General features: G+C 60.9%; 50 protein-coding genes and 1 pseudogene (1 of these 51 cut by a window edge). 19 read left to right on the top strand and 32 right to left on the bottom strand.

Annotated features, from left to right (window positions below):
* The 3 genes in view from FH08_RS0123170 to FH08_RS0123160 are tightly spaced (at most 31 nt apart) and all read left to right on the top strand, a layout consistent with a single transcriptional unit that may run on beyond the window.
* Window positions 1-306 carry the 3' end of a TetR/AcrR family transcriptional regulator gene (locus tag FH08_RS0123170; RefSeq protein ID WP_031360645.1) on the top strand. It extends 411 nt beyond the left edge of the window, so the window shows 306 of its 717 coding nt (coding positions 412-717); its start codon lies beyond the left edge, outside the window; the stop codon is at window positions 304-306.
* Window positions 306-890, top strand: a complete 585-nt coding sequence (locus tag FH08_RS0123165; RefSeq protein WP_031360644.1) for a TIGR00730 family Rossman fold protein — start codon at window positions 306-308, stop codon at window positions 888-890. Before FH08_RS0123170 ends, FH08_RS0123165 begins: the two co-directional genes overlap by 1 nt.
* Before the next feature lie 31 nt (window positions 891-921).
* Window positions 922-1,668 carry an SDR family oxidoreductase gene (locus FH08_RS0123160; protein WP_035566975.1) on the top strand — a complete coding sequence of 249 codons (747 nt, stop codon included), beginning with the start codon at window positions 922-924 and terminating at the stop codon, window positions 1,666-1,668.
* A 12-nt stretch (window positions 1,669-1,680) separates the two neighbouring features.
* Here the strand turns inward: FH08_RS0123160 and FH08_RS0123155 are convergent, their stop codons facing one another.
* The 8 genes from FH08_RS0123155 to sugE form a co-directional block, all read right to left on the bottom strand.
* A complete protein-coding gene (locus tag FH08_RS0123155) occupies window positions 1,681-2,271 on the bottom strand; it encodes a DUF924 family protein (RefSeq protein ID WP_035566972.1) in 591 nt (196 codons plus the stop codon).
* Window positions 2,271-3,002: an alanyl-tRNA editing protein gene (locus FH08_RS0123150; RefSeq protein ID WP_031360641.1), complete on the bottom strand. Its 732-nt coding sequence runs from the start codon at window positions 3,000-3,002 to the stop codon at window positions 2,271-2,273. Before FH08_RS0123150 ends, FH08_RS0123155 begins: the two co-directional genes overlap by 1 nt.
* A 142-nt stretch (window positions 3,003-3,144) precedes the next feature.
* Window positions 3,145-4,368, bottom strand: coding sequence for a type II toxin-antitoxin system HipA family toxin (locus tag FH08_RS0123145; protein ID WP_031360640.1), 1,224 nt, complete (start codon window positions 4,366-4,368; stop codon window positions 3,145-3,147).
* Window positions 4,365-4,694: a helix-turn-helix domain-containing protein gene (locus FH08_RS0123140; protein WP_235210472.1), complete on the bottom strand. Its 330-nt coding sequence runs from the start codon at window positions 4,692-4,694 to the stop codon at window positions 4,365-4,367. The genes FH08_RS0123145 and FH08_RS0123140 overlap by 4 nt, the downstream gene beginning before the upstream one ends.
* A 236-nt stretch (window positions 4,695-4,930) precedes the next feature.
* The gene (locus tag FH08_RS0123135; protein ID WP_031360638.1) at window positions 4,931-5,338 is read right to left on the bottom strand and encodes a group II truncated hemoglobin; all 408 of its coding nucleotides are present in this window, start codon (window positions 5,336-5,338) and stop codon (window positions 4,931-4,933) included.
* 97 nt (window positions 5,339-5,435) lie between these two features.
* A complete protein-coding gene (locus tag FH08_RS0123130) occupies window positions 5,436-7,940 on the bottom strand; it encodes an ABC transporter permease (RefSeq protein WP_152602898.1) in 2,505 nt (834 codons plus the stop codon).
* A gap of 110 nt (window positions 7,941-8,050) precedes the next feature.
* Window positions 8,051-8,692 (bottom strand): DUF4126 domain-containing protein, encoded by a 642-nt coding sequence (locus tag FH08_RS0123125; RefSeq protein WP_031360636.1) that lies wholly within the window; start codon window positions 8,690-8,692, stop codon window positions 8,051-8,053.
* 450 nt (window positions 8,693-9,142) lie between these two features.
* A complete protein-coding gene (gene sugE, locus FH08_RS0123120) occupies window positions 9,143-9,463 on the bottom strand; it encodes a quaternary ammonium compound efflux SMR transporter SugE (RefSeq protein WP_031360635.1) in 321 nt (106 codons plus the stop codon).
* Window positions 9,464-9,925: 462 nt separating this feature from the next.
* On the opposite strand from sugE, the gene FH08_RS0123110 reads away from it, so the two are divergent.
* Entirely contained in the window at window positions 9,926-11,395 is a 1,470-nt protein-coding gene (locus FH08_RS0123110) for a cytochrome ubiquinol oxidase subunit I (RefSeq protein WP_031360633.1), read from the top strand.
* On the top strand, window positions 11,392-12,399 hold the full coding sequence (gene cydB, locus FH08_RS0123105) for a cytochrome d ubiquinol oxidase subunit II (protein WP_031360632.1): 1,008 nt from the start codon (window positions 11,392-11,394) through the stop codon (window positions 12,397-12,399). Before FH08_RS0123110 ends, cydB begins: the two co-directional genes overlap by 4 nt.
* 83 nt (window positions 12,400-12,482) lie before the next feature.
* Here cydB and FH08_RS0123100 read toward each other — a convergent pair whose 3' ends face one another.
* The 3 genes from FH08_RS0123100 to FH08_RS0123090 form a co-directional block, all read right to left on the bottom strand.
* Window positions 12,483-12,959 (bottom strand): hypothetical protein, encoded by a 477-nt coding sequence (locus tag FH08_RS0123100; protein WP_031360631.1) that lies wholly within the window; start codon window positions 12,957-12,959, stop codon window positions 12,483-12,485.
* A gap of 28 nt (window positions 12,960-12,987) precedes the next feature.
* Window positions 12,988-13,551 (bottom strand): peroxiredoxin, encoded by a 564-nt coding sequence (locus FH08_RS0123095; protein ID WP_031360630.1) that lies wholly within the window; start codon window positions 13,549-13,551, stop codon window positions 12,988-12,990.
* Window positions 13,552-13,648: 97 nt separating this feature from the next.
* Entirely contained in the window at window positions 13,649-14,992 is a 1,344-nt protein-coding gene (locus FH08_RS0123090; protein WP_081889552.1) for an EAL and HDOD domain-containing protein, read from the bottom strand.
* 681 nt (window positions 14,993-15,673) lie between these two features.
* Between FH08_RS0123090 and FH08_RS0123080 the strand changes: the two genes are divergently transcribed.
* A complete protein-coding gene (locus FH08_RS0123080) occupies window positions 15,674-17,689 on the top strand; it encodes a putative bifunctional diguanylate cyclase/phosphodiesterase (protein WP_081889554.1) in 2,016 nt (671 codons plus the stop codon).
* Window positions 17,690-17,909: 220 nt separating this feature from the next.
* On the top strand, window positions 17,910-19,385 hold the full coding sequence (locus FH08_RS0123075; protein ID WP_031360626.1) for an HDOD domain-containing protein: 1,476 nt from the start codon (window positions 17,910-17,912) through the stop codon (window positions 19,383-19,385).
* A gap of 87 nt (window positions 19,386-19,472) precedes the next feature.
* Here FH08_RS0123075 and FH08_RS0123070 read toward each other — a convergent pair whose 3' ends face one another.
* Window positions 19,473-19,922, bottom strand: a complete 450-nt coding sequence (locus tag FH08_RS0123070; RefSeq protein WP_031360625.1) for a hypothetical protein — start codon at window positions 19,920-19,922, stop codon at window positions 19,473-19,475.
* A gap of 199 nt (window positions 19,923-20,121) precedes the next feature.
* Window positions 20,122-21,777 (bottom strand): methyl-accepting chemotaxis protein, encoded by a 1,656-nt coding sequence (locus tag FH08_RS0123065; RefSeq protein ID WP_031360624.1) that lies wholly within the window; start codon window positions 21,775-21,777, stop codon window positions 20,122-20,124.
* A gap of 319 nt (window positions 21,778-22,096) precedes the next feature.
* Here FH08_RS0123065 and FH08_RS0123060 point away from each other — a divergent pair, with 319 nt between their 5' ends.
* The 3 genes from FH08_RS0123060 to FH08_RS0123050 all read left to right on the top strand — a co-directional run bounded on the left by FH08_RS0123060 (window position 22,097) and on the right by FH08_RS0123050 (window position 24,291).
* Window positions 22,097-23,341, top strand: coding sequence for an MFS transporter (locus tag FH08_RS0123060; RefSeq protein ID WP_031360623.1), 1,245 nt, complete (start codon window positions 22,097-22,099; stop codon window positions 23,339-23,341).
* A gap of 141 nt (window positions 23,342-23,482) precedes the next feature.
* Window positions 23,483-23,788: a hypothetical protein gene (locus FH08_RS53490; protein ID WP_051888459.1), complete on the top strand. Its 306-nt coding sequence runs from the start codon at window positions 23,483-23,485 to the stop codon at window positions 23,786-23,788.
* Window positions 23,767-24,291, top strand: a complete 525-nt coding sequence (locus tag FH08_RS0123050; protein WP_031360621.1) for a helix-turn-helix transcriptional regulator — start codon at window positions 23,767-23,769, stop codon at window positions 24,289-24,291. The genes FH08_RS53490 and FH08_RS0123050 overlap by 22 nt, the downstream gene beginning before the upstream one ends.
* An 11-nt stretch (window positions 24,292-24,302) precedes the next feature.
* Here FH08_RS0123050 and FH08_RS0123045 read toward each other — a convergent pair.
* From FH08_RS0123045 to FH08_RS0123025, 5 genes and pseudogenes are all read right to left on the bottom strand, one after another.
* Window positions 24,303-26,210, bottom strand: a pseudogene (locus FH08_RS0123045) (propionate--CoA ligase); the annotation flags it as partial.
* Window positions 26,211-26,368: 158 nt separating this feature from the next.
* Window positions 26,369-26,863, bottom strand: a complete 495-nt coding sequence (locus FH08_RS0123040; protein WP_235210471.1) for a hypothetical protein — start codon at window positions 26,861-26,863, stop codon at window positions 26,369-26,371.
* On the bottom strand, window positions 26,860-27,075 hold the full coding sequence (locus tag FH08_RS0123035) for a hypothetical protein (RefSeq protein WP_031360618.1): 216 nt from the start codon (window positions 27,073-27,075) through the stop codon (window positions 26,860-26,862). Before FH08_RS0123035 ends, FH08_RS0123040 begins: the two co-directional genes overlap by 4 nt.
* Before the next feature lie 282 nt (window positions 27,076-27,357).
* Window positions 27,358-28,149: a 5'-methylthioadenosine/adenosylhomocysteine nucleosidase gene (locus FH08_RS0123030; RefSeq protein WP_031360617.1), complete on the bottom strand. Its 792-nt coding sequence runs from the start codon at window positions 28,147-28,149 to the stop codon at window positions 27,358-27,360.
* Entirely contained in the window at window positions 28,146-30,506 is a 2,361-nt protein-coding gene (locus FH08_RS0123025; RefSeq protein WP_031360616.1) for a UvrD-helicase domain-containing protein, read from the bottom strand. The genes FH08_RS0123030 and FH08_RS0123025 overlap by 4 nt, the downstream gene beginning before the upstream one ends.
* A gap of 199 nt (window positions 30,507-30,705) precedes the next feature.
* Between FH08_RS0123025 and FH08_RS0123020 the strand changes: the two genes are divergently transcribed.
* Window positions 30,706-33,588, top strand: coding sequence for a valine--tRNA ligase (locus FH08_RS0123020; RefSeq protein WP_031360615.1), 2,883 nt, complete (start codon window positions 30,706-30,708; stop codon window positions 33,586-33,588).
* Between the two features lie 218 nt (window positions 33,589-33,806).
* Complete coding sequence (galU, locus tag FH08_RS0123015; protein WP_031360614.1) at window positions 33,807-34,688, top strand: UTP--glucose-1-phosphate uridylyltransferase GalU; 882 nt, start codon at window positions 33,807-33,809, stop codon at window positions 34,686-34,688.
* A gap of 86 nt (window positions 34,689-34,774) precedes the next feature.
* Here the strand turns inward: galU and FH08_RS0123010 are convergent, their stop codons facing one another.
* The 4 genes from FH08_RS0123010 to FH08_RS0122995 all read right to left on the bottom strand — a co-directional run bounded on the left by FH08_RS0123010 (window position 34,775) and on the right by FH08_RS0122995 (window position 37,968).
* A complete protein-coding gene (locus tag FH08_RS0123010; protein WP_031360613.1) occupies window positions 34,775-35,002 on the bottom strand; it encodes a sulfurtransferase TusA family protein in 228 nt (75 codons plus the stop codon).
* 65 nt (window positions 35,003-35,067) lie between these two features.
* A complete protein-coding gene (locus FH08_RS0123005; protein WP_031360612.1) occupies window positions 35,068-36,087 on the bottom strand; it encodes a Gfo/Idh/MocA family oxidoreductase in 1,020 nt (339 codons plus the stop codon).
* Window positions 36,084-37,082 carry an inositol 2-dehydrogenase gene (gene iolG, locus FH08_RS0123000; RefSeq protein ID WP_031360611.1) on the bottom strand — a complete coding sequence of 333 codons (999 nt, stop codon included), beginning with the start codon at window positions 37,080-37,082 and terminating at the stop codon, window positions 36,084-36,086. The genes FH08_RS0123005 and iolG overlap by 4 nt, the downstream gene beginning before the upstream one ends.
* On the bottom strand, window positions 37,072-37,968 hold the full coding sequence (locus tag FH08_RS0122995) for a MurR/RpiR family transcriptional regulator (RefSeq protein ID WP_031360610.1): 897 nt from the start codon (window positions 37,966-37,968) through the stop codon (window positions 37,072-37,074). Before FH08_RS0122995 ends, iolG begins: the two co-directional genes overlap by 11 nt.
* A 221-nt stretch (window positions 37,969-38,189) precedes the next feature.
* Between FH08_RS0122995 and FH08_RS0122990 the strand changes: the two genes are divergently transcribed.
* The 7 genes from FH08_RS0122990 (at window position 38,190) to iolB (ending at window position 47,094) form a co-directional block, all read left to right on the top strand.
* Window positions 38,190-39,242 (top strand): sugar ABC transporter substrate-binding protein, encoded by a 1,053-nt coding sequence (locus tag FH08_RS0122990; protein WP_031360609.1) that lies wholly within the window; start codon window positions 38,190-38,192, stop codon window positions 39,240-39,242.
* A 189-nt stretch (window positions 39,243-39,431) separates the two neighbouring features.
* Entirely contained in the window at window positions 39,432-40,613 is a 1,182-nt protein-coding gene (locus tag FH08_RS0122985; RefSeq protein WP_031360608.1) for an ABC transporter permease, read from the top strand.
* Window positions 40,614-40,644: 31 nt separating this feature from the next.
* Window positions 40,645-41,463, top strand: a complete 819-nt coding sequence (locus tag FH08_RS0122980) for an ATP-binding cassette domain-containing protein (protein WP_031360607.1) — start codon at window positions 40,645-40,647, stop codon at window positions 41,461-41,463.
* 62 nt (window positions 41,464-41,525) lie between these two features.
* On the top strand, window positions 41,526-43,520 hold the full coding sequence (locus FH08_RS0122975; protein WP_031360606.1) for a bifunctional 5-dehydro-2-deoxygluconokinase/5-dehydro-2-deoxyphosphogluconate aldolase: 1,995 nt from the start codon (window positions 41,526-41,528) through the stop codon (window positions 43,518-43,520).
* A complete protein-coding gene (gene iolD, locus FH08_RS0122970; RefSeq protein WP_235210470.1) occupies window positions 43,517-45,379 on the top strand; it encodes a 3D-(3,5/4)-trihydroxycyclohexane-1,2-dione acylhydrolase (decyclizing) in 1,863 nt (620 codons plus the stop codon). The genes FH08_RS0122975 and iolD overlap by 4 nt, the downstream gene beginning before the upstream one ends.
* Window positions 45,380-45,382: 3 nt before the next feature.
* On the top strand, window positions 45,383-46,288 hold the full coding sequence (gene iolE, locus FH08_RS0122965) for a myo-inosose-2 dehydratase (protein WP_031360604.1): 906 nt from the start codon (window positions 45,383-45,385) through the stop codon (window positions 46,286-46,288).
* Window positions 46,285-47,094, top strand: a complete 810-nt coding sequence (gene iolB, locus FH08_RS0122960) for a 5-deoxy-glucuronate isomerase (RefSeq protein ID WP_031360603.1) — start codon at window positions 46,285-46,287, stop codon at window positions 47,092-47,094. The genes iolE and iolB overlap by 4 nt, the downstream gene beginning before the upstream one ends.
* Before the next feature lies 1 nt (window position 47,095).
* On the opposite strand, the gene FH08_RS0122955 is transcribed toward iolB, so the two are convergent.
* The 10 genes from FH08_RS0122955 to alaS all read right to left on the bottom strand — a co-directional run bounded on the left by FH08_RS0122955 (window position 47,096) and on the right by alaS (window position 57,216).
* Window positions 47,096-47,800 (bottom strand): ABC transporter ATP-binding protein, encoded by a 705-nt coding sequence (locus FH08_RS0122955; RefSeq protein WP_031360602.1) that lies wholly within the window; start codon window positions 47,798-47,800, stop codon window positions 47,096-47,098.
* Window positions 47,797-48,537 carry an ABC transporter ATP-binding protein gene (locus FH08_RS0122950; RefSeq protein ID WP_031360601.1) on the bottom strand — a complete coding sequence of 247 codons (741 nt, stop codon included), beginning with the start codon at window positions 48,535-48,537 and terminating at the stop codon, window positions 47,797-47,799. The genes FH08_RS0122955 and FH08_RS0122950 overlap by 4 nt, the downstream gene beginning before the upstream one ends.
* Entirely contained in the window at window positions 48,534-49,694 is a 1,161-nt protein-coding gene (locus tag FH08_RS0122945) for a branched-chain amino acid ABC transporter permease (protein WP_081889551.1), read from the bottom strand. Before FH08_RS0122945 ends, FH08_RS0122950 begins: the two co-directional genes overlap by 4 nt.
* Complete coding sequence (locus FH08_RS0122940; RefSeq protein ID WP_051888463.1) at window positions 49,687-50,571, bottom strand: branched-chain amino acid ABC transporter permease; 885 nt, start codon at window positions 50,569-50,571, stop codon at window positions 49,687-49,689. The genes FH08_RS0122945 and FH08_RS0122940 overlap by 8 nt, the downstream gene beginning before the upstream one ends.
* 79 nt (window positions 50,572-50,650) lie before the next feature.
* Window positions 50,651-51,088, bottom strand: coding sequence for an acyl-CoA thioesterase (locus FH08_RS0122935; RefSeq protein WP_031360598.1), 438 nt, complete (start codon window positions 51,086-51,088; stop codon window positions 50,651-50,653).
* Between the two features lie 3 nt (window positions 51,089-51,091).
* A complete protein-coding gene (locus FH08_RS0122930; RefSeq protein ID WP_031360597.1) occupies window positions 51,092-52,246 on the bottom strand; it encodes an iron-containing alcohol dehydrogenase in 1,155 nt (384 codons plus the stop codon).
* Between the two features lie 108 nt (window positions 52,247-52,354).
* Window positions 52,355-52,885 carry an NUDIX domain-containing protein gene (locus tag FH08_RS0122925; protein WP_031360596.1) on the bottom strand — a complete coding sequence of 177 codons (531 nt, stop codon included), beginning with the start codon at window positions 52,883-52,885 and terminating at the stop codon, window positions 52,355-52,357.
* A gap of 36 nt (window positions 52,886-52,921) precedes the next feature.
* Complete coding sequence (locus FH08_RS0122920; protein ID WP_031360595.1) at window positions 52,922-53,956, bottom strand: threonine aldolase family protein; 1,035 nt, start codon at window positions 53,954-53,956, stop codon at window positions 52,922-52,924.
* A 130-nt stretch (window positions 53,957-54,086) separates the two neighbouring features.
* On the bottom strand, window positions 54,087-54,323 hold the full coding sequence (locus tag FH08_RS0122915) for a hypothetical protein (protein WP_031360594.1): 237 nt from the start codon (window positions 54,321-54,323) through the stop codon (window positions 54,087-54,089).
* A gap of 268 nt (window positions 54,324-54,591) precedes the next feature.
* Window positions 54,592-57,216, bottom strand: a complete 2,625-nt coding sequence (gene alaS, locus FH08_RS0122910) for an alanine--tRNA ligase (RefSeq protein WP_031360593.1) — start codon at window positions 57,214-57,216, stop codon at window positions 54,592-54,594.
* Between the last annotated feature and the right edge of the window lie 166 nt (window positions 57,217-57,382).

Below are 57,382 nucleotides of genomic sequence, written 5' to 3'. Positions count from 1 at the left end.
GTAGCCGATCACGAAATGGTCGCGACACCCGCGGAAATCAAGGTGATCGCGACTAACATGGGCGTGATCGCCACGTACTGGTTGTCGTACCAGTTCGTCATGAACCCGCGCAAATACAACGAGCAGGAAACGATCCGCTCGGAATTGCATCAAGCGAGCCTGCAAATCATCTCGATGATGGCGCCGTATCTGCGCGGGCGATCACGGCAGATTTTCGACGACCTCGTATCGGGGAAAATGCCGGAACGCGTCTTTGCCGATTACCGCGCGCCGAAGGAAGACGGCGCCCCTAAGGAACCTATTTAATGAAAGCAGTCTGCGTATATTGCGGCTCCGCCAATGGAGCAAGACCGGTCTATGCCGAAGCAGCAAAAGCGTTCGGCCGCGCGTTGGTGGAAGCGGATCTCGCGCTGGTCTACGGCGGCGGGAGCGTGGGGTTGATGGGCATCATCGCCGATGAAGTCTTGGCGCTCGGTGGCCGCGCGATCGGCGTGATCCCCGAATTGCTGATGAACAAGGAAGTCGGCCATAAGAGTCTGACGGAACTCTATGTCGTGCCCGACATGCATCAGCGCAAGAAGAAAATGGCCGATCTCTCGGATGCGTTTGTATCGATGCCTGGCGGCGTCGGCACGTTCGAAGAGCTGTTCGAGACCTACACGTGGGCCCAGCTCAAGTATCACGAGAAGCCGGTCGCGTTGCTGAACGTGGATGGGTATTACGATCCGCTGCTCGCCATGCTGCGCCATACGGTGGAAGAAGGATTCATGCGCGCGCCGTACCTCGATATGCTGCAAGTCAACGCCGATCCCGTGAAGCTGATCGAATCGCTTAAGGCGTATCAACCGCCGCTGGTTGACCGCTGGCCTGAGAAACGCGACGCTGTTTGATGCATCAACTGACTAAGCGGAGAACCTGACGATGTCGAAGGTAGTGTTGATCACTGGCGGCAGCCGCGGCATCGGCCGTGCCGCCGCGTTACTGTGCGCGGCACGTGGCTGGTCGATCGGCGTGAATTACGCGACCAACCGCAGCGCCGCCGATGAAACCGTTGCACGTGTGGAAGCCGCCGGTGGCCGAGCGGTCGCGATCCAGGGTGATGTCTGCGAAGAAGCCGACGTGATTGCCCTATTCGATGCAACGGTGCGTGCGTTCGGTCCGATTGATGGTTTCGTGAACAACGCGGGCATTGTCGCGCCCGCTTCGGCGCTAGCCGACATGGACGTCGCGCGCATGAAACGCGTCTTCGATACCAACGTGCTCGGCGCGTATCTCTGCGCGCGTGAAGCGGCGCGGCGTATGTCGACGAAACGTGGAGGACGGGGCGGGTCGATTGTCAATATATCGTCGGCGGCAGCGCGGCTCGGGTCACCGAACGAGTACCTGGATTACGCGGGTTCGAAAGGCGCCGTCGATACCTTGACGATCGGCCTCGCGAAAGAACTCGGTCCGGAAGGCGTGCGCGTGAATGCCGTGCGGCCAGGTTTGATCGATACCGAGATTCACGCAAGCGGCGGCGCGCCCGATCGGGCAGCGCAATTGGGCGCGCTCACGCCGCTGGGACGGCCCGGTACGGCGGAAGAAGTCGCGGAATCGATTGTTTGGCTGTTGTCGGATGCTTCGTCGTATGTGACTGGCGCATTGCTCGACGTGGCGGGCGGACGTTAAAACGTTGGAACCTTAAAAGCCGCCCTTCTTCTTGAGCCACGCGCGTTCTTCTTCCGTCGACTCGCGGCCAAGGATCACGTTGCGATGCGGAAAGCGGCCAAGACGCTCGATCACTTCAGCATGGCTATGCGCGTATTTCAGCCGATCTTCAATGTCCTTGTCGCCGGTTTCATCGAAGAGCGTTTGATGTAGACGCACGGATTCATGCTGGCTTGCCAGCGTCTCGTCGTGCTCGAACGGCATGTACACAAACACGCGATGATGAATGGTCGGCAACGTGAGTTCGTCGCGTGTATCGACCAGCGTACGCGCCAGCTTTAACGCTTCCTTGTCACCGGCGAATGCTCGCGGTGTATCGCGAAAGCAATTGCGCGTGAACTGGTCGAGCAGCACGATCAACGCCAGCGCACCAAGCGGTGTTTCGGACCACGATGCAAGCCGGCCTGCCAATGCCTCCCCGAGCAAGGTACCGAAGCGCTCGTGAAGCATGGCGTCGAACCTGGCGTCCTTCTTGAACCAGACCTTGCGTGCGTGGCCGAATTCCGCTGAATCCGGCGCACCGAACCATGCGTCGAGCACCGCTTGAGCGCGTGCGTCGAGCATCACGCGAACTCGATTACAAGACGCCGCGTGCGCGCACTCTTCTTCTCCACCTTCGCTATGCGAAGCTCACCGATCTCGCTCGTATTACGCACATGCGTACCGCCGCACGGCTGCAAGTCGATACCCTCGATGCGCAGCAAACGCACGCGCCGCATGCCGGCCGGCGGCTTCACGCTCATCGTGCGGACCAGCTCGGGACGCTCTTCCATTTCCTGATCGGTGATCCACTCGGTCGCCACCGGATGCGCGCCGCCAATCAGCTCACGCAAACGCGTTTCCAGTTCCTCGCGCTCGATCGGTTCGACCGTCGCGAAATCCATGCGTGCATAACCGCTGGTGATGCTGCAGCCATCGACGGGATAGGGTAATGCCGCGCACACCAGATGCGTCGCCGTGTGCAGCCGCATGTGCCGGTAGCGCCGTTCCCAATCGATCTCGGCCGTCACCCGATCGCCCACCTTCAGCTTTGCGAGCAGCGCTTCCTGATCCGGCGCGGGCACATGGACGGCGTCATCGGGGGTCGCGCCTTCAAACTTGGCCTTGCGGGTATCGGCCATTTCAATGCGCGTGCCGTCCGCCAGCGTCAGCGATCCGGCGTCTCCTGCCTGACCGCCGCCCAGCGGATAAAACACGGTTTGATCGAGATGGATACCGAGCTCGTCGATAGCGGTGATCGACGCCTCGCAGCGCGTCAAATAGGCGTCTTCGCGAAACAACGCGCGTGTGCTCATGGGGAAGTCTCCTGGTCTGTCGCCGGCTGAAAATGAACCCGTATTATGCGGGTCCGCCGCAGGCCTCCTTAGCCCGGGCGGTTGCGCACTTGCTCGTCTGGCCGGCAGGCGCGGGCTGATATGCCATTCGTCAAGCGGAGAGTCAAGCCATCCGCGACTGATTCGCCCTGACGGTGCGCTCCATCATGTCGAGCGTCTCCTCAGTGATTGGAAAGCCCGTGGCATATTGCCGGAACCCTGACGCAACCGAGGCAATGCGTTCGATGCTCTGCGATGCCATACGCGATACAACGCCGGTCTTGTTGGCGAGGTTCATCAAGTCCTCGCGCGCCGGCGCCCTTGCCTCGCCGCAAATGTCCATCTGATGCTCCCCGCCCGGCCCCCCGTTAAACGTCAGGTCATAGGCGGGTGAAAACTGCCAGCGGCCGTCTGCGCCCATCACGAATGAGAAGTTTTTTGCGTGGTCATCGCGGTTGTTGAACACGACGTTGAACACACATCGGTCAAATGCCTGCTGAACTTCACGCGCGTCCCGCGTCATGAACTGCGTTAGCCGCAGCAACGCGATGTAGTCCATCTGCGGCACGCGGAAGTCGGAGTGGGTCGCACCCGCTGCCGTATGCATCGGCACACGCATCCCGTTGGAGCGGTCAAACCGTTCGACGCCAAACGCCGACAGCGAAGGACTGAGATCGAAGTAATTGGTGGTGGGCATCCGAAGTCCACAGGCCACAGCAATCGCCGCATACATCGCCTCGACCGCGCAGACTTCCTTGTGGTCGTTCTGCGCCGGGAATTTTACGAGCCACGGTGTCCCTGGTCCTTGCTCCGAGTTCGACATCCGGCCGGAATGCGGGTCATAGTTGACCAATACCTTGGGGCGCGCGCCGTGTGGTGAACCGCCCATCAGCGCGAGCTCGCGCAAGAGGGCCTCACTGTCATCCGTTATCACCTGGCGGACTTCGTGAGCGAGAGTAAGCAGCTGAACATCCTCCGGGACCAGCACTTCGCCGTCATTGGGTTCAAAGACGAGCGCGCCCATCGCTTTTTCGCCGATGAAAGCCAACCGGTCCAACGGAGACACGAGCCGGGGATCCCGCCCATGCTTCCGAAACAACCGGTCCACCAGGAGCATGCCCCAGCCGTCCGGCAAGGAGTCGCTCACAAGTCCGGGCAGTCGCAGTTGATGCGCAGGGAAGTCTCCATACGTCGTTGCTGCGAGCGGCATCTTGAGTGGAGACAAATTCAAGCCGTGCTGCTGCGCGAGCCCGGAGTATTCAAACAGGAGGTCGGTGCCATTGTCGGCCAGTTGACCGAGCTCGAAGCGCTCACCCCAGCCCGCGTAAATCACACTCAGCTTCTTCATTCTGAAGCTCGAGAAGCGCGCTGGCGCTTGATGCTGGCCGCCTCCATCGCCTTGATGGATTTGGGCTTCAACGCAAAAATACCGCCCATTTCTTCCACCAGCCCCAAAGCCATGACGACCCTCACGAAGTTGTCGAGCGTGGCACGCCCACTGCGCTCGATATTGCGAAGAGCCCGCTCAGAGATTCCGGCACGGCTGGCGAGTTCGTCCTGCTGAAGGTTCTGCAGGAGCCGCTGCGCGCGCAGACGTTGCCCCAACTCCGCTACGACTTCTTGAGAGCTAGACAGATTAAAGTGCATTTTTATGCCGGTTATCAGCTTAAACACCGAATTACCGGCATAATTTTACCGCTTATGGCTATCCTGGTCAAATACAATCATCCTGGCTAACCGGCACGAAAAGTTCGGTAAACCTTCAATTTCGATCATAATCGGCTCAAAATTACCGATTAATGAAGGCGATGAGCAATTCGGGTGGTGAGGAAATGGGTTGCTTGCGGGCTCGCCTACGCCCTCTACACGAAGGGGTTTGAAGCCATGTTTGTAACCAATGAACCAATACCCTACGGGCGGTTGACCATCCAGTCGGCGGTATCGAAGAAGGACGTGAGGAGGCGCTCGCGCAAGGGCGCATCAAGACTGATGTCTTCCATGGCCCACGCCATGCAGCGCAACCATTGATCCCGTTGCGGCGATGCAATCGCGAAGTTCAGATGGCGAGCACGCAAGCGCGGATGTCCGAAGCGGCTGATGTAATGGTCCGGGCCGCCCATCCAGCCGCACAGGAACCAGAAGAATTTATCGCGGGAATTCTCGAGTGTTGCGGGATGCAATGCGCGTAAATCCGCGAACTCCGGCTCGAGATCCATCAGGTCATAGAACCGGTCGACGAGTGCACGCACGCGCTCCTCGCCGCCAACAAGTTCGAATGCCGTGGGTTGCGGCGCTTGTTCAATATTTGCTTCGGTCATACGCTTTCTTCAGGGTTATCGGGAGATGGCGCAATGAGCGCTGCGGGGTTCGTCTTGTGGATAGCGGGGGGCGCCCGGCCACGCGTTGCATCTGAGATCAGGCATCCCGCAACGACTGCAGCGCGGGCCGCGACAACACGCGGCGCAAACTCATCCAGCCGCCCACGCCCGAACACACGACACCTGCCACAATGCCCGCGGGCACGAGCCACGGGTTGAAATCGATGTGAAACTCGAACACGTGCGTCGCCAGCACCCAGCCTATTGCCTGCGCGCCAAGCGCGGCCATCAGCCCGCTCAATGCGCCCACTGCCACGAACTCAGCGGTCTGCACCGAGCGCACCTGCTTATGCGACGCCCCGAGCGCGCGCAGCAGCGCGGACTCGTGCACACGCTCGTCGCGCGTGCCGGCCAGCGCCGCGTACAACACGAGCACGCCCGCCGCGAGCGTGAAGACAAACAGGAACTGCACAGCGCCAATCACTTGCTCCAGCACGCGCTGGATCTGCGCGAGAATCGGCGCGATATCAATGGCGGTCACGCTCGGATATTGGTTGATCAAGCCATCGATCAAACCCTGCTGCCCCGGCGGCAAATGGAAACTGGTGATGAACGTGGCGGGCAAATCACTGATGGACGGCGGCGGCATCAGCACAAAGAAGTTAACCTTGAACGAATTCCAGTCGACCTTTCGCAGGCTCGTGACCGGCCCTTCCACCTGCATGCCGGCTACGTCGAAACGCATCGTATCGCCGAGCTTCACGTGGATGATCTTCGCAAGGCCCTCTTCTATTGATATCTGCGGTTTCCCGTCCGTGCCGTACCAGTCGCCGCCGACCACGCGGTTATCGCCGGGTAGTTCGGTCGTGTACGAGAGATTGAACTCACGGTCAACCAGCCGCTTTGCGTCGGCCTTTTCGTAGTTGTCGGGGCTGACCGGCTTGCCGTTCACGGCGATCAGGCGGCCGCGCACCATCGGGGACAACGCCGCGTCGGCCTGGCCATGTTGCTTGAGGTAATCGGTGACGCCGGCGCGCTGGTCAGGCTGGATATCGATGAGAAACTGATTCGGCGCGTCCGGCGGCGTCGATTGCCGCCAACCTGCGATCAGGTCGCTGCGCGTCATCGCGATGAGCAGCAGGCACATCAGGCCGATGCCAAGCGCCGTGATCTGCAGCGCGCTCGCGCCGCTGCGCCGCTCAAGCGACGCCAGCGCGTACCGCCAGCCCACTCCGGCACCCACGCGTTCGCTGCGAACGAACCGCGCGGCCGCCCAGAGCGCCACGCGCGCAATGCCGCCAAACACAACCAGACCGCCAGCGAAGCCGCCCGCGACGATCCCGCCAAGCTTCCATTCGCCCGCCGCGAGCACGAGCAGGCCGGCGAACAGCAGCACGCCCACGCCGTAGGCGATCCACGCTACCCGGCCGGCATCGCCGAGCTCCCGGCGAATCACGTGGACCGGCGGCACGCGGGTCAGCGGCAGCAACGGCGGCACAGCGAAACCAAGCAACAGCACCAGTCCGGTCGCAATGCCCTGCAGCGCAGGCCAGACGCTAGGCGGAGGCAATTCGACATCGACGAGCGTGCCCAGCCAGTCCAGCAGCACCAGATGCCCGCCAAAGCCGAGCACAACCCCCACCGCGCTGCCAAGCAGCCCAACAGCCAAGAATTCACCGATAAACAAAGACCGCAACGTCCGCTGGCTCACGCCGAGGCAACGCATCGCGGCGCAGCCGTCCAGATGCCGGCGCGCAAAGCGGTGCGAGGCCATCGCAATGGCAACCGCCGCGAGCAGCGCGGTGAGCAGCGAAACGAGCGTGAGGAAATGACTGGCGCGGTCGATGGTCTGACGCACTTGCGGCTGGCCGTCCTGCAACGATTCAAGCGCGACGCCGCGCAGCTTGCCATCGTCCACTTTTGCGCGTGCGTAGGTCGCGAACTGCTTGACCTGCGCATCGGGTCCTGCTACCAGCAGCCTATAGGTCACGCGGCTGCCGAACGTGACGAGGCCGGTGGACGCGAGTTCATCGGCACGCATCATCAGGCGCGGCGAAAAGCTGACGAATGAGAATCCGCGATCGAGTTCGCGGGTGATGACCGCCGCCACCGTGAACGTGCGCGTACCGACGCGCACCGTGCCGCCGACGGGCACTTTCAGCGCATCGAGTAACGCGGGGTCGACCCAGACGGTGCCGGGCGCAGGAATGGATGTGGCGGGCGTACCGGGCTGATCGACAGCAGTCGCGATGCGCACCGCGCCGCGCAGCGGATACCCGGGCGAAACAGCCTTCAACGCCGCCAGGCGGGCAACGGGCACGGTGGACGTATTGCCAGAAACACCCGCGCTGATCATGCTGGGGAAGATCGCGGTGGTCGCGGTCTCGAGCTTGAGTTGCGCCGCTTCTGCGGCGAACGCGGGATCGACCGGATGATCGGCGCGGACAACGAAATCCGCAGCGATCATCTGCCGCGCATCCCGCTCCAGCCCCTGGCGCATCCGGTCGCCGAGAAACCCGACACTCGCGAGCGCGGCAACCGCCAGCACGAGCGCGAGGATGAGCATGGTCAACTCGCCCGCACGCCAGTCGCGCGCGGTCATTCGCAGCGACTGGCGCGCGATCTGCGCGAAGCTCAGTCCTTGCTGCTTTGAATCCTGCTTGGAATCTTGCTTCGAATCCTGCTTCAACTCGCCGCCCAGGCTACTCGTACTCAATCGTGCTTGCTCCTGAACCGGCCGACGCCCGGATTCACACGCGCGCTGACGCTGGGCACCATGTGCTTGGCCATCCGCCCGAAACCGCCGCGCACGCCTCTCACGAGCCGCGGTAATGCCCAGCCGGCACACAACAGGAACGCAATAATCAGGACGAGGCACAACAGCGGCACGAACAAGGCGAGCGTGATGCCGAGCAACGCGCCGAAATCCTCAGTCGCCGATGCCACCCAGTTCGACACCGGTTCCGGCGATAAATTGATCAACGCACGCGTGCCGGCTTTCGCCAGATGCGCGGCGCCCGCGAGCGTGCCGCCGGCGAGCGCAGCAATGGTCAGCAACGCCGGATCGGCGTGGCCGAACGCCCCGACGGCCAGCACTGCGCCGGCAGGAATGCGAATAAAGGTGTGAATGGCGTCCCAGAGGGAATCGAAGGCGGGGATTTTATCGGCGAAAAACTCAACCACGGCGAGCGCTGCCGCTACGCCGATCACCCATGGAGAGCCCAGCACAGCGAGGGTGTCGGGCAAGTGGACCAGTCCCATGCGCTCGAACAGCCCCGCGACGAATACCGTCAGATACAGTCGCAGCCCGCTGGCCCACGAAAGTCCCGCTGCCAGCGAAAGTGCTTCAAGCATGACCGTCTCCTTGCGCGCTGCTCGCCCCGTGCCCGAGCGCCGGTCAGACTCCGGCGCATCCGGCTACGAATGCCTGACCCGCCGCTCAAGCTGTCCGGCGACGGGCTGGGGATAAATGGTTGCGGCCCGGTATTGACCCGGCCCACCTTATTCTGGCGCTGTTCCAGGCTTATGTGGCCAAATTCATGCGGCCAACTCAGGCTGCCGAACCCGGTGAATTTTTCAAGACACCTGAAAGTCATTATAGCCACGCGCAGCGCGTTGACGCATCGCGCCATATAACGGCGTGTTCAGCATCCAACGTTCCTGATTCAGCCCTTAATCACGAAACCACGGCACACGCGGCCCCTGATCTCTTTAACGGTCATTTTTGCGATCCCTTTAATAGTCCGCCAATGATCCACGACAGACCGCGACAAAAAGCCGCTGCAGTGCGCTAAATCGTCGGATTTAATGTCCCGACGACAGTTTCAATCCGATCAGCCCAACCACGATCAATGCGGCACTCGCGATCCGCGCAACCGTCAGGGCTTCGCCCAGCATGACAATCCCGAACACGAACGCCCCGACCGCGCCGATACCCGTCCACACCGCGTAAGCCGTGCCCAGCGGCAACTGGCGCATTGCCAGCGCCAAGAGTACGAAGCTGCCGACGGCTGTAACCAGCGTGAATACCGACGGCCACAGCCGCGTGAAACCTTCGGAGGTTTTGAGGCCCGCGGCCCACGCCACTTCAAGCAGGCCGGCGATCAGCAATAGAAACCACGACATGGAAACTCCCGTCTAAAGCGGGGTCGTCCCCGATGCAATCAGAAGCACGCAGGGTCGTCCATGCGGCATGTAATAAAGCTGAAATTATAACGATAGGACGAATAAGTCGCTCGCCGGCCACACGACAATTCCCCGGCATTCGAGCCGGTTTCAGCCGCTGCTACGGCGCCTTTCGCTTCAGGATCCAAGAAATACGAAAAGCTGAAATGACCCGCAGCGGCCTCGCTGCGAACACCTTTATGCGCTGCGTTAATCCGTTCGCGCAGTGAATGCATCCTTGAATGACAACACGAAATAAAAACGTCCTTTCACAAAAACCTGCTTTAATCTAAACCAGAACGCAGCGGTCGATGCGTGAAGCACCGCCGCGACGTGGCACGACACAGCGCCGTATTTGCGCGTCTGGGCGTGGATGGCGCGCCGCAGAATCAACCCATTTGAAACTTCTCGCCGGGAGTGTTCATGGAGTTCGATGCCGTTTTGCTATCCCGTTTCCAGTTTGCCTGGGTGATAGCGTTTCACATCCTGTTGCCGGCGTTCACGGTCGGGTTATCGTGTTTTATCGCGACGCTTGAATTGCTCTGGTGGCTAAGCAAACGGGACGTGTACCGGCGGCTTTCTGCGTTCTGGCTGAAGATATTCGCGGTTTCATTCGGCATGGGCGTGGTGTCGGGGATCGTGATGCCGTTCCAGTTCGGCACCAACTGGAGCCGGTTCACCGATGCCACCTCCAGCGTGATCGGCCCGCTAATGGGTTACGAGGTCCTGACGGCGTTCTTTCTCGAAGCGGCGTTTCTGGGCGTCCTGCTGTTTGGGCGCAAGCTCGTGCCGCAATGGGCGCACGTGCTTGCAGCGGTTTTCGTCGCGTCGGGGACGGTGATTTCGTCGTTCTGGATTCTCGCGGTGAATAGCTGGATGCAAACGCCGGCCGGCTACAGGATCCTTCCCGATGGCCGCTTCGAAGTGACGAGTTTCTTCGACGCCATCTTTACGCCCTCCTTTCCTTACCGCATCGGTCATACGGTCAGCGCGTTCCTGGTGACGGCCGCATTCGTGATTCTCGGCGTCGGCGCGCTTTATTTGCGGCAGCGTCGCGCGCTCGAGGAAAGCCGCGTGATGACCAAGATGGCGCTGATCTTTCTCGTGATCATGGTGCCCGTGCAGATGGTTATCGGCGATGCGCACGGTCTGAACACGCTCCAGCATCAGCCTGCCAAGCTCGCCGCGATGGAAGGTTTGTGGAACACCGGCAGGGGCGTGCCCGCGGCCGTCTTCGCGATCCCCGACCAGGCCAACGAGCGCAACGACTTCGAAATATCGATACCGGTGCTCGGCAGCATCTACCTCACACATAGTCTGGACGGCCGGGTGCAGGGCCTGAAGGACTTCCCGCGTGAGGACCGGCCGAACGTGGCGGTGGTGTTCTTCGCGTTCCGCATCATGGTCGGCATCGCGTTGCTGATGTTCGCGCTGGTCCTCTCGGGCATTGTCCTGTTCGCACGCGGCAAGCTCGAAACCAGTACGCGCTGGCTGCGTTGCGCCACGTACGGCATGCCGCTTGGGTTTATCGCCGTGCTGGCGGGATGGACGACGACCGAAGCCGGCCGCCAGCCGTGGACCGTGTATGGACTGATGCGCACCAAGGACTCGGTCACGCCGTCGCTGACAGCCGGCGATGTCGGGCTTTCGTGGCTGCTCTACGTGCTGGCGTATATCGTCATCTTCGGCTCGGGATTCATCCTGCTGCGGCGGCTCGTGCGGATCGGCCCCGCCGATGAACACGTCGATACCGATCACGATCTCCTGCAACCGGAAACGCGCGCGGCGCGGCCGTTATCGGCGGCGGCGGCATCGGCTGATGCATCGGGCGGCGCCAGTGCAGTAAAACCCGTCGGCCCGGACGACGTCGTTCCCCCTTCCAGGAGATCATGATGCTCGACCTCGTACCGATGTGGGCCGCCATCCTCGCGCTCGCGGTATTCATGTACGTGCTGCTCGACGGCTTCGATCTCGGCGTAGGCATGGTGTTCCTGATGCGCCGCGATCCGGTTGAACGCCAACTGATGATCAACTCGGTCGCACCCGTCTGGGATTTCAATGAAACCTGGCTGATCCTGGGCGGCGGCGGCTTGCTCGCGGTCTTTCCGCTTGCGTTCGCGATCATCGTGCCGGCGGTTTATTTTCCGATCCTGTTCATGCTTCTGGGTTTGATCTTTCGCGGCGTGGCGTTTGAATTCCGCGAAGTGGTCGGCGCGCGCAAGTGGATCTGGGACAGCGCATTCGGGTACGGCTCGCTGGTCGCAACGTTCTCGCAGGGCGTTGTGCTGGGCATGTTCATGCAGGGATTTCCCATTCACGGACGCGTATTCGCCGGCACGAGCTGGGACTGGTTTGCGCCGTTTCCGCTCCTGACGGGCGTGGGGCTGATCTTCGGCTACGCGCTGCAGGGCACGACGTGGCTCGTGCTCAAGACAGAAGGCGAGTTGCAGGAATGGGCACGTGGAATGGCCAAGAAAGTGCTGTTCGGCGTGGTCGCGTTTATCTTGTTGATCAGTATCTGGACACCGCTGAAGGACGCGCGTATCTCGGCGCGCTGGTTCAGTTTTCCGGATAGCTTCGCGTTCGCGCCGGTACCGGTACTGACGGTGCTGCTGGTCTGGACATTGTGGTCGGCACTCGAAAAACGCAAGGAAGTGGTCCCGTTCATGTGCTCGATCGGGTTGTTCTTCCTGGCCTTCACAGGTCTTGTGATCAGCCTTTGGCCCTTCATCGCGCCACCGTCGGTGACGTTGTGGGATGCGTCCACGACGCCGCTTTCGCAGCAGTTCCTGCTGATCGGGACGATGTTCCTGCTACCCGTTATCGTGCTTTATGTCGTGTGGTCTTACTGGGTATTTCGCGGCAAGGTGCGCGGTGATATGGGCTATCACACGTAGCGCGCTCTTGGCAGTGAATAAGTCTGGATTCGCTCAAGCGCCGTTTCCGGACTTAGCCAACCCTGACTGGAATGAACAGCTCGTCACAAAGTCTGGGCGGCGGCTTTCTCTAAAATCCGGCACCACTTGTGCGCCTCGCGCCGGTCCTGCATTGGCAGGTTCCAGCGCGGCTGCGTCGAGTCCTTCACGTTCAGCGCGACCTGCCAGGCGCCGGTGGTTCCCGACGCGCCCGGTTCCATCCGCGCTCCATGTAGATCCGCAAAAATATACATGCCGACCTGGCCGCCCACCCGCACCTCGCACAACCGCTTGGCGGCCGCGAGCCGAACGCCGCCCCAATCCCGCTTGAGTTCGTGCGTCCAGTCGCCATCGTGGACATTCGGTGCGACTTCCTTCCACCGCAGCCAGAAATACACAGCAATGCTCACCACCACCAGCGCCGCGATCACCGCGGCGCCAATCGCAACACTCACACCGAACGCCGCCGATAACGCGTGAAACGACCAGAACGCACCGTAGATCACGGCAACCAGGACAACGAGCGCAACGATAATCGGCATCGATCAAAACCTTACAAGGCTGGTTACGTTATTGGGTCTTGTGCTTCTCGTTCCAGTCTTTCAGCGCCTGCAGCGTGTTCGCCACATGCTTGTCCGGCGACAGGCTCGTGTATTCATAGATCACCGTCCCGTCCGGCGCGATCACGTATGACACGCGATTGGCCATGGAACTGACCAGCGGCATGGTCGCATCGTATTGCTTGATGATCTTCGCATCGCCGTCGGCGGCGACCGGGAATTTACTCCGGCATTCGCTCACCGAAAACTTCTTCAATGTGTCGATGTTGTCGTGCGACACACCAATCACCGTGGCACCCAGGGCCTTGTATTCATCGACTGCGTCAGCAAACTCGTGCGCCTCGATCGTGCAACCCTTCGTGAACGCGGCCGGATAGAAGTACAGGACCACGGGCCCCTTCTTCAACTCGTCTGCGAGCGAGTACTCATACACATTGCCGCCAAGCGACGCCTGCGCGGTGAACACCGGCGCGTGATCGCCGGGCTTAAGCGTTGCATAAGCCACCAGCGCGTACGCCGCAAGTGCTGCGCCCAACGACACTGCCAGCATTTTCCCAGCAAACTTTCGCTTCATGACACTCCTCGATTTTCGTGACCCGCGCACGACAGGACAAACAACTGCACAACCTCGCAACCATCCATCAACGCAGCAAACGCAATACCTACAATACCTATTCCACCCGATGCGCACCGAACCACGTCGCCGCCTCGAACTGCAGGTCGGCGAGCACAGCCGGCGTCAACACTGCGAAATCCACGCTTGGGCCAATGCTTGCATCGAGCTCCGGCGCGTCGCCTCTTTCCGTCGCCTGCGAGAGTCGCAACAGCGCACCGAGCGGACCGTCGCCATCGACGATTGCAGCACCCATTTCTTTCGATAACTTCAGCAAGTCCATGATCTCGACCGGCGGTAAATCCACCACCACATGCACGAGCGAAAAGATGCCGGTCATGAAGGCGGCATCGGCGAATTCCTCACTCGATGGCCGCATGACACGCGCCGCCAGTTCCATGAAACGCGCGCGGGTCCCGACCAGTTGCACCAGCGGGTCCGAACGCCACGGCAAGTGGCGGCCGTCCGCGTAAAGCAGCAACTGGGTCCAGCGCGAAATCTGCCGGGTACCGGTCGCCTGGATGGCCTCGCGCAGCGACGCCACCGGCCGGCTCAATTTGAACGCGCTTGAATTGGCCAGCCGCAGCAACTGCACGACCACGTTCGGATTGAGCTTCAACTCGGCCTCGAGTTCGCCCATATCAGGCTCCCCCGACAGCACGCCCAGAAGACGCAGCAAAGCAGTGCGCGAGGGGTTCGAGCGGCGCGTGACCAGCACTTGCGGACGAGCGAAGAAGTAACCCTGGAAGAGGTCGAAGCCGAGTGTGCGGGCTTCTTCGAAATCCTGATACGTTTCGATCTTTTCCGCGATCAGCGTCTTACCATGTTGTTTGAGCGTTGCCGTGAGTTCAGGCAGATCGGCCCGTTGGGTAGCGAGGAAGTCGACCTTCACGTAATCCACGTAAGGCAACGCTTCGTGCAGCGGGTCGGTGAGTGACACGACGTCGTCGAGAGCGAACTGGAAACCTGCCGCGCGCAACTGGGCGCAGCGCTTGAAAAGCTTGGCGTCGAAGGTGACAGTTTCCAGAATCTCGAGCACGAAACGCTCGGGCGGCATGATGTGGACGATGTCGTCGAACAGCAGGTCGCGGTTCATGTTCACAAAGCCGGGGTGATCCCCAAGCACCGCTGACAAACCGATCTCGCCCACCGTTCGTGCGACGACGTGTGCAGTGGCCTGCACGTCGTCGAAAATGCGCGCGCGATTGTCCGGACCGTCGCGAAAAAGCAGTTCGTAGGCATGCAGCGCGCCATTGCGATCGATGATCGGCTGGCGGCCGAGGTAAACGCTTTCCGGCTCGCGAAGAACGGGCGCAGCAATTTTAGCCGAGGTCTTCGCCACAGGACCGTCCACGGCGCTGTGCGCGGCGCGCCGGGTCGGGTTCCGATCAACCGGCGGCATGAATGGACCTGCTGAGGTCATGCGAAAACGCAGGCTCAATGCAATGGGCGGGCGTCGCGGAGACCTCGCACGACACAATGCGTGCGTTCAGCGCGTTCAATACGCCTGGCTTCGGGGCCGGCTCCGGCAATCGGCTTTGGGACTCAATCATGGCGTGCTGCAATGGAACGGTGCTGAGTGAATGGCGACCAGACAACGGTTGGCTCAAACGATTAGCTTGAGGGGTTGGCGTAAGGGCTAACTCAAGGGCTAACTCAAGGGCTAACTCAAGGATTTAGCTTAACGATTCAGCGTACAAACACAAAGAGCGACAAAGAGCGAAATAATCGGTCGAACCGTGGCCAGCCGATAGCTCGACACCACGCTCGGCGAACCCACTGACCGGTTCAGAATTCGTAACGATCAAGCCGCACTCTACCCCAAATCGTGATGTCGACAAATTGCGTGAAACCCGCCGGGGCCGTGGCTCACGGGCGCTCAGCTATTCCTCTAAAGAATTTCGGGACATAACCGTTAACTTGCAAAGAACGCGTCCGAGTCGCGGCTACCGGATATTCCGGCGGCTCATGCCCGCATTGCCGGAACATCAACAACAGATGCCCGATGCAGTGCGCTTGGCCGGACAGCGTGCGCCTCGCCTCTACCGGCCCGGCGCGCAATCAGACAGGCTATAACCGAAACATGCCAGTAAAACGGATCACCGCCCAGCGCTTGAATGCATGGATCGCCCTAGCCGGCCAAACCAGCGCCGCCGTTCGCGCGAATGTCAGAACGTTGATCGCGACCGCGTTGCCAAGCTGTATCGTCAGGTTCGCTACCGCAGAAGGTTCACCAGCACCCGTGCTGGCCACGGGTAGCCGTGACCCTCTGCCGCGGCCGCCCACCCTCCCGGAATCGACGTCGCACGGTGCACGGGGGGCGAAAACAGGACGGATCGTCCCAGCTTCGGCGTCGCCTGCGCCGCTTCATCTATTGCATCCGGCGGCGGTGAATGAAGCTGAGGCTCACCTAAGCGTCGCCACGGAAGCCACCCTTGCCGCCGTCGATTTCGTGGCGCAAGTGGATGCATCGCTGCGGTTTTGCTATGTATCGGCGGGGAGCATCGAGTTCCTGGGTTATCACCGCGACTACCTGAGCTCGCTCACGTTGCATGAGCTGGTGCCCTCGCATGAAATCGATGAACTCGATGCGCTCGTCGCCCGTGCACAACAAAGCGGCAAGTTGGAGACCGCGACGCTGCATCTGCTGAAATCCCTGACCACGCCGATCCTCGTCGAACTGCGGATCCTCGCCACGCACGCGCCGGATCTGTCCGGCTTCGCGCTCGCCGCGTTTGAGGTTTCGCACTGGCGCGAGCGCGAAACCGCGCTGCAGCACGCGCTGCATCACGATTCGCTGACCGGCCTCGAGAACCTGACGGCGCTGAAAAGCGCGATCGACACCGCCCAGGCCGAGGCCGTTCACACGCATACGCATGCGGCGTTGCTGCTGGTGGATATCGACGACTTCCAGCGCATCAACCGCGCACTCGGCTACGACGCCGGCGACGACATGCTGCGCGAGACCGCACGCCGCATCCAGCACGCAGCACGCGCCGGCGAGCGGGTGGCGCGCGTGGCCAGCGACGAATTCGCCGTGCTGTTCTCGGCCGGCACCACGACCGAGGCGGCCACAGCGGCCGAGGATGTCGCGCGGCGGGTGTTGAGCGCAATTGCGCAGCCCTACCGGTATCGTGGACAACATACGCATTTATCGGCGAGCATTGGCGCGGCCATCTTCCCCGACGAAGTCGAGCAAGAGAGCAGCAGCCTGCTGCGCATGGCCGACCACGCACTGGCACAGGCGAAGACTTCGGGCGGCAATATTGTCGTGTTCCACGTTCCCGACGACGACCCCCGCGACGCCGAGCGCCTGAACCTGGAAGGCGATCTTTACGAAGGCGTGCGCAACGGCGAGTTTTCGCTGCACTTCCAGCCGATCACCGAAAGCCGCAGCGGCGGCGTGGTCGGCGCGGAAGCGCTGATCCGCTGGCAGCATCCGGTGCACGGTCTCGTCCCGCCGACAGCGTTCATTCCGCTCGCGGAATCAATCGGCCTGATCAACTATCTTGGCAACTGGGTGCTCAAGGCCGCGTGCATGCAGCTGGTGCAGTGGGACAGCGAAGGTTTCGTGCTGGACTACGTTTCCGTGAACGTCTCGCCGCAGCAATTCCGCGACAAGCGTTTTACGCAGAACGTGAAAGAGGCGCTGCAACTGACAGGCCTCGATCCGCGCCGGCTCGTGTTCGAGATCACCGAAAGCCTGCTGATGCATGATCCCGAAGAAGCTACCCGTCTGCTCGAAACGCTGGCGGCACTTGGCATTGCGTTCGCCGTCGATGACTTCGGCACCGGCTATTCCAGCCTTTCCTATCTGCAGCGCTTCCCGCTTTCGAAGCTGAAGATCGATCGCAGTTTCATCGAAAACCTGCTGACCTCGCGCAACAACCAGGCAATCGTGGCCGCGGTGGTAGGCCTGGCAAAATCACTGGGGCTCGAACTCGTGGCGGAAGGCGTGGAGACAGAGGCGCAGCGCGAACTGTTGATCGAGATGGGCTGTGACCAGATCCAGGGATGGCTGATCAGCAAAGCCCTGCCCGCCGGCGACCTGATGCGTTGCTTTCAGGATAAAACGCTCTTTCTCCAGGCGCCTTGTTAAGATACCGTCACGTTTTTGCGTCGGCAGGAGCCCCGCGACCGGAGCTATTGCAGTGTTTCATTCGTGGTTTGCTGTAAAGCTTCCGTGCAAGCCCGCCGTTATAAGGTTTATGCAGGATTTATGCGGGCTTTTTTGCGCGCATTACACTTCGACCCAGGTCGACGATTCAAGCGGTTCCGGGCACCCGGCCGGAACCGTGTAAGGCATTGACACCAATCGCATGGCAAGCAATTCCAAAGCCGAACTACTGGACAAGCTGTGGGGCCGAATGAGCGAGCGCGGAGACTTTCCGATGCTCTCCCAGGCTCTGCGCACCACTGTGTCCGCAATGAGCGACGACGACCTGGACTTTACGGCCCTGGTCCAGGTCGTTCTGTCCGACTTCGGCCTCACGCAGAAGGTATTGCGGCTCGCCAACTCCGCGATGTACATCTCGTTCGGCGGCAACATCACCACCGTGACGCGCGCGTTGATGGTGCTGGGCATGGACGCGGTCGGCCACCTGGTGGTCGGGCTGAAGCTGGTCGATCATTTTCATCAAAGCGCACCACGGCGCATTGACGCCAAGCTCGAACTGAACCGCACGCTGCTGTCCGGCACCGTTGCGCGGCAAGTCACCGAGCACAGCGAGTTCCGGGCGTCGGAAGAAGCGGTGGTCTGCACGCTGATGCGTCAGATCGGCAAGCTGCTGGTGGCGTTTTACCTTGAGACCGAGTGGGATCAGTTGCGCCGCAAGGCCACGGCCGAGCAGATCAGCGACAGCCTCGCGTGCAGCACGTTGCTCGGCGTCACCTTCGAGGAAATCGGCATGGAAGCTGCGGACCGCTGGCGCCTGCCGGAGACCATCCGCACCGGCATGCTGACCCGCGACCCGCTCGCCCCCGTCGATGAAAAAACGCCGCGCCATGTGCGCTGGCTGCAGGCCGTCACCAACTATTCCACCGAAGTCGCCGACGCGCTCACCGCGCAGCATGTCGACGAGGCACATCGCGAGTCGTCGCTGGTGGATATTGCGAACCGCTATAGCCGCGCATTGCTGACCGATGCCGCCACGCTCGCCGCGATGAGCCTTGCCCTCGCGAACGAGGACTCGAACGACGGCGTGATGCGGGAGATCGTGGAACTGCGCGCGGACGCCGATGCCATTGCGCGCGCGGGGTTATCGGCGGAAGCGCGGATTGCAGCGGGACTCGAGGACTTGCGCTCGCTGCCGTCGAAGAATGCGCTGAGCGCGGTGCTGGCGATGGCGTCGGAAGCGGTGCTGGCCGGGCTCACGTTTTCGCGCACGGTGGTATTCGTGCGCCAGTCCAACAATGAGTTCCAGGCGCGCCTCGGGCTTGGGGCGGGCGTGGAGCAGTTGCTGCCGTCGCTGACATTTCCCGCGGCGTTCGAGCCTGACGTGTTCCATCTGGCGATCTCTAACCCGGTCGGGATTTTTATCGAGAATGCTCGCGACCCGCGGATTGAAGCCCGCTTGCCGCGCTGGTTCAAACCGTCATTCGGCGACGCCCACGCGTTCGTGCTGCTGCCCGTGAAGGCGAACGGCTCGACGGTGGCCATGCTTTACGGCGACTGGACACAGGCGCAGCACGTACGCAAGATTACGCCGCCGGAAATGTCGGCGCTGAATGAACTCATGCGGGAATTAAGTCGTTTTTTTTCTAACGCGGGCTGGAAGGAAGTGGAGTTGCTTTAACGTTTGCTGTGCTTTGGCCGTCACGCAGCCGATTCTTTTTCACGAACCTGCAGCGCGACAGCGAGTTGAACAACCTCAAGCTACTCTTCACTCGCGCCAGAGTATTGCCACCGCCTGATCGCCGTACTCCACGATGTACCCTCCATGTTCGCGCTGCCACTCACGTGCAGCGCCGGCACCCGCAAACCACACTTTCTCGTAGTCGCCAAAAGCGCCCGCATCGAAGCGGTATCGATCGATGACGGCCGCCTCTCGCGTGTCGAGCAGCGGCTTGCAGGCGTCCCAGCCGATATGACCCAGCTCGACAGCCAGCATATTCAATACGTGCTTGAGCTGAACCTCCGTGCGCGTCTTGTGAAGCTCCGCGAGCGTCCCGGCGCGGGTGACGCCCGCAGCGAGCAGGCGGCGCACGACGGGCATCGCCGTGCTTGTATTGTCCGCGTGAGCGCGACGAAGCAGCCGGCGCGCGTGGCGTCGAAGAAATTCGGTGTTGGTGAGTTCGGAACTGATAGTGCGAGGACAGGATGTTGACCACATGACGTTTCTCCTTGTTGTGCCGTTCTCGCTGCGGCTAAAGGTTCAACGTTGCGGTTTATCCAGATGAAGCGATAACGCGTGACAGGTGTTTTCACTTTCGCGAGACTGGGCGCCCTGCCGCGCCCGTCGCGAATTCTAGAACAAAGGCTGGCGGTTCGGCAAGCCTCGGTTCTTTCATCAGTGTGCACACCGTGTTACATCACGCCAACTGAAATTTTCCGACCAGTTGTTTCAGCGCATGTGCCTGATCGTCCAGCGACTGCGCGGCAGCCGCCGCTTGCTCGACCAGCGCCGCGTTCTGCTGCGTGCCCGCGTCCATTTGCGTCACGGCGAGATTGATTTCCTCGATACCGCTGCTCTGCTCCGCCGACGCCGCCGAAATCTCGCCCATGATGTCCGTCACGCGCTTGACCGCCTTCACGACCTCTTCCATGGTCGTGCCGGCTTCGTGGGCGAAGGTCGAGCCATCGGAAACACGCGCCACCGACGCGTGGATCAAGCCCTTGATTTCCTTCGCCGCCGCCGACGACCGTTGCGCGAGGTTCCGCACTTCTCCGGCGACGACCGCAAATCCGCGCCCCTCTTCACCCGCCCGCGCCGCTTCCACGGCTGCATTGAGCGCGAGAATATTCGTCTGGAACGCGATGCCTTCGATCACCCCGATAATGTCGCCAATGCTCTTCGCGCTCGCATTGATCTGCTCCATGGTCGCCACCACGCGTCCGACCACCACGCCGCCCTTCTCCGCAATCTCGGATGCGTTGTACGCCAGCGAGCTCGCCTGCTTCGCGTTCTCGGCGTTCTGGCGTACGGTGGACGTCAATTCCTCCATGCTCGACGCCGTCTTTTCCAGCGCGACGGCCTGCTGCTCCGTGCGTTGCGACAAGTCCACGTTGCCCTGCGAGATTTCGCTGGACGCCGACGCGATGGCTTCCGCGCTGGCCGCGATTTCGCCGACCGTCGTCGATAAATCCTTCTGCATGCCCGAAAGCGCATGGAGCATGCTGGTGTTATCGCGCTTGGCGATCGAGATGCGGTTCGACAGGTCGCCCGCCGCGATCCGGCTCGCAATTTCCATCGCATAGACGGGTTCGCCGCCGAGCTGCTTTGCCAGCCGACGCACCACCCATTCGCCCACTGCGAACGCAAGCACGATCAGCACGAGCGTCAGCACGGCCACCATCACAAACGATGCGTGATAAATGGCAGCCGCCGATTCGATAATCGCCTTGGCCGCCGCGCCGCGCTGTTCGATAAGCCCATTCACGAGCTTTTCCAGCTTGGCTGTTGCCACCAGCAGCGAGACGTCCATCATTCCGACCTGCCAGTTCATCTGCGACAGGTCGAGCGGTTGTTCCTTCACCAGTTTGACGAAGGTGCGCAGGTCGGTGCTCCACGCGCCAACGGCTGTGGCCAGGCGTTTCTGGTCGCCGGTCGGGTCCGCGTAATTTTGCAGGTTATGTTGCCCGCGGCCGATGTCGGCGAGCGCGTGTTCAACGTCCGCGCCGAGTTCGTCGCGCTCCTTCGCGGTGGTCGCGGTGAGCAGCATCTTTTGCGAGCGGCTCGCGCGCAGCACGGCGCTGCGCAGTTCTTCAACGTCCCGGCTGGCGACATACCCCTCGCGATAAATGGATTCCGTCGAACCGTTGAGACGGCTGATCTGCGTCAGCGCAATCACGCCAATAGCCAGCGTGCCGACCAGCAACAAAGCGAACGCGAGACGCAACGACGCCTTGACGGACAACGACCGGCCGCTCGTGACGGCGATCTTCGCCATCGCCCGGGCGGCTGCCTTGGCGCCGCCATCGGGAATAAATTCAGCGCCGGGATTGCCCCGCAGCGAAAACGGTTTCATCTGTTGAATTCCCTAAATTTTGATTGGCATCGCGCGGCCTGCTTCTTGGGCTGGTCACACGGCTACATCAATGGTCTACGGCGGGAAACGGCGCTTCTTTAGGCGTGTTTTCCCCACAGGTCGCAACCGATGTCCATCTCACCAAAACCGGGCGCGCACGCGCCAGGTATGGGCAAACTGATGTCCGTTTCGCGACAAAATTTGGCCGGACAATGCGTAGAGGACACATTAAAATTATTACGACACGGCGCATTGCGCCTTCGTCCGTGCGCTTCGGCCAGACAACGAAATACGACGAGAGACAAATCGAGCCTCAATCATGCAGACAAGTATCGATAAAAGCGCCCTCGGCGGCGCACCCGCCCTGAGCCCTGCCATTCCACGCACAGCCTTCTCCGTGCTCGGTGCGATCAGTTTTGCGCATTTGCTCAACGACATGATCCAGTCGCTGATCCTCGCCATCTACCCGATGTTCAAAAGCGAGTTTTCGTTGTCGTTTGGGCAAATCGGCTTGATTACGCTGACCTACCAGATCACGGCGTCGCTGCTGCAGCCGCTGGTCGGCCTATATACCGACAAACATCCGAAACCGTATTCGCTGCCGGTCGGTATGGGTTTTACGCTATGCGGCTTGTTGCTGATGTCGATGGCCGGAAGCTTTCCCGTATTGCTGGTCGCCGCGGCGCTGGTTGGATGCGGATCGTCGATATTCCACCCCGAGTCTTCGCGGGTGGCGCGCATGGCGTCGGGAGGGCGCCACGGGCTTGCGCAGTCAGTGTTCCAGGTTGGCGGCAATGCGGGCAGTTCCCTCGGGCCCTTGCTGGCCGCCTTGGTAGTGATGCCGCACGGCCAGCGTAGCATTGCGTGGTTCTCGGCTGCGGCACTCCTCGCCATCTTCGTGCTGGCCAACATTGGCCGCTGGTATCAACGCCATCCTGCAGTGAAGAAGGCGCGTGCGTCGGCGGCAGTGTCTGCATTGCCGCGCAATAAAGTCATGCTCGCGATGACGGTCCTCATGCTGCTCGTATTCTCGAAGTACTTCTATCTGGCGAGCATCAGCAGCTACTTCACGTTCTACCTGATCAGCAAGTTTCATTTGCCAGTGGAAACCGCGCAGGTGCATTTGTTCTGGTTCCTCGCGGCAGTGGCGGTGGGCACGATCGTGGGCGGTCCGGTAGGCGACAAGATCGGCCGCAAGGTTGTGATCTGGGTATCCATCCTGGGCGTCGCGCCGTTCACCCTGATGTTGCCGTTCGCCAACCTGTTCTGGACCGGCGTGCTGTCGGTGGTGATCGGGCTGATCCTGGCATCGGCGTTCTCGGCCATCCTGGTTTATGCAACCGAGCTGATTCCCGGTAAGGTCGGCATGGTGGCGGGGTTGTTTTTTGGCTTTGCGTTCGGCATGGGCGGCATCGGCGCTGCAGTCCTCGGCCATCTGGCTGACGCGACGAGCATCGATTATGTCTATAAGGTTTGTTCGTTCCTGCCGCTGATCGGAGTCCTGACGATCCTGCTGCCAAATACCCGGGATGCGAAGGAAAAAACGGTAACGGCAAAAGCGTGATGATCAAGGTCATGTGAGCAGAACACACAGTCGACCGACGAACGCACAACTCTAAAACGAGTTTTCGTATCGACGTTCCAGGCGCCTCTCAAGGTTGTCACTTGACAACCTTGAGAGGCGCCTCTACTATTGGGGCTAACGATGACTCGATCACAGCATCAGAAGAAGGAAATTGAAGAAGCACTGCGGCACGCGGAAACGCACGGTTGGCGCGTCGAACAAGGAGGAAGCCATGCGTGGGGCCGGATTTATTGTCCCTACAACACCGTCGAATGCCGTTGCGGCGAGTTCTGTATCACCAGTGTGTGGAGCACGCCGAAGAATGCGGTGAATCATGCGCGAGCCATCAAGCGCGTGGTCGACAACTGCACGTTTCAGTCGCGCAAGGTTTCCGGACAATCAACGGTCTTAACTAAGGCAACGCCATGGAATACACGTTCACATTGAAGTATCGGTTATCGGACAGCGACTGCGACCACGAAGCGTTGATCGGACGTCTCGGTGCCGCAGGATGCGACGACGCATTGATCGGCGTAGGTCAACCAGGCCGGATTGCGCTGGCATTTACGCGGGAGGCAGACAGCGCGCAAGCGGCATTAATGAGCGCCTTGAAGGACGTCAAGTCGGCCATTCCGTCTGCGGCGCTGGTGGAAGCTTCACCGGATTTTGTCGGCCTGACCGACGTCGCCGAGGCAATTGGCGTCACGCGGCAGAACATGCGCAAGTTAATGCTCACTAACGCGGACACCTTTCCGTCGCCGGTGCACGAGGGCAGCACCGCCATCTGGCATCTGGCGGAAGTCATGGACTGGCTCAAGGCTAAAGGCACGTACCGGCTTGAGCAAGCGGTTCACGACGTTGCGGAGACCACCATGCGAGTCAATCTCACGAAAGAGGCGCAGCGACTCACGCCCCCGGCGGAGCATGAGTTAGCTGCTTTGGTGACGTAAGAGAAACGTTTCTATCGCATCAAGGCTTCCTTCACCTGGACCAGCGCCCCGGCATCTTCGATCATCGGCAGATCGCCGGGGTCGCGCCCTTCGGCCAACGCGGCAATCGCCCGGCGCAGCACCTTGCCTGACCGGGTCTTGGGTAGCATCGCCAGGAAATGGACTCTGGCGGGACGGCCGATCGCACCCAAATGCGCGTCCACGCTCCGGCAAAGTTCACCTTCAAGCGCTTCACGCGCGCCCTCTGCGTCCAAGGCCTGGGCATCGCGTAAAACGACGAAGGCCAGTGCGACTTGCCCTTTCACTGAATCAGCCACGCCCACCACCGCCACTTCAGCCACGGCCCGATGACTGCTTAACGCCTCTTCTATCTCGCGCGTGCCCAGCCGATGCCCCGCCACGTTGATCACGTCGTCCGTACGTCCGAGGATGGAGACGTAACCGTCTTCGTCGGTCACGCCCCAGTCGAAGGTTGAATAGAGATGCTGCCCCGGCACGCTCTCCCAATACGTCTTGATGAAGCGCGAATCGTCGCCCCATACCGTCTGCATGCAACCCGGCGGCAACGGATAATCGAGCGTGATCACGCCCTTTTCACCCGGCGCGCAGATTTCACCCGTCGCCTCGTTTCGTACGGTCAATGCAAAGCCCATCGACGGTACGCCTGGCGAGCCGAGCTTCTGCGGCAACGCTTCAATACCGCGTGGAATCGCGATCATCGGCCAGCCGGTTTCGGTCTGCCAGTAGTTATCGACGACAGGCTTTTTTAGCGCGCCTTGAATCCACTGCGCCGTGGGTTCATCCAGCGGTTCACCTGCCAGGAAGAGCGTACGCAGGCTCGATAGATCCGCCTGCTCCATCAGCTTCGGGTCCTGCTTCTTGAGCACGCGCAACGCGGTCGGCGCGGTGAACATCAGGTTGATCTTGTGCTGCGCGATGATCCGCCACCAGATGCCGCCATCGGGACGAATCGGCGTGCCTTCGTACATGACCGTTGTCAGGCCGGCAATGAGCGGTGCATAGATGATGTAGCTGTGCCCAACCACCCAGCCCACGTCCGACGCGGTCCACATGGTGTCGCCGGGCTTGCCCTCGAAGATATGCTCCATCGATGCCGCCAGTGCCACGGCGTATCCGCCCACATCGCGTTGCACGCCCTTCGGCTTGCCGGTCGTCCCCGACGTATAGAGCACATACGACGGTTCATTCGATTCGAGCCAGACACAGGGTATGTGAGCATCGAAGAACTGTTCGCGCAACGGCTCGTAGGAAACCAAATACGGCGCCTGCAACCGTTCCGGCGCGAGCTGGCGGTCGATCAGTAATACCTTCGGCACCTTATGCGTGGCGCGCGCCAGCGCTTCATCCACGAGCGGTGTGTAATCGATCACCTTGCCCGCACGCGCACCGGCGTCGGCGGTAACGATCAGCACGGGCGTGGCGTCATCAATGCGCGCCGCCAGGCTTGGCGCGGCGAACCCGCCGAATACGACCGAATGGATTGCGCCGAGCCGCGCGCACGCGAGCATCGCGAACAAGGCTTCGGGGATCATCGGCAGATAGATCAGGACACGCTCGCCTTGGCCAACGCCGAGCGAGCGCATGACGGCGGCCATGCGATTCACTTCGGCGTGCAGCTCGGCATAGGTGTAGCGGCGCTCGATGCCCGTTTCCGTCGATACATACACCAGCGCGTTTTGTTGAGCGCGCGCGGCAAGATGCCGGTCGACGGCGTTGTAGCAAAGATTGGTCTTGCCGCCGACAAACCATCGCGCAAACGGTGGATTGCTGCGATCAAGCACCTGCTCGAACGGCGTTTCCCAATGGATGCGCCGCGCCTGTTCGCCCCAGAACGATTCTGGATCTTCAATCGAACGGCGATGAGCTTCACGATAAGTCGGCATTCGAACCCCTGTCTGGTAGCGAAACGCTTGTCGCCTGAATCATGTTCAGGAGACAGGCGAATTGCTCCTGAGCATAGTTCAGGCCGTGGGGCGCTGCTAGAGAGGGACGGCCCTGAGTCGACAGTGTCGACCACATCGCAGGCCATCGTTGCAACAAGGGCCGCTAAGCGACCCTACGGCATCTGCAAGCGCGGCTTGTCGGTTGATCGGGATTTCTCCAGATCGCTTGCCGAATGCTTGAGCAGCACCGGTGCGAGGTCGCCGGCCACCCGTATGCTGGACACCACGACCATTCGCACGCCGCTGCCCTCGGTCGCCGCGCGCACGGCTTCCCGTGTCGACGCCCGTGCTTCTATCTTCGGCTCGATCACAATGAATCCGCGGCAAAAAAGCGCGAGTGTTTCCCGGTGCGAACGCAGCCAGGCATTGCGAAGGCGCGTGTCGTCGGCGGTTTCATCGGCGTCATGATCGGAGACGATCACAAACGGCGTCTTCAGCGATAACAACCGCTGCATCTCGGCGCCCCAGCCGAACGCATAGCCCGGCTGCACGGCGCGCCGGCGCAAGCGCACGAACGGAAAGCGGCTGGTGTCGTGCATCCGCTGATTGGGGACATCGGACGCGTCAATAACGATGGACTTGGCCAAAGGAGATGGGATAGCAATCACAGCGGTCTCGTACTCCAAAAATTCATGGCTATTGCAAGGTTTGCGACTATCGGACGACGTGAAAACCGGGGTGGCCGGGGCTGCATGGCGATATCGCTAATGGGCTGCGCCGCTGCGGCGCGCCATGCGCGGCGCGTGGTCTCGATCACCCGTGCGGCGTTCGCTGACAATGCGCGCTGTGCCCGGCTGGAATCGGGCGTCGTTTCGGTCATGCGGACCTCCTGTCGTCCGGAGCATTGTAATTGCGAATCATTCTCACTTACAAGAGAGAATTTGGGGAAGCGAGTCGGGGGAGATGCGAAGGTGATGACGGGATATGCCGCTCGGCACTGAAGGCGGCCAGTTGGAGAAGATCGCAGGACCGGCTTGGCCTACCGCGGCGATAGGGTCCGGACGCGGATTAAACCGCAGCGCTTTAACCGAGTATTCCGGCGCAGTACGGAAGGCGCCGCCGCGCTCAGAAGCGAATAACTAAACGCTGACGAAAGCGCTGTTCAGGAAGGAAGGGGGACGTCGCCGGGGGAATCCCACGCGGCCAGGAACCTTCGCAAGATCCCCGACGAATACGTCCCGCCGAGCGCATGCAGGAATTCAAGGAAGGATTCCGGCGCGTCGGCATCCGCAGTATCCGAAACCGTGCGCACGACCGCGCATCGAACGCCGTGCTCGAAACACACTTGCGCGAGCGCCGCGCCTTCCATCTCGACGGCCAGCGCATCGGGCACCGCCGCGCGCAGCGCATTCACCTCGTCGTGGCTCGATACAAACCGGTCGCCGCTCACGATCAGTCCGCGATGCAACCGCGGCGGGTGCACACCAAAACGCGCCTCTAATGCAGCATGTTCATCGGCGAGAAATGCCGTGCATGCATATGCCAGCGCATCATTCAGCGTGGCATCGCCGGGAAAACGCGCCATACCCAAGAGGGGCACTTCAAAGCGCGGAAACAACGGCGATGCGTCGAGATCGTGCTGCATCAACGTTTCACCGATCACGATATCGCCTACACGCACGTCCGGGCGAACACCACCTGCCACACCGGTGAACACAATGGCGTCAACATCGAACAAGTGGATCAACGCACTCGCCGTTGCTGCAGCAGCCACCTTCCCCACGCGCGCCAGCGTGACCACGCACGGCACCCCATGCGCGATGCCGACGTGATACTCGCGCCGGCCGATGGTTTCGGTACGCACTTCACCGGCCGCATGCATCGATTCGATGAGGTCGCCCAGTTCCTGCGGCAACGCGGCCATGATGCCGAGACGCTTCACGCCCGCAGTCATTCCACCGCCTGCAATTTCGCAACCGCCAGCGCGAGCCACTTCTCGCCGTGTCGCTTGAAGCGGACTTGCGCCCGGGCATCCGCGCCCGCCCCTTCAAGCCCGATCACCGTGCCTTCCCCGAACTTGTTATGAAACACAGCCTGACCGACCTTGAAACCGGTGTCGGCCGCGCGCTGATTGTTGGCGAAAGCAGGCAATGGCTTGCCGGCATCGGGGTCGGCGTAGGCGGCGCGTTCCTTGTCGGGACGCCCGAACCAATCGCGGCCCCAGCCGGCGTTATCCGACCGGCCGCCCCAGCGCGCGCCCGGCTCCGCCTTCGGCGTGAGCCATTTGAGCGAGTCTTCCGGAAGTTCATCGAAGAAACGCGAGCGAATGTTGTAGCGCGTTTGACCATGCAACATCCGGCTCTGAGCAAACGACAGATACAGCCGCTCCTTCGCTCGCGTGATTGCCACGTACGCCAGCCGCCGTTCCTCTTCGAGCCCATCGCTTTCCTGCGCGCTGTTCTCGTGCGGGAACAGGCCCTCTTCCAGCCCCGTGATGAAAACCGCCATGAATTCAAGGCCCTTGGCAGCGTGCACCGTCATCAGTTGCACCGCGTCCTGACCGGCTTGCGCCTGGTTATCGCCGGCTTCGAGCGAAGCGTGCGACAGGAACCCGGCCAACGGCGTCATGGTGTCGGGATTTTGTGCAGGATCGGCGGGGCCTTCAGGGTCGAGCACATCGACGGACGGATCGTCGGTCGCCAAGCCGATTTCCAGCGCGTTCGTCGCGCCCGGACGAAGCGGGATGGAGCGCGCGGGGGTATCGAGCCCGTAGCCCTCCTCTTGCACGAACGCGGCGGCTGCGTTCACCACTTCCTGCAAGTTCTCCAGCCGGTCCTGGCCTTCGCGCTCGTTCTCGTAATGCGTGGCGAGACCGCTTGCGCGAACCACGTATTCGACGGTTTCCGGCAAGCTCATCTGCTGGGTTTCAGCGCGCATCCTGGCGATCAATTGCGCGAACGCGCCGATGCTCGAACCCGCCTTGCCCATCACGTAGGGAACGGCGGCGGCCATCGAACAGTTGTAGAGGCGCGCGGCGTCGGCAAGTTGCTCGATCGACCTTGCACCAATGCCACGCGTCGGAAAATTCACGACGCGAGCGAACGCGGTGTCGTCGTTCGGGTTGTCGATCAGGCGCAGATACGCCAGCGCATGTTTCACTTCCTGGCGCTCGAAGAACCTCAAACCGCCATACACGCGATAGGCAATGCCCGCGTTCACCAGCGTGTGTTCAATGGTCCGCGACTGCGCGTTGCTTCTATACAGGATGGCGATTTCGCCGCGCGCGGCTCCCGCATGGATCATCGCCTTGATCTCCTCGACGATCCACCCCGCCTCCTGCGTATCGGTCGCGGCTTCGTACACCCGCACGGGTTCACCGTGACCGGCGTCGGTACGAAGATTCTTGCCGAGCCGCCGCGAGTTCTTCGCGATCAGGAAGTTGGCGGTATCGAGAATATGACCGTGAGAGCGATAGTTCTGCTCGAGCTTGATCATGTTGCGCACGTTGTACTCGCGCTCGAAGTCGTGCATGTTGCCGACGTTCGCGCCGCGGAACGCGTAGATGGACTGATCGTCGTCGCCGACCGCGAAGATGGCGTTGTGCTCTCCGGCCAGCATTTTCAGCCACGCGTATTGCAGCTTGTTCGTGTCCTGGAACTCATCGACGAGGATGTTGCGAAAGCGCGCCTGATAATGCGCGCGCAGCGGCGGATTGTGCGCGAGCAGTTCATAGCAGCGCAGCAGCAGTTCGGGAAAATCGACCACGCCCTCGCGCTGGCATTGCTGCTCGTAGGCCGCGTACAACTCGACGAACTTCATATTGAAGGAATCGGTCGCGTCGACGTCTTTCGGGCGCAGCCCTTGTTCCTTGGCGTTGTTGATGAAGTGCTGAAGATTTTTAGCCGGATATTTCTCATCGTCGATATTCAGGCCCTTCATCAGCCGTTTGATGGCTGATAACTGGTCCGACGTATCGAGGATCTGGAACGTCTGCGGCAGGCCAGCGTCGCGGAAATGCGCGCGCAGCATGCGGTTGCACAGGCCGTGAAAGGTGCCGATCCACATGCCGCGGGTGTCGATAGGCATCATCGCGGTCAGGCGCGCCATCATCTCCTTGGCGGCCTTGTTCGTGAAGGTGACGGCGAGAATGGTCTGAGGCGAAGCGAATCCCTGCTGGATCAGCCAGGCGATACGCGTAATGAGTACGCGCGTCTTGCCGCTGCCCGCGCCCGCGAGGATAAGCGCCGGCTCGTTCGGCAGCGTGACGGCGGCTAGTTGTTCGGGGTTCAGATTGGCGAGCAGATCGGGCATGGGGGAGTTTTCCGGTGGGACCGGTAGTATAAATCGGCGGGGGGATGGTCGTTGGCACTTGGGTTTGAGACCGGCTCCGGCCATCCACTTAAACCACCCCGAGCGCCGCGAAGGACCTTCCCACCGACCTCGCCCTGTCTACACCTTATAATTCCCCGACCCCCGCTTCTTTTACGCATTTTTCGGCAGATTCCACCCCATGAGTGACAACACGAGTGACAACACGCTTGCGAAGAGTTTCGAGCCCCAGAACATCGAGTCCCATTGGGGCCCGGAATGGGAAAAGCGTGGCTACGCCGCGCCGACCCTGATCGAAGGCCGAAAAGATTTCTCGATCCAGCTCCCGCCGCCGAATGTCACCGGCACGCTGCACATGGGTCACGCGTTCAACCAGACGATCATGGACAGCCTCACCCGCTACCACCGCATGCTCGGCGAAAACACGCTGTGGCTGCCTGGCACGGATCACGCGGGGATCGCCACGCAAATCGTCGTGGAACGGCAACTCGATGCACAAGGCGTGTCGCGCCATGATCTCGGCCGCGAAGAGTTCCTGAAACGCGTCTGGGAATGGAAGGAGAAATCCGGCTCGACCATTACGGGGCAGGTGCGCCGCCTGGGTGCGTCTATTGACTGGTCGCGAGAATATTTCACGATGGACGACAAGATGTCGCCCGTCGTGCTCGACGTGTTTGTCACGCTGTACAAGCAAGGCCTGATTTATCGCGGCAAACGGCTGGTGAACTGGGACCCGGTGCTGGGCACCGCGGTCTCGGACCTCGAAGTCGTCAGCGAAGACGAAGCCGGCAGTCTCTGGCACATCCAGTATCCCCTGCCGGACGGCTCCGGCCACGTGACGGTCGCCACCACGCGCCCGGAAACCATGCTCGGCGACACCGCCGTGATGGTCCATCCGGAAGACGAGCGCTACGCGCACCTGATCGGCAAGACCGTCATGCTGCCGTTATCGAACCGAGAAATTCCGGTGATCGCGGATGATTACGTGGATCGTGAGTTCGGCACCGGCGTGGTCAAGGTCACGCCCGCGCACGACTTCAACGACTATCAGGTCGGCCTGCGCCACAAGTTGCCGATGATCGAGATCCTCACGCTCGACGCCAAGATCAACGACAACGCGCCGGAAAAGTATCGCGGCATGGATCGGTTCGACGCGCGCAAGCAGGTCGTGGCCGACCTGGAAGCGCTCGGCCTGCTGGAATCGGTCAAGCCCCACGCGCTGATGGTGCCGCGCGGCGACCGCACGGGCGTGGTGATCGAGCCCATGCTCACCGACCAATGGTTCGTCGCCATGAGCAAGCCGGCGCCGGAAGGCACGTTCCATCCGGGCAAATCGATCGCTGAGACGGCGCTCGACGTGGTGCGCAACGGTGAAATCAAGTTCGTCCCGGAAAACTGGTCGACGACCTATTACCAGTGGCTCGAAAACATCCAGGACTGGTGTATCTCGCGTCAACTCTGGTGGGGCCACCAGATTCCGGCCTGGTACGGCGATAACGGCGAAATCTTCGTGGCGAAGACCGAAGAAGAAGCCCGCGCGGAAGCCACGGAAAAAGGCTACACCGGCGCGCTCAAACGCGACGACGACGTGCTCGACACGTGGTTTTCATCGGCGCTCGTGCCGTTTTCATCGCTCGGCTGGCCGAACGAGACGCCGGAACTCAAGCACTTCATGCCCTCCACGGTGCTCGTGACGGGTTTCGACATCATCTTCTTCTGGGTTGCCCGGATGGTGATGATGACCACGCATTTCACCGGCAAGGTCCCGTTCGACACCGTCTACGTCCACGGTCTGGTGCGGGACGCGGAAGGCCAGAAGATGTCGAAGAGCAAGGGCAATACGCTCGACCCGATCGATATCGTCGATGGCATCGACCTGGAGACGCTCGTTTCCAAGCGAATTACCGGCCTGATGAACCCCAAGCAAGCCGAAAAAATCGAGAAAAAAACCCGCAAGGAGTTTCCGGACGGAATTCAGCCGTTCGGCACGGACGCGCTGCGTTTCACCATGGCGTCCATGGCAACGCTCGGTCGCAACGTGAATTTTGATCTGGCAAGGTGCGAGGGGTACCGTAACTTTTGCAATAAGCTGTGGAATGCTACCCGCTTTGTCCTGATGAATACCGAAGGCCACGACTGTGGCTTCGGCAAGCCGGAGGAATGCGAAGCAGGTGATTGCGGACCGGGCGGATACCTCCACTTCTCGCAGGCGGACTTCTGGATCGTGTCGCTTTTGCAGCGCGTGGAAGCGGAGGTGGAGAAAGGTTTCGCCGATTACCGTTTCGATAACGTGGCAAGCGCCATCTATAAATTCGTGTGGGACGAGTACTGCGATTGGTATCTGGAGTTGGCGAAGGTCCAGATCCAGACCGGCGCGCCGGAGCAGCAGCGCGCCACGCGCCGCACCCTCCTGCGCGTGCTGGAAACGGTGCTGCGCCTCGCGCATCCGGTGATTCCGTTTATCACTGAAGCCTTGTGGCAGAAGGTTGCGCCGCTGACGGACCTGTACCCGCAGGCGGCACAAGACGGGCAGACCGCGTCCATCATGATTCAGCGCTACCCGGTCGCGCAACCGTCTAAGATAGATGAATCGTCTGAACAGTGGGCTGCTGAACTGAAGGCCATTATCGATTCATGTCGTAATTTGCGCGGGGAGATGAATCTGTCGCCGGCGGTCAAGGTGCCGCTGCTGGCAACCGGTGACGAGGAACGGCTCAAGTCGTTCGCGCCTTATGTCCAGGCGCTGGCGCGTTTGTCGGAAGTAAAGATCATTGCCGACGAATCAGCGCTGGACGCAGAGGCAAGTGGCGCGCCAGTTGCTATCGTAGGAACGAACAAGTTGGTGTTGAAGGTGGAAATCGACGTAGTGGCTGAACGCGAACGGCTCACGAAGGAAGTGGACCGGCTGACGCAGGAAATCGCGAAGGCCCGTGTGAAGCTGGAAAACGAGAGTTTCGTGGCGCGCGCGCCGGCCGCGGTGGTCGACCAGGAGCGCAAGCGGCTCGCGGAATTCGAATCGACTGCTGACAAGTTGAAAGCGCAGTTGTCACGGCTTCCGGCGTAGGCTGCTTCGGCGGTCTTGGCCGGTCCAGCGCGACCGGCCAAGACCCGAAAACCGACCGACTGCTTGTTCCGCCTTATAGCAAAGTGCGTATTTATGCTTGAAGAATTAATCTCGCCGCACTTTTTTATCAACGCATCAACCTGCATCATGGCATCTGCTTCCATGCCGACCGTTTCAGGCTTGACGTTTAAACACGATAAGAGGATCAGGGTCATCAAATGCTAAAAGTTACGAAAGCGGTTTTCCCGGTTGCGGGTCTCGGTACCCGATTCCTCCCCGCGACCAAGGCCAGCCCGAAGGAAATGCTGCCCGTCGTCGACAAACCGCTAATCCAGTACGCGGTGGAAGAGGCCATGGCGGCCGGCATCACGGAGATGATTTTCGTGACGGGCCGCAGCAAGCGCGCAATCGAGGATCACTTCGACAAATCGTATGAGATCGAAGCCGAACTGGAAGCCCGCGGTAAGCAAAAGCTGCTCGATCTCGTGCGCAGCATCAAACCCAGCCACGTGGATTGTTTCTATGTGCGCCAGGCTGAAGCGCTCGGTTTGGGCCACGCCGTGCTGTGCGCGGAAAAGCTGGTGGGCGACAACCCGTTCGCCGTGATTCTCGCGGATGACTTGTTGTACGGCACGCCGCCGGTGATGACGCAGATGATCGAAGTATTCGATCACTATCACAGCTCGGTGATCGGCGTGGAGGAGATCCCGGCTCAGGATTCCAAGTCATACGGCGTGATCGACGGGAAAGAGTGGGAAGACAATATCTTCAAGCTGTCAGGCATTGTGGAAAAGCCGGAACCTGAAGTCGCGCCGTCGAATCTGGGCGTGGTCGGGCGGTATGTGCTGAAACCGCGCGTCTTCGATCACATCCGTGCATTGAAGCCGGGCGCTGGCGGTGAGCTGCAATTGACGGATGCAATCCAGTCGTTGCTCGCCGATGAACAAGTGCTCGCGTACAAATATCACGGCACGCGTTTCGATTGCGGCAGCAAGCTCGGCTATTTGAAAGCAACCGTGGAATTCGCGCTGCGCCATCCGGAAGTGGCAAAGGACTTTCAGGAATACCTGAACACGCGTTCGCCGCATCTGCTCGGCTGAGCGTTGTTGTTGAGGCTTGAGCCTTAAAAAAATGCCCATGACTAAAATCATGGGCATTTTTTATTGACGTTCAGACGTTCAGACGATCAGCGGCGTCGCATGAGGAAAGTGAACACCTTGTCGTGCGATGTCGATTCCACCAGCTCATTGCCCGTCTGCTTCGAAAACGCAGCAAAGTCGCGTTGCGAACCCGGATCGGTTGCCAGCACCTTCAATATCTGACCGCTCTGCATATCGGACAGCGCCTTCTTTGCCCGCAAGATGGGCAGCGGGCACATGAGCCCGCGCGCATCGACTTCCTTGTGCACTTCCATCGAATTGAGCCTTGTTCGAACCCGCTAGTGATCCCGCTTAAGAGAGTTCGATTTTACCCCAGTGCTTAAAGATTCACCGCCTGGCCTTTAGCCAGAGACTCCCGCATCGCAATGCCGATGCGCGTCGCCTCACGTGCGTCTTCAAGTGTCAGGCCCGTTGCAGGGCCGCCGGTCAACGAGGCCACAAACACCTCCGCTTCGTTCAGGAACGCTTGCTCGAAGCGCTCGAAGAAGGTCGGCACGCATTCGTTGCGAACGCCGCCGGCATCGTAGATTTCTACCCGATTCGCCCGCGGATTGTGTCCCACCGATAAAGCCCCACCCGTCCCGATCACTTCCGTCTGCGTGTCGTGACCGTGGGCGCTCGTCCGCGATGCCTGGAACATCGCTATCCGGCCGCCTTCGAATTCGCAGATGGCGACACCGTTATCGATATCGCCGCATTCGGCCAACCCTTCGTGAATCGCAATCGTGCCGCTGGCGAATACACGCGTGACGCGCGGGTTACCCAGCATCCAGCGCGCGAGATCGATGTCGTGGACGCTGCAATCGAGGAACAAACCGCCTGATGTCGGCGCGAAACGGACGAAAAAACCATCGGGATCGTTCTTGTCGACGGTCTGCGAACGGACCATGAACGGCCGGCCGATCCCGCCTTCGCTGATCTTGTTGAAGGCGTCGCGATAACTGGCGTCGAAACGGCGCACGAAGCCGATCATCACCTGGAGATGCGGAAAGCGCGCGCTTTCTTCAATCACGCGATCACACTGCGCCAAGTCCAGCGACAACGGTTTTTCGCAGAACACGTGCTTGCCCGCCCGCAACGCCGCGATGATCTGGTCAGGGTGCAGCGAAGTCGGCGTGACGAGCCAGACGGCGTCGATCGATGCGTCTTTCAGCATGGTTTCGTAGTCGCTGTAGAGCGCGAGTTCAGGCAGATTGGCGCCTGCCCATTCGCGTTCCGCCGCGACCGGACTGCACGCCGCTGCGAGCGTAGCGCCCGGTACGTGCCAAGCGAGGTTACGCGCGTGGCGCTGACCCAGCCGCCCCAATCCGACAATCCCAATCCGCAAGGCCGCTTTCATGCCGCCCCCAGCTTAATGATCGCTCCTTCACGCCACGACCGCGTAGCCGCCTCAGCGAGTTCCAACGCCTTCAGGCCGTCCGCGACCGTCGTGCGAACCGGCTTGCCTTCCTGCACGGCATCGAAGAAATGGGCGATTTCCAGCGCGTACGCCGCGCGGTAACGTTCCAGGAAAAACGCTTCCGGCACATCGTTCGATACAGCCGTCTTCGAATACGCCGTGACTTCGGTCGGGCGCACATTGCCGGCTTGCAGCATGCCAAGGCTACCGAGCAGTTCGAAGCGCTGGTCGTATCCGTACGCCGCGCGCCGCGCCGTGTTGATCTGGCACAAGCGGCCGCGTTTGGTGCGGATCGTGACAGCCGTCGAATCGATATCACCCGCCTCCGCAATCGCCGGGTCGCTCAGGCAACTGCCGGTTGCGTGCAGCGTGTCGGCTTCGTCGTCGAGCATCCAGCGGAAGATATCGAAGTCATGGATCAGCATGTCCTTGAAAATACCGCCCGAATGCTTGATGTATTCCACCGGCGGCGCGCCCGGATCGCGGCTCGTTATCACCAGCATTTCCGGATCACCGATCTCACCCGCCTCCACGCGCGCCTTCAATGCCGCAAAGGTCGGATCGAAGCGGCGCTGAAAGCCGATCATGCAGACCACGCCGGCCTTCGCGACGGCAACGGCGCAAGCGCGTGCGCGTTCGAGCGTGAGATCCACCGGCTTTTCGCAGAACACATGCTTCTTCTGCGCCGCCGATTTCAGGATCAGCTCGGCATGCGTGTCCGTGCTCGAACACACGACGGTCGCGCCAACCGATGCATCGCCGAGTGCGCCTTCCACGTCGGCCACTTGCGCGCCGTGAAGCGCGGCCAATGCGGCGGCGGCTTCCTTATTCACGTCTACCACGTACTTGAGGCGCACACCCGGCTGCTTCGCCAGGTTTGCCGCGTGGATCTTGCCGATCCGCCCTGCTCCGAACACCGCCACATCAATCGTCATAGCCGCCTGTCTCCCTTGATTCTTCTACGTTCAGTTCAAGCCGGTACGCAAGCGCGATAAAGAGCGCCTGGCACAGGCAGATCGTGCTCGTGAGCGAACGGAACGCAAACGCGCTGCCTTCCTTCACGAACAAATGCGCACTCGCGTGACGCGCGAGCGGCGAAAGCTGACCATCGGTAATTACTAATGTCTTGGCGCCGTGGTGCTGCGCCGCGCGCACGCAATACTGCGTCTCCTTGCCGTACGGCGCGAAGCTGATCGCGACCACCACGTCGCCCTTCTTCACGCTGCGGATCTGCTCGCGATACATGCCGCCGAAACCCGACACCAGATGCACGCGTTTGGCCGTGTGCTGCAGCGCGTAGACGATATAACTCGCCACGGGAAACGAGCGCCGCACGCCGACCACATAGATGTTCTCGGCGTGTTCCAGCATCTTTACCGCGGCTTCGAACTGGACGTCGTCGAGACCGTCCTCGAGTTCCTCCAGCCCGCTCCGGCTCGCCGCGATGAATTCTCGCGCCACCGAGCCGCCCGACAACTTGCCCGGCTTTTCATCGATCAATTTGCGGATGCGCTGCTGATAACTCTGCGCGGAACCGTTCTGGCCCGTATAGGCCTGCTTGAAAATTGCCTGGAGGTCGGAGAAGCCGGAAAAGCCGAAGCGCTGCGCGAAGCGCACGACAGCCGAGGGATGCACGCCGCACGCGCTGGCGATGTCGCCGGTGCGATCCATCATCACATTGCTGCGATGCTGCTCGATGTATGTAGCCACGCTTTTTAGCTGGCGCGGCAACGCATCGTATGCCTCGGTGATCCGCTGCATCAGTTCATCGACTGTCTGGATCTCGGCCGTCTCTTGAGGGTCTTGCGTGTCTTCCTGCATGCCGCGCTCGTAGTGTGTTCTGTACTCGATGCAACCGATTATAGATATCTGAGCGAACAAATGGAATTAATTTTCCAAACTTCTCATAGTTAAACTTCCTATTGCAGAGTGACGAAACTTGTCCTAATCTTGGTCCTGAGCACGGGGTGTCGAGCGGTCAAAGCGCCGTACGCAAAATACCGGATGCTCGTTCAGAACAACAACCGAGATAGGTGGAGACAATGAGACTTTGCAATCGTCGAGGCGCCCTGCGCGCGTTCGCGGCTGCCGCTGCGTTGTGCGGCGCAGCAGCACTGAGCAGTCAGGCAGCGCACGCTGCACCCGACGCCCATTTCGTCCTGATCAGCCACGCGCCGGATTCGGACTCGTGGTGGAACACGATCAAGAACGCCATCAAGCAGGCGGATGAGGACTTCAATGTCCAGACGGATTACCGCAACCCGCCGAACGGCGATATTGCCGATATGGCGCGCCTGATCGAGCAAACTGCGGCTCGTAACGTTGATGGTGTGATCGTCACCATTGCCGACTTCGATGTGCTGAAGGGCGCGATCTCCAAGGTCACGGCGAAGCACATTCCGCTCGTCACGATCAACTCCGGCACTGAAGAGCAAAGCGCGCAGCTCGGCGCGATCATGCACGTCGGACAGCCCGAATACACGGCCGGTAAGGCAGCGGGCGAGAAGGCGAAGGCGGCGGGCATCAAGTCGTTCCTGTGCGTGAACCACTACGCAACAAATCCGGCATCGTTTGAACGCTGCCGCGGTTTTGCCGAAGCCATTGGCGTCGACTTCAAGGCGTCCACGGTGGACGCCGGCCAGGATCCGACGACCGTTCAATCGAAGGTAAGCGCGTATTTGCGCAATCACCCGGACACTCAAGCGGTGCTCGCACTTGGCCCGCTGTCGGCTGATCCGACCATCAAGGCAGTGCAGACGATGGGCCTCGCCGGCAAGATCTGGTTCGCAACGTTCGACTTCGACACCGACATCGCGAAGGCGATCCAGGACGGCACGATCAAGTTTGCCATCGACCAGCAACCGTACTTGCAGGGTTATATCGCGGTCGCGGTGCTGGCTATCGTGAAGAAGGATCACACTACCGATCCGGTCAAGATCCGCCAGGCGCTCGAAGCAAATCCGAAGTTCAAGGCACGGCTTGACACCTACGGGCTCGCACCGTCTTACGGGCCGCGCAATATCGGCTCAGGTCCGGGGTTCATCACCAAGGACAATGTCGACAAGGTACTCAAGTACGCAGGTCAGTACCGGTAATCTCAATGGCGGCGCGGCCAAGCATGACGTAAGCGACAACTTAAGCGCCGCGCCGCCATCTTCGAAGCACTCGCAGGACTTGCAAGCACTCAGCACGTCATCCGCACCATTCACCTGTATCGCTCGCGCATCAGCATGTTCGCCCCGTGAACCCACGCCGTATCGCGAATGAAAGACGAAGGAGACATCATGGGCGTAGCCGGAAAACCTACCCTCTCGGGACATCACGAGCCGTCCGACGGCGCCGTGACCTCGAGTTCATCCACCTCCGCCGTAGCGCCTTCCGCCGACGAGCGCGTCCGACGCGAGTCCCGTTTTGGGCACATCCTGAATCGTCCGGAGTTCGCAGCGATCTCCGGCGCTGTGCTGGTCTTTGTTGTATTCGGGATCGCCGCCGGCGGCTCGGGCATGTTCAATCTCGACGGAATCATGAACTGGTCGCAGGTGTCCGCTTACCTGGGCATCCTGGCCGTCGGCGCCTGCCTGCTGATGATTGCCGGCGAGTTCGACCTGTCGATCGGTTCCATGATCGGTTTCTCCGGAATGATGGTCGCCATTCCCACGGTCTATTTTCACTGGCCGATCTCGCTGGCGATCCTGTTCGCCTTCGCCGGTTCAATGCTGCTCGGCGCGCTCAACGGTTATCTCGTCATGCGCACGCGGCTGCCGTCGTTCATCGTCACACTGGCCTTCCTGTTTATTTTGCGTGGCCTGACGCTTGCGCTGTCGATCATGTTCGCCGACCGGACGATCGTTTCCGGCGTAGGCGACATCGCATCGAAAGACTGGCTCGCCAATACCCTTTTCCATGGCGTCGCCCTGCGCGATTTATTCGTGTGGCTGGGGCACATAGGAATCCTGAAGATGCTCGACAACGGTCAGCCGCTCGTTCCCGGCATTCCGAAGGTGCTCCTCTGGTGGGTGGTGCTTGCGGCCATTGGCGCGTTCGTCCTGGCAAAGACCCGTTTCGGTAACTGGATTTTCGCAGCCGGCGGCGACGCGGTGGCAGCCAAGAATGTTGGCGTGCCGGTGCGGCGCGTGAAGATCTCGCTGTTTGTTTTGACTGCGTTCTGTGCGTGCCTGTTTGCAGTGCTGCAAGTGTGCGACATCGGTTCGGCGGCAGCAGACCGCGGGCTTGAAAAGGAATTCGAGGCGATCATCGCCGCGGTGATTGGCGGGACGTTGCTGACGGGCGGCTACGGCTCGGTAGTCGGCGCGTGTTTCGGCGCGCTCATCTTCGGCGTGGTCCAGATCGGCATTGGCTACACCAGCGTGCCCTCTGACTGGTTCCGCGTGTTCCTCGGCATGATGCTGCTGATCGCCGTGCTGTTCAATCACTACGTGCGCCGCCGCGTTTCTCAAGCTCAATAAGCAGGCTCAATAAGGTCAAGGAGAACAAACCATGTCCGAACCCATCCAGAGCGCACCGCCCGCGCCCGATGACACCATCCTCGCACTGGAAAACGTCAGCAAGTTTTTCGGCAAGGTGATCGCACTGAACGGCGTCACGCTGCGCCTGAGACGCGGCGAAGTGCACTGCCTGCTCGGCGACAACGGCGCCGGAAAATCGACCCTGATCAAGACGCTCGCCGGTGTTCATACGCCCTCCTCCGGCGAGTATCTCGTCGATGGCAAACCGGTTCGCTTCGGCTCGCCGAAAGAAGCGCTCGATCTCGGTATTGCAACGGTCTATCAGGATCTCGCGCTGGTGCCGCTGCTGTCGGTGGCGCGCAACTTTTTCATGGGACGCGAGCCGCAGAAAAAACGCTTTGGCTTGATCAACGTGATGGACCTGGATCTCGCCGCGGAAACATCGCGGGCGCGGCTCGCCGAAATGGGCATCAACGTGCGCGATGCGCATCAGCCCATTGGCACCATGTCCGGTGGCGAGAAGCAATGTCTCGCCATCGCGCGGGCGATACACTTCGGCGCGCGCGTGCTGATCCTCGATGAACCCACCGCAGCGCTCGGCGTGAAACAGAGCTTCAACGTGCTGAAGTTGATTCATACGGCGCGTGCGAAAGGCATCTCCGTGATCTTCATCACGCACAACGTCCATCACGCGTATCCCATCGGCGATTCGTTCACGCTGCTCAATCGCGGCAAATCGATGGGCACTTACACCAAAGACACGATCACCAAGAACGAAGTACTGGACATGATGGCGGGCGGCGCCGAAATGCAGCAAATGATGAACGAACTCGAAGGCGAACCGGCTTGAAGCAGGCCTAACGAGCACGCTCGGCCGCTGCAGTTTTCGTCATCTACAGAACAGGATCGAACATGGCATTGCAATCATCAACCGGATCGCGCTTCGCAACCGGGCGAACCCGCGACATCGTGTGCCTCGGGCGGCTCGCGGTCGATCTCTACGCGCAGCAGGTCGGCGCACGGCTCGAAGACGTGTCGAGCTTCGCAAAATATCTCGGCGGATCGTCGGCGAATATTGCGTTCGGGTGCGCGCGGCTCGGCCTCAAATCCGCGATGCTCTCGCGCGTCGGCAACGACCACATGGGTCGCTTCCTCACCGAGACGCTGGAGCGCGAGGGCTGCGACACGAGCCACGTGCGTATCGACCATGACCGGCTCACCGGGTTAGTGCTGCTCGGCTTGGAAGACCGCGATACGTTCCCGCTCGTGTTCTATCGCGATGACTGCGCGGACATGGCCGTCGATGAAAACGACTTCGACGAGGCGTTCATCGCTTCATCGAAAGCGTTGCTGATCACGGGCACGCACTTCTCCACTGACCAGGTCAACCGCACAAGCCGCCGCGCGCTCGATTACGCGCGCCGCAACCAGGTCCGCACGGTGCTCGATATCGATTATCGGCCGGTGCTTTGGGGTCTTACCGGCAAGGCTGATGGCCAGACGCGCTTCATTGCTAACGAAGGCGTGACTGCGCATCTGCAAAGCATCTTGCCGCTGATGGATCTGGTGATCGGCACGGAAGAAGAGTTTCGAATTGCCGGCGGCAAGGACAATATGATTGATGCGCTCGCGGCCGTGCGCGCCGTGACGGACGCCATGCTGGTGGTCAAGCGCGGGCCGATGGGCTGCTCGATCATCGATGGCGAGGTGCCGGTTTCCATCGACGATGCGCCGGTTTATCGCGGCGTTGAAGTTGAAGTGCTGAACGTGCTCGGCGCGGGCGATGCCTTCGCGTCCGGCTTCCTCGCTGGATGGTTACGAGACGAATCGCTGGAAGTCTGCGCGCGCACGGCGAATGCATGCGGTGGGCTGGTTGTATCGCGTCATGGCTGCGCGCCCGCCATGCCAACGCCCGCCGAGCTCAGCTATTTCCTCGATGCCGCGCACGCCGACCCGGTCCGCATGCGCAGGCCTGATCGGGACGCTACGCTCGCGCGCTTGCATCGCGTCACACCGGCTCGTAAAACGTGGGACGAAGTGCTCGGTTTTGCCTTCGATCACCGCAACCAGTTCTTCGATCTGGCGCAGCAAACCGGTGCGGATGAATCGCGCATAGCCGACCTCAAAGCCTTGTTCGTGCACGCCGTGGCGCAGACGGAAAAAGAACGCGGCCTTGAAGGGCGCATCGGTGTGCTGATCGATGACCGCTACGGTCAGGACGCGTTGAACGCAGCGACCGGACGCGGTTGGTGGATTGGTCGCCCGGTGGAATTGCCCGGCTCGATGCCGCTCGTCTTCGATCACGGCCGTTCGATTGGCACGACGCTGATCGAGTGGCCGCGCGAGCATGTCGCTAAGTGCCTGGTTCACTACCATCCCGACCATCCGCACGATCTTCGCCTCGAACAGGAAGCCCAGATTCGCACGCTATACGACGCGGTTCAGGCCAGCGGGCACGAACTATTGCTTGAAGTCATCGTGCCGAAGAACGGTCCGCCGATCGAGGACGATACCGTGTTGCGATCGTTGAAACGCCTCTATAACCTTGGCATCTATCCCGAGTGGTGGAAGCTCGAACCCATGAGCGCGACGCAGTGGCAAGCGGTTGATGCACTGATCGCCGAGCGTGATCCGGCGTGCCGGGGTGTAGTGCTGCTGGGCTTGTCCGCCGCTGTCGATCAACTGACCGAGGGCTTCAAGGCGGCTGCGTTGTCGAAGACGTGTCGCGGATTCACCGTTGGCAGGACGATCTTTCACGAGCCGAGTCAAGCGTGGCTGGCGGGTTCCATCGACGACGCAGAACTTATCGCGCGGGTTCGACGGACCTTCGAAACGCTGATCGATGCATGGCGCGAGGCGCGGACAAAGAACGCCACGCAAGCACATACGCAGGAGCAGGCAGCATGAACAGCACGCTTCGTTTAACCACCGCGCAAGCGCTGGTCCGCTATCTCGCCGCGCAGCAAACCCCGGATGGCGAGCCGCTGTTCGGCGGCGTCTTCGCGATCTTCGGGCATGGCAACGTGGCCGGCATTGGCGAGGCGTTATACGCGCATCGCGAGACGCTACCGACCTATCGCGCGCATAACGAACAGGCGATGGCGCACGCGGCGATTGCGTATGCAAAAGCACACTTTCGACGCCGCATGATGGCGGTGACCACGTCCATTGGTCCGGGTGCGACCAACCTGGTGACAGCCGCCGCGCTCGCGCACGTGAACCGCTTGCCGGTTTTGTTGCTGCCCGGGGATGTGTTCGTGTCACGCGCGCCCGATCCGGTCTTGCAGCAGGTAGAAGATTTCGCCGATGGCGGCATTTCCGCGAACGATGCATTGAAACCCGTCTCGCGTTACTTCGACCGCATCGTGCATCCGGCGCAATTGCTAAGCGCGTTGCCGCGCGCCATGAGAGTGCTGACCGACGCCGCATTGTGTGGACCGGTGACGCTCGCGTTGCCTCAAGACGTACAGGCAATGGCCTACGACTACCCCGCGTCGTTCTTCGAACCGCGTGTTGTGCCGTTCCATACGCCCTCGCCCATCGATGAAGAGATCGAGCAAGCCGCCGCGGCAATACGCGCCGCTAAGAAGCCCTTGCTCGTGTCGGGCGGCGGCGTTCTCTACGGCCTGGCAACCGATGCGTTGCGTTCATTTGCCGAGCGCCACGGCATCCCCGTTGCCGAAACGCAAGCTGGCAAAAGCGCGCTTGCGTGGGACCATCCGCTGAATCTTGGCGGCATCGGCGTGACTGGATCGGACGCGGCCAACCAACTCGCGCACGATGCGGATTGCGTGCTCGCGGTCGGTACAAGGCTGCAGGATTTCACGACCGGATCGAACACGCTGTTCACGCAGGCCAAGCTGGTTGGCATTAATGCAAATGCATTCGATGCCCTGAAACAAGGTGCTTTATCGGTAGAAGCCGATGCACGTCTCGCCCTCAGTGCGTTGAGCGATGTGCTCGGAGACTGGCGCGCATCGCCGCCGTGGACCGCACGCGCACATGAACTCGCGGATAGCTGGCGCGCTACTGTCGATCAGGTCATCAACGCGCCCCAGGACGACAACACTCTGCCGCGCGAAGCCGATGTCATCGGCGCAGTGCAGCGTTCGAGCGCGCAATCGGCCGCCCATGACGTGGTTGTATGCGCCGCAGGAACGCTGCCCGCCGACTTGCAGAAACTCTGGCGCACGAGCACGCCGGGCGGTTATCACGTCGAATACGGCTACTCGTGCATGGGCTATGAAATCGCCGGCGGTCTCGGTGCGAAACTCGCGCGGCCGGCAAGCGAAGTGATTGTGATCGTCGGCGATGGCAGCTATCTGATGATGAACAGCGAGCTGGCGACGTCCGTCATGCTTGGGGCCAAACTGATCGTTGTGCTGCTCGACAACCGCGGATACGCTTGCATCAACCGCCTGCAGCAGGCATGCGGCGGCGCGCCGTTCAACAACCTGATCGACGATTGCCGCCACGGCCCCGAAGGCGCGCCCGATATCGACTTCGCGATGCACGCGCGCTCGCTCGGCGCGAGCGCCGAGCATGTGGCGAATATCGATGAACTGGAAGCCGCCATGCAGCGCGCACGGGCCTCCACACGCTCGTATCTGATCAGCATCGACACCGATCCGGCACGGCCCACTGAAGAAGGCGGCTGGTGGTGGGAAGTCGCGGTGCCGGAAGTGTCATCGCGTGAAGCGGTACGCTCGGCGCGCGCAAACTATGAACATGAAATCACGGCGCGTTCGAAGCGCACGAAGGAATAAGCGATGAGCACGTTCGATGTACGGATCGGCATCAATCCGCTGTCATGGATGAACGACGACCTGCCCTCGCTTGGCGGTGAGACGCCGCTGAGCACGGCGCTGACGGAAGGCAAGCAGATCGGTTATCAAGGGTTTGAACTCGGCAACAAATTCCCGCGCGAGCCGGAAGCGTTGAAAACGCTGCTCGCCGGCTATGACCTCGCGCTCGTCTCGGGCTGGTATTCAGGACGGCTCGCCGAACGCAGCGCGGAGGACGAGATCGCGGCTGTCGGTCCGCATCTCGACCTGCTTGCGAAGAACGGTGCGACGGTCATGGTCTATGGCGAGGTCTCAAACTCTATTCAAGGGGCGCCCCAGCCGTTGTATCAACGACCGCGCTTCTTCTCCGATGATCGCTGGAACGAATACGCAAAGCGCCTGAACACCTTCGCCGAATACACGCTCTCGCGCGGCGTGCGGGTCGCTTATCACCATCACATGGGCGCCTATGTGGAGACACCCGCCGATGTCGATCGCCTGATGAGCCTCACGAATGAAGCCGTGGGCCTGCTCTTCGATGCCGGTCATATCACGTTTGCCGGCGGCGATCCGCTGACGGTTCTCAACAAGCATATCGCTCGCGTGTGCCATGTGCATTGCAAGGATGTGCGCCCGGAGATCATCAAGCTTGCGCGGAACCGGAACTGGAGCTTCCTGGAAGCGGTGATCAACGGCGCGTTCACCGTTCCCGGCGATGGCACGGTGGACTTTCCATCGATCATCGCCCGATTGAAGCAGCATGGATATCGGGGCTGGCTGGTGGTCGAGGCGGAGCAGGATCCAGTCATTGCCACCAGCTATGCGTATGCGGAGAAAGGCTACAAGACGCTGCGCTCGCTCGTCGATCAAAACCTTCAGGAGGCAGCATGAGCCTGCTCGTCAAAGCATCGCGCGAAGGCCAGACCATCGCGCGTGTCACGCCCGAAACTGCTTTATGGAAACACGTTGGCTTTGCTGCTTATCGGCTGGAAACCGGCGACATCGTGCATGTGCATGAAGCGCAGCGTGAAGTGTGTATCGTCGTGTTGTCGGGGACGGTGAGCATAGAAGCCGGTGACAATAAATGGGAGAAACTCGGCACGCGCGACAGCGTGTTCGAGGACACTTCGCCCTACGCGGTTTATCTGCCGCCCAAGCTCGCCGCGACCATTCGCGCCGATCGCGATGCCGAAGTCGGCGTGGCGAGTGCACCCGCTACGGGCAAGTACCCGCCGCGATTGATCGAACCGTCACAGATGAAACGCTCGACCCGCGGCAAAGGCGCAAATACGCGCTACGTCTGCGATATTCTTCCGCAAACCGAGCCTGCGGAAGGCTTGCTTGTGGTCGAAGTGAAGACGCCCGGTGGCCATGCGTCGAGCTACCCTCCGCACAAGCACGACAAGGACAATGTGCCGGTGGAGAGTTCGCTTGAAGAGACTTATTATCATCGGCTGAACCCGCCGCAAGGATTTGCGTTCCAGCGCGTGTATACCGATGAGCGCGATCTCGATGAAACCATGGCCGTTGAAGATCACGACGTCGTCATGGTGCCGCGTGGTTATCACCCCGTTGTGGTGCCGTATGGCTACGACAACTACTACCTGAACGTGATGGCCGGCGACAAACGCACCTGGCACTTCAAGAACGATCCGAAGCACGAATGGATCGTGGAGAGGGATAGCAAGGCTTCGTGACTTAATTGCCGATAGAAAGCCATTCGTTGATCACACGCTCGTTCGCAGCAAGTGCGGCGGGCGTGTCATCGAAGACGATCCTGCCATGACCCATCACAGCGACGCGCGTTGCCAGGTCACACGCAATGCTCATGCGTTGTTCGATCAATAGAATCGCCACACCTCGATCCCGCAAGGTCTTGAAGCATGAAGAGACTTGCGCCACGATCTGTGGCGCAAGTCCTTCCGTCGGTTCATCGATAATCACGAACGACGGATCGCCCATCAAGGTCCGGGCAAGCGCCAACATTTGCTGCTCGCCTCCTGACAACATCCCCGCCTTCACGGCCGTACGTTCCTGCAACACGGGGAAAAGTTGCTCCGCGTCGTTGATGGTGAAACGCGATCCGCCCCGCTTCATGCCGAGCTGCAGGTTTTCTCTCACGCTGAGCGTCGGGAAGACATCGCGTTGTTCGGGCACGTAGCCCACGCCCATCCGTGCGATTGAATAAGGGCGTTTCCCCAGCATCGATACCCCGCGAAAGTTTGCTACTCCTTGCGCATGCACCAGTCCGATCAGCGCTTTTGCGAGCGTCGAACGTCCCGAACCGTTACGCCCTGCCAAGGTTACGATCTCGCCTTCGCCGATACGCAAACTCACTCCGTGCAGCACATGACTCGCGCCATACCATGCGTTGAGGTGATCGATTTCAAGCACGGTCGTCATGGTGTTTCGCCGAGATAGGCTGAGCGAACCGCTGGGTCCGCAGCAATGTCAGCGGGCGTCCCCGTCGCGATAATGCGGCCTTGCACAAGCACTGAAATGCGATCGGCGAGCGCGAACACTGCTTCCATATCGTGCTCCACGATCAACAACGTCTTGCTTTGCGTTGTCTCGCGAATCAACGCAAGTGCACGCGCGGCTTCCGCGCGATTCATGCCGGCGGTGGGTTCATCGAGCAAGAGAACATCGGCGCCTGTGGAAAGCGCGATGCCGAGATCGAGCGCGCGTTGTTCCGCGTAGCTCAAGCTCGCGGCCAGCTCGTCACGACGCGTCGATAAACCCGTCGAGTCGAGCACGCATTCCACGTCCCGATCAATTGATGCCGATCTCACCCATCGATCCCTGAACAATGCACTGCGCGATCCAAGCACGGCGCAGCGGATATTGTCGAACACGGTGAGACCGGTGAATAAGCTCGTCGACTGAAAACTTCTTGCTAGTCCAACACGGCCAAGCCGATGAGCCGGCACGCCCGTGACGTCGACGCCCTTCAACTTGATAACACCGCTCGTTGCTTTCACACGCCCCGAAATCAAATCGAACAACGTCGATTTACCCGCGCCATTCGGCCCGATCAATGCATGTCGTTCGCCTTGGCGAATGCTCAGATCGACGCCGTGCAGGATCTCCGTTGCATCAAAACGTTTGGTGATGTGGGCGAGTTCGAGCGCAACGTTCACGGCCGATTCCTCGCGCGATACGTGAGCAACGTCGCCACGGCTGCACTAGCAATCGCTATCAGCCAAGGGCCAACATGCCTGCCGTCGAAGGCAAAGCCAAGGATGTGCGCGAGGCCATCGTTATGGGGATCGAACTGAAGTGTGTAGACCATCTCGGTGACGACTACAACGGTCAGCAACCACGCTAAAACGCCGCACAAGACAAAGCCATCACGCCAGCGCGAAACGACGAACTTAGCGAACCCATCGGGCGCTGCCACCACTACCCACACGAAGAACAGTCCGAGATACGCTACCCACGCGACCGAGACGCTAGCCACCGCCACGCTGAAAAACGTCAGCACAATGGCGCCGACAACAGGTCCAAAGAACCCGGACGTCCCGCCGATAACCACCGCGATCAACACGCTTCCCGAACGCGCCAACCCCACGCTTTCCGAGGACGCCAGCTCCACATTGATTAACCCCAGCGTCCCCGCGATGCCGGCAAAAAACGCGGCTGCGACGACCATGATGTATCTGACATGGCGCGGATCGAAACCAATGGAAGCCGCGCGCGTGGGGTTATCGCGTACCGCATTGGCAATGCGTGCAAACGGCGTGCGCGTGAAAACGAACATCGCGCCGCACGCGATCAGGCACCACGTTGCGATCAACGCATAGGCTTGAATCGCCGGACCGAAACTGAAGCCTGCGAATAGCGCACCACTCGCACGGTCGATGGAAATACCGCCTTCTCCGCCGAACCTTCCGGGCACGAGCGACACAACCGCTGCAACCAGTTCGCCGATACCGAGCGTGATCATTGCGAAGGTCGTGCCGGCGCGACGCGTTGAGAAGAAGCCGAATCCGGCTCCCACGAGCCCCGCAGCAAGACCACCGACCAATGGCAATAAGGGCAGCGGCACGGAGTATCGATTGAAGATGTGCGCGGCAGCGAACGCGCCGAGACCGGCATATACGGCGTGCCCAAAAGACAGCAAACCCGTCTCGCCGAGCAGCAGATTGAACGAGAGCGCGAACACGATCATGGTCGCGGTTTGCGCGAGGTAGGCGAGCAGCCAGCTTTGTGAGCTGAACATAGGTGGTAACGCAAGACCGGCCACAAGAAGCAGCCACGGAAGCGCCTGACGCAAAGAGAGAGGTACGTTAGACATCGTCGTCGCCACGCTGCCCGAATAGCCCACGTGGACGCAGCGCGAGCATCGCGACAAGCAGGACATACGGCAGCACGGGCGCGATCTGCGCGACGCTCAACGACGCCCACGCAGGCGGCAACACAGCGCCGGTAAACCGGGCAATACCACCCAGCGACAACGTAGTTCCGACGGCAAACGTCTGCACACAGCCAATCAAAAGAGACGCGACCAGCGCGCCGCCCACCGACCCCAGCCCACCCACGACCACGACAACAAACACGATAGGCCCGATGTTCTCGGCCATCGAAGGCTCGATCACGAACAGCGGCGCACCAATCACACCGGCGAGCGCAGCGAGCGCGGTGCCGGTCGCGAACACCATCGTGAAGACACGCGGCACGTTGTGCCCAAGCGTCTCGACAGTCGCCGCGTGGGTGAGCGCGGCCCTCAACACGAGCCCTATCCGCGAGACCCGCAGCGCCGCATACAAGGCCAGCAACATAGCCAGCGACACACCCATCATGAACGCGCGATAACGCGGGAATGCGGCGCCGTATAGCGTGAACAACGGGCCATCGAGAGCGGGAGGAACAACGGCGTTAATGGGCGCAAGACCCCAGACAAGCTTCACGACTTCAGCGATCAGATAAGCCGCGCCGAACGTGAGCAGCAGTTCGGCGAGCGCACCGCGCGTCTCAATCCGGCGCAATAAAAAGCGCTCGAACAAGCCGCCGAGCGCGCCAACGAGCAAAGGTGAAACGACCAGCGCAAACCAGAAGCCCCCATGCGCCGCCAGCGCATAACCCGCATACGCGCCGAGCATATAAAAGCTCGCATGCGCGAAGTTGAGGACGCCCATCATGCTGAAGATCAGCGTCAATCCTGCCGACAGCATGAACAGCAGCAACCCGACGCTCACTCCATTCAGAAGGTTGATCGCGAACCACTGAACGAACGAAGTCACGTTGTGCGAACTAACCGTTCACGAGCGGCTTGAGCGCCGCAAGCAGCGCTTCCGGCAGCGGCACCGGACGGCGCGTATCGCGATCGACATAGACGTGCACAAAATGCCCCTGCGCCGCGGGTTGCTCCGACTCGGCGCTGAAGATGCCCACTTCATAATGCACGCTCGTGGTGCCGAGCCGGGCCACGCGCAGACCGGCATGGATACGTTCAGGAAACACCAGCGAAGCGAAGTAGCTGCAATGCGTTTCGACCACGAGCCCGATCGTCTTACCGGCTTGCAGATCAAGCGCGCCATGCCGGATCAGATACTCGTTCACCACAGTATCGAAGTAGCTGTAGTACACCACGTTGTTCACGTGGCCGTAGAGATCGTTATCGGACCAGCGCGTATCGATCGACAGGAAATGCGGATAATCCGCGCGCTTCGTTGGGACAGGGCGGCTCATGAATCAGAACGACTCCTGCAGCATCCGCCGATAATCATCCGCACTCGCCTCGCGCGGATTGGTCTTGTGGCAATGATCAGCAAGCGCGCCCTTGATCACCTTGTCGAACATGTCTTGCTCGACGCCCATTTGCGACAGGCGCGTCGGCAGGCTGAGACGCTCGGTCATGTCGTGGACGGCTTGGGCGATGTCGGCATCGGCGGCGAGATTCATCACGCGGCGCATGCGTGCAAAACGCTTGTCCGCCACTACGCTCGGCGCGCTTTCGTTGAAGCGCAGCACGGCCGGCAGAACAACCGCATTCAGCGTTCCGTGATGCAGCCCGGTGCGCCCGTTCACGACCAAGCCACCCAGCGGATGCGACAGCGAATGCACGCAACCCAGACCCTTCTGGAACGCCATGGCGCCCTGCATGGACGCGCTCATCATGTTCAGGCGTGCATCGCGATCCTGGCCATCGTGTGTCGCCCGCTCAATCGATGCCCACGCGCGCTCCAACCCATCCAGCGCAATACCGTCTGCAGGAGGATTGAACGCCGGGGCGAGAAACGTTTCGATGCAATGCGCGATCGCGTCCATGCCCGTAGCGGCGGTGAGCATGGGTGGCAAGCCGAGCGTCAGCGACGGATCGCAGACAGCCGACTTTGGCAGCAAGTGCCACGAGTGAAAGCCGAGCTTGCGGCCATCGTCGAGAATGATGATCGCCCCGCGCGCCACTTCGCTGCCGGTGCCCGACGTGGTCGGAACAGCAATCAGCGGTGCAGCCTCAGCGGTGATCTTGTTGCTGCCGCCTTCTATGGTCGCGTATTCCGTCAGCGTCCCCGGATGGGTCGCCATGATCGCGACGCCCTTCGCCAGATCGATTGACGAACCACCGCCCACGGCGATCAGGCCATCGCAGCCTTCGCTTTTGTACAGCGCGGCGGCTTTCATCACCATCGCTTCGGTCGGGTTCGACGGAGTGTCATCGAAGATGGGAACAGCGCCCGCATCCAGGTCCAGCGCCTGGACGGTTTGCGACACCAGCCCCGCGGCCAGGACGCCTTTGTCCGTGATGATCAGCGGCCGCTTGATGCCGACGCGCGTGCATTCGCTGTCGAGCATAGCGAGCGCGTCGTAACCGAGGTGGATGTGGGTGACGTAGAAGATGAAGGCCATGGCGTGTGTCCGCGGTTGACGCAGTTAAGTGAAGCGTCAGGTATGTTAGGAGTCCGGCGGGAGTCCGTCAATCCGCGCGGACGCCATGTTTGAGCGCTTACTGCCCTGCTACTGCCCCGGGCGGTCCACATACTCCACGGCCAGACCTCGCCGGCGCATCCATTCAGCCACGGCGTGGCCGGTTCCCGCGCGCCAGGGCCTGAGCTTCGCGGGCTCGACCAGACGATACTCAAGCAATTCCGGCGACAGGTTGATGGTCCCGTTCGCCTTCACGTGATACGCAATGATCAGTTCGTTCTTGCGGATGAATTCGTACACACCGACCAGTTCCACCGACTGCGCGACCAGCGACGTTTCTTCGAGCACTTCCCGCGCGATGCCTTCCTCTGGCGTCTCACCGTTCTCGAGAAAACCCGTGATCAGCGCGAACATGCCTTCGACCCACGCGGCATTGCGCGCGAGCAAAATCTTGCCCTCGTACTCCACGATCGCCGCGACCACCGGCAGCGGATTATTCCAGTGCACGAAGCCGCATTCCGGGTCCGGACACGCGAGTCGCACGCGACCGCCTTCATGGCTTACATCGGCACGTTCGACCAGCTTGTTGGCATCGCGAGGACAGAAATGGTATTCGATCATGGTCTGAGGTCAGAGGATCCAAAAAGGTCAGATGAGTCAGTGGGCCGAGCAAAGCGCGTGGACCTCGGCGGCAAACTGCTCCACCGTTTCCGGCAGCGTGTCCCACGCACACATCAGCCGGCAGCCGCCCGAGCCGATGAACTGATAAAACTTCCAGCCCTTGTTGCGCAGCGCTTGTGAAACGGCCGGCGGCAGCTCGGCGAACACCGCATTCCCCTGCGGTTTAAACATTACCTTGACGCCTTGTATGCCTTCCAGCCGCTCTGCCATCAATTGCGCCATGGCGTTTGCATGACGCGCGTTGCGCAGCCAGACATCGTTATTGAGCAAGCCAAGCCAGGGCGCCGAGATAAACCGCATCTTCGACGCCAGTTGCCCAGCCTGTTTCAGCCGATACGCAAAGTCGACGGCCAGCGCCTTATCGAAGAAAATCACCGCCTCGCCGACCGGAAGGCCGTTCTTCGTGCCGCCGAAACACAGCACGTCGACGCCCGCGCGCCACGTGATCTCCGACGGATGCACATTCAGAGAAGCGACCGCGTTTGCGAACCGCGCGCCGTCCATGTGCACCTTCAGATGGCGGCGTTTCGCGATCGCCGCGATAGCGCGGATTTCCTCCACGCTGTAGACGGTGCCCACTTCAGTGGACTGCGTCAGCGTGACGACCTTGGGCTTCGGATAGTGAATGTCAGCGCGACGCGTGACGATGGCTTCGATGGCATCCGGCGTAAGCTTTCCGTCGATACCTGGCGCCGTCAGCAACTTCGAACCGCCTGAGAAAAATTCGGGGCCGCCGCATTCATCGGTTTCGATGTGCGCGAGTTCGTGGCAAATCACTGAGTGATACGACTGACAGAGCGACGCGAGCGCCAGCGAATTGGCCGCCGTGCCATTGAAGACGAAGAAGACTTCGCAGTCGGTCTGAAACAGGTCGCGGATGCGGTCGCACACGCCCTGGGTCCAGGAATCGTCGCCGTAGGCCGGCTCGTGGCCGCGGTTGTTGGCTTCGATCAGCGCGGTGAGCGCTTCGGGGCAGATGCCGGCGTAGTTGTCGGAGGCAAAATGTTGCATGCGGTCAGGGTGGCCAGGGCGATGGTAAGTGTGGCCGTCATTTTAACGTTTCGTGCGTCATCACGCGGAGACGTTAATAACTGCCGTGGCCGTACCTGTTTGCCGCCTGCTCCCTGACCGCTTTGCGTTTTTACTTGGCAGCGGGTTGATCAGATCCAGCTGCTTGCTGTGCCTTCTTGTCCTTCTTGTTTGCTTCGTGATGACCGATTGCGCAACCGCCGGCTGCGCCCACCGCTCCGTGCTTGCCTGCAACGTGCCCCGCCACGCCGCCTACCGCCGCGCCTTCCAGACATCCTTTGGCATAGACGGTACCCGTGGCGAAGAAGATCGAGGAAGCGGCGACGAGTGTGACGAGTTTTCGATTCATGAGACAGATCCTTTTTTGAAGTCGACGCGCATGGCTTCGTGCCTGCGCTGACTACTGAATGGCAAGTCCCGTACCTGTCGTTTTGCTTGCGGTTTTCATGGATGGATGCTTGCGGCGGCATCCGCCGTTCAAGGGCGTGGCGCAACCACGTTTCTCGTGGACGAAAAAAAGCCCGTTCTCTGTCGCAACTTGAGAACGGGCTTTTTCAAAACTTTGAAGCGCATATCGGCTAGACGCAGCCTTAACGCGCCGAAACGCAACTGAACGCTTAGAGCTTCCCCTTCACCCAGTCATTCACGCCTGCCAGCGCCGCAGCCAGGTTCTCCGGCTCGGTACCGCCAGCTTGCGCCATATCCGGCCGTCCACCGCCCTTGCCGCCGACTTGCTGCGCGACGAAGTTCACCAGGTCACCGGCTTTCACCTTCTTCGATGCTTCCGCCGTCACGCCCGCAATCAGGCTGACCTTGCCGCCATCGACCGCTGCCAGAACAATGGCTGCGTTCTTCAGCTTGTCCTTCAATTTATCGACGGTTTCGCGCAGCGTCTTGCTGTCCGCGCCCGGCAACTGCGCCGCCAGCACATGGATGCCACCGATCTCAACCGCCTGCGACACGAGTTCGTCGCCCTGGCTGGACGCGAGCTTCGATTTCAGCGCGCCGAGTTCCTTTTCCAGCGCCTTCACGTGTTCCTGAACCTGCGTGATGCGCTGCGTGAGTTCGGACGGTTGCGCCTTCAGCACTGCCGATGCCGCGTTGATCCGCGCATCGAGTTCCTGCACGAAGCGCACGGCGTTGTCGCCGGTGATCGCTTCCACGCGGCGAATCCCTGCCGCCACCCCGCCTTCCATCACGATCTTGAACAAGCCGATATCGCCGGTGCGATGCACGTGCGTGCCGCCGCAAAGTTCGCGCGAGAAACCGAGGTCGAGCACGCGCACTTCATCGCCGTATTTCTCGCCGAACAGCGCCATCGCGCCGCCCTTGACGGCTTCGTCATACGGCAAGACGCGAACGATGCCCGGCGCGTTGGCCAGCACTTCGGAATTGACGATTTCTTCCACGCGACGAATTTGCTCGTCGGTCATGGGCGCGTTGTGCGCGAAGTCAAAGCGCGTCTTGTCCGGATCGACGAGTGAACCCTTTTGCTGCACGTGGCTGCCGAGCACTTCGCGCAGCGCCTTGTGCATCAAGTGCGTGGCCGAGTGATTGCGGGCGGTGCGAACACGGCGAACCGTATCGATTTCCGCCTTCACCACCTCGCCCACTTTCAGCGTGCCCTGTTCGACCGTGCCATGATGTCCAACGACGTCGGACTGGACCTTGAGGGTATCGGCGACTGCAAAGCGCACCGCGGCGTTCGCCAGCACGCCCTGATCGCCTGCCTGACCGCCCGATTCGGCGTAGAACGGCGTGTGATCAAGCACGACGACGGCCTGCTGGCCGACCTGTGCCTCTTTCACCGATGCACCGTCAACGTAAAGCGCGACCACTTTAGCGTCGTCGAAGATTTCGTTTTCGTAGCCGTGGAACGTGGTTTTGGCGCCCGCGTAATCCAGGCCTTGCGCCGACTTGAACTTGCCTGCCGAGCGCGCTTGTTCGCGCTGACGTGCCATGGCTTCGTCGAAGGCGGCTTCGTCGACCGTGATGCCGCGCTCGCGGCAAACATCGGCGGTCAGGTCCAGCGGGAAGCCGAACGTGTCGTGGAGTTTGAACGCGAGTTCGCCGTCCAGTTGCTTCGAGCCCTTGGCGTCGAGCGTGGCGAGTTCGGTTTCGAGCATCGACATGCCGTGTTCGATCGTCTCGAAGAAACGTTCTTCTTCCTGCCGCAGAATGTCCGTCACGCGGGTTTGCGCGTCCTTGAGTTCCGGGTAGGCCGTGCCCATTTCCTCGACCAGATCTGCAACGAGCTTATGGAAAAACGCACCCTTGCGGCCGAGTTTGTAGCCGTGGCGGATGGCGCGGCGCACGATCCGCCGCAGCACATAACCGCGGCCTTCGTTGCCGGGAATCACGCCGTCGACGATCAGGAACGAGCACGCGCGAATATGGTCCGCGATCACCTTCAGCGAGTTGTTGGTGAGGTCCGGCGTGTTTGTTTCACGAGCGGCGGCCTTGATCAGCGTCTGGAACAGGTCGATCTCATAGTTGCTGTGCACATGCTGGAGCACGGCGGCGAGGCGTTCGAGGCCCATGCCGGTATCGACGCTCTGCTTGGGCAGCTTCGTCATGTTGCCCTGGACGTCGCGATTGAACTGCATGAACACGAGATTCCAGATCTCGATGAAGCGGTCACCGTCCTCTTCCGGGGATCCCGGCGGGCCGCCCCAGATTTCCGGGCCGTGGTCGTAGAACACTTCCGAGCACGGGCCGCACGGGCCGGTGTCGCCCATGGTCCAGAAGTTATCCGATGCGTAGCGTGCGCCCTTGTTGTCGCCGATGCGGATGATCCGTTCTTTCGGCACGCCGATTTCGTTTTCCCAGATGGCGAACGCTTCGTCGTCTTCCTGGTAGACCGTGACCGTGAGTTTGTCGGCGGGCAGGCCGTAGACCTTGGTCAGCAGTTCCCAGCAATAGTGGATCGCGTCGCGCTTGAAATAGTCGCCGAACGAAAAGTTGCCCAGCATTTCGAAGAACGTATGGTGGCGGGCTGTGTAGCCGACGTTCTCGAGGTCATTATGTTTGCCGCCTGCGCGGACGCTGCGCTGCGAGGTCGTGGCGCGCGAATACGGCCGGCTCTCAGTGCCAAGGAAGACGTCCTTGAACTGGACCATGCCGGAGTTCACGAAGAGCAGCGTGGGATCGTTGCCCGGCACGAGGCTGGACGAGCGCACGATCGTGTGGCCCTTCGATTCAAAGAACTTGAGGAATTTCTCGCGGATGTCGGCGGCTTTCATGGCGTGCGGGTCTGCTGTTTTGTACGGCGGCGGCGCTTCTGACTTTCGTCGCTGCGCGCGAGGGCCGGGTGCCAAAATGGGATTGTCGATTATACGGCTGTATCTAATCACCACCCCCGGGCCCCCGAGAGGAACCCATACATATAATGCGGTCTTCGCCTTGAAA

Source organism: Caballeronia sordidicola (assembly GCF_000729995.1).
GTDB lineage: Bacteria > Pseudomonadota > Gammaproteobacteria > Burkholderiales > Burkholderiaceae > Caballeronia > Caballeronia sordidicola_A.
This window is presented reverse-complemented; position numbering and strand designations above follow the sequence as displayed.

Excerpts from the sequence above, each read along its gene's own strand:
- FH08_RS0123090 (WP_081889552.1), bottom strand. The coding sequence starts at position 14,992 with ATGCCGCCGGTTGATCGGAACCCGACCCGGCGCGCCGCGCACAGCGCC.
- FH08_RS0123080 (WP_081889554.1), top strand. The coding sequence starts at position 15,674 with ATGCCAGTAAAACGGATCACCGCCCAGCGCTTGAATGCATGGATCGCC.
- iolB (WP_031360603.1), top strand. The coding sequence starts at position 46,285 with ATGAGCCTGCTCGTCAAAGCATCGCGCGAAGGCCAGACCATCGCGCGT.
- FH08_RS0123065 (WP_031360624.1), bottom strand. The coding sequence starts at position 21,777 with ATGAAACCGTTTTCGCTGCGGGGCAATCCCGGCGCTGAATTTATTCCC.
- FH08_RS0122940 (WP_051888463.1), bottom strand. The coding sequence starts at position 50,571 with ATGCTGTCGGCAGGATTGACGCTGATCTTCAGCATGATGGGCGTCCTC.
- FH08_RS0123130 (WP_152602898.1), bottom strand. The coding sequence starts at position 7,940 with ATGACCGCGCGCGACTGGCGTGCGGGCGAGTTGACCATGCTCATCCTC.
- FH08_RS0123075 (WP_031360626.1), top strand. The coding sequence starts at position 17,910 with ATGGCAAGCAATTCCAAAGCCGAACTACTGGACAAGCTGTGGGGCCGA.
- FH08_RS0122990 (WP_031360609.1), top strand. The coding sequence starts at position 38,190 with ATGAGACTTTGCAATCGTCGAGGCGCCCTGCGCGCGTTCGCGGCTGCC.
- FH08_RS0122955 (WP_031360602.1), bottom strand. The coding sequence starts at position 47,800 with ATGACGACCGTGCTTGAAATCGATCACCTCAACGCATGGTATGGCGCG.
- FH08_RS0123025 (WP_031360616.1), bottom strand. The coding sequence starts at position 30,506 with ATGCCCGATCTGCTCGCCAATCTGAACCCCGAACAACTAGCCGCCGTC.
- FH08_RS0123020 (WP_031360615.1), top strand. The coding sequence starts at position 30,706 with ATGAGTGACAACACGAGTGACAACACGCTTGCGAAGAGTTTCGAGCCC.
- iolE (WP_031360604.1), top strand. The coding sequence starts at position 45,383 with ATGAGCACGTTCGATGTACGGATCGGCATCAATCCGCTGTCATGGATG.
- FH08_RS0123095 (WP_031360630.1), bottom strand. The coding sequence starts at position 13,551 with ATGAAGCGAAAGTTTGCTGGGAAAATGCTGGCAGTGTCGTTGGGCGCA.
- FH08_RS0123125 (WP_031360636.1), bottom strand. The coding sequence starts at position 8,692 with ATGCTTGAAGCACTTTCGCTGGCAGCGGGACTTTCGTGGGCCAGCGGG.
- FH08_RS0123110 (WP_031360633.1), top strand. The coding sequence starts at position 9,926 with ATGGAGTTCGATGCCGTTTTGCTATCCCGTTTCCAGTTTGCCTGGGTG.
- FH08_RS0123005 (WP_031360612.1), bottom strand. The coding sequence starts at position 36,087 with ATGAAAGCGGCCTTGCGGATTGGGATTGTCGGATTGGGGCGGCTGGGT.
- FH08_RS0122925 (WP_031360596.1), bottom strand. The coding sequence starts at position 52,885 with ATGATCGAATACCATTTCTGTCCTCGCGATGCCAACAAGCTGGTCGAA.
- FH08_RS0122930 (WP_031360597.1), bottom strand. The coding sequence starts at position 52,246 with ATGGCCTTCATCTTCTACGTCACCCACATCCACCTCGGTTACGACGCG.
- FH08_RS0123010 (WP_031360613.1), bottom strand. The coding sequence starts at position 35,002 with ATGGAAGTGCACAAGGAAGTCGATGCGCGCGGGCTCATGTGCCCGCTG.
- FH08_RS0123100 (WP_031360631.1), bottom strand. The coding sequence starts at position 12,959 with ATGCCGATTATCGTTGCGCTCGTTGTCCTGGTTGCCGTGATCTACGGT.
- iolD (WP_235210470.1), top strand. The coding sequence starts at position 43,517 with ATGAACAGCACGCTTCGTTTAACCACCGCGCAAGCGCTGGTCCGCTAT.
- FH08_RS0122935 (WP_031360598.1), bottom strand. The coding sequence starts at position 51,088 with ATGAGCCGCCCTGTCCCAACGAAGCGCGCGGATTATCCGCATTTCCTG.
- FH08_RS0123035 (WP_031360618.1), bottom strand. The coding sequence starts at position 27,075 with ATGACCGAAACGACGCCCGATTCCAGCCGGGCACAGCGCGCATTGTCA.
- FH08_RS0123050 (WP_031360621.1), top strand. The coding sequence starts at position 23,767 with ATGGAATACACGTTCACATTGAAGTATCGGTTATCGGACAGCGACTGC.
- FH08_RS0123155 (WP_035566972.1), bottom strand. The coding sequence starts at position 2,271 with ATGCTCGACGCACGCGCTCAAGCGGTGCTCGACGCATGGTTCGGTGCG.
- sugE (WP_031360635.1), bottom strand. The coding sequence starts at position 9,463 with ATGTCGTGGTTTCTATTGCTGATCGCCGGCCTGCTTGAAGTGGCGTGG.
- FH08_RS53490 (WP_051888459.1), top strand. The coding sequence starts at position 23,483 with ATGACTCGATCACAGCATCAGAAGAAGGAAATTGAAGAAGCACTGCGG.
- FH08_RS0123150 (WP_031360641.1), bottom strand. The coding sequence starts at position 3,002 with ATGAGCACACGCGCGTTGTTTCGCGAAGACGCCTATTTGACGCGCTGC.
- FH08_RS0123030 (WP_031360617.1), bottom strand. The coding sequence starts at position 28,149 with ATGACTGCGGGCGTGAAGCGTCTCGGCATCATGGCCGCGTTGCCGCAG.
- FH08_RS0122975 (WP_031360606.1), top strand. The coding sequence starts at position 41,526 with ATGGCATTGCAATCATCAACCGGATCGCGCTTCGCAACCGGGCGAACC.
- galU (WP_031360614.1), top strand. The coding sequence starts at position 33,807 with ATGCTAAAAGTTACGAAAGCGGTTTTCCCGGTTGCGGGTCTCGGTACC.
- FH08_RS0123060 (WP_031360623.1), top strand. The coding sequence starts at position 22,097 with ATGCAGACAAGTATCGATAAAAGCGCCCTCGGCGGCGCACCCGCCCTG.
- FH08_RS0123070 (WP_031360625.1), bottom strand. The coding sequence starts at position 19,922 with ATGTGGTCAACATCCTGTCCTCGCACTATCAGTTCCGAACTCACCAAC.
- alaS (WP_031360593.1), bottom strand. The coding sequence starts at position 57,216 with ATGAAAGCCGCCGACATCCGCGAGAAATTCCTCAAGTTCTTTGAATCG.
- FH08_RS0122945 (WP_081889551.1), bottom strand. The coding sequence starts at position 49,694 with ATGTCTAACGTACCTCTCTCTTTGCGTCAGGCGCTTCCGTGGCTGCTT.
- FH08_RS0122985 (WP_031360608.1), top strand. The coding sequence starts at position 39,432 with ATGGGCGTAGCCGGAAAACCTACCCTCTCGGGACATCACGAGCCGTCC.
- FH08_RS0122915 (WP_031360594.1), bottom strand. The coding sequence starts at position 54,323 with ATGAATCGAAAACTCGTCACACTCGTCGCCGCTTCCTCGATCTTCTTC.
- FH08_RS0122980 (WP_031360607.1), top strand. The coding sequence starts at position 40,645 with ATGTCCGAACCCATCCAGAGCGCACCGCCCGCGCCCGATGACACCATC.
- FH08_RS0122920 (WP_031360595.1), bottom strand. The coding sequence starts at position 53,956 with ATGCAACATTTTGCCTCCGACAACTACGCCGGCATCTGCCCCGAAGCG.
- iolG (WP_031360611.1), bottom strand. The coding sequence starts at position 37,082 with ATGACGATTGATGTGGCGGTGTTCGGAGCAGGGCGGATCGGCAAGATC.
- FH08_RS0123165 (WP_031360644.1), top strand. The coding sequence starts at position 306 with ATGAAAGCAGTCTGCGTATATTGCGGCTCCGCCAATGGAGCAAGACCG.
- cydB (WP_031360632.1), top strand. The coding sequence starts at position 11,392 with ATGATGCTCGACCTCGTACCGATGTGGGCCGCCATCCTCGCGCTCGCG.
- FH08_RS0122995 (WP_031360610.1), bottom strand. The coding sequence starts at position 37,968 with ATGCAGGAAGACACGCAAGACCCTCAAGAGACGGCCGAGATCCAGACA.
- FH08_RS0123145 (WP_031360640.1), bottom strand. The coding sequence starts at position 4,368 with ATGAAGAAGCTGAGTGTGATTTACGCGGGCTGGGGTGAGCGCTTCGAG.
- FH08_RS0123135 (WP_031360638.1), bottom strand. The coding sequence starts at position 5,338 with ATGACCGAAGCAAATATTGAACAAGCGCCGCAACCCACGGCATTCGAA.
- FH08_RS0123160 (WP_035566975.1), top strand. The coding sequence starts at position 922 with ATGTCGAAGGTAGTGTTGATCACTGGCGGCAGCCGCGGCATCGGCCGT.